Source organism: Streptomyces sp. NPDC059909 (genome assembly GCF_042730885.1).
Taxonomy (GTDB): domain Bacteria; phylum Actinomycetota; class Actinomycetes; order Streptomycetales; family Streptomycetaceae; genus Streptomyces.
This window is the reverse complement of record NZ_JBHWKX010000061.1, coordinates 1-44,271: the sequence shown is the minus strand read 5'-3', so window position 1 is coordinate 44,271 and position 44,271 is coordinate 1. Positions and strand designations below refer to the sequence as shown.

Sequence of the window (44,271 nt, the reverse complement as noted above, 5' to 3'; positions counted from 1 at the left end):
CGCTCTGTGCGGCGAGGGCCGCCTTGTTGAGCTTCGGTACGGCGGTGGCGGCGATCCGGCGGCTGTTGGCATCGGACGACGGTGCCTTGACGGCCTGGGCCGCGGTGATCCTGCCGCCGCTGACGGTGATGCGGACCTGGACGCCGCCGTACTGGGTGGCCGCCACATCCCCGAGGACCGTCTCGGTCGCCCCCGAGCCGGAGCCCGAGCCCGAGCCGGAGCCGCCGGTGCCGGTGCCGGTCCCGGTCCCCGTGTCTGGTGCAGGCGTTGCGCCCGCTCCGGCTTCTTCCTCGGCGTCGGATCCCGGAGTCCCGGCGGCCCCCGCCTTGTCGAGGGCGCTCTGCAGGGACTGGATGTAGCCCTGGCTCGTGTAGGTGGCTCCGGAGACGGTGTCGATCCGGGCGCTCTGTGCGGCGAGGGCCGCCTTGTTGAGCTTCGGTACGGCGGTGGCGGCGATCCGGCGGCTGTTGGCATCGGACGACGGTGCCTTGACGGCCTCGGCCGCGGTGATCCTGCCGCCGCTGAGCGTGAGCCGCACCTGCACCGGACCGTACTGGGTCGGGGCTTCGTCCCCGAGGACGGTCTTCCCGCCCGCGGGTTCGACGCCGGGGCCGGTTCCGGCGGTTGCCGACGCCGCGGGCGGCACGGCGCCGCCGGCCTGCGGCGCCGTACCGGCCGCCGGCGTGCCCGGCTGTTTCACGGCCAGGAGCAGCACGACGGCCGACGTGGTGCCGGCGACGGCGAGAAGGATCCGGCGCAGGGGGTGTTTCCTCTTCACGGACGGCCTCACATCTCGAACGACTCGTGGTGGATGCGGCGGGACGGCACTCCCGCCGCCCGCAGCGCGTGGTACGACTCCTCGGCGAGACCGGGCGGTCCGCACAGATAGACGTCGTGCTGATCGATGTCCGGCAGCACCTCCTTGAGCCGCTCGGTGGTGATGCGGGGGCGTGCCCCGTCCGGCCCGTTCACGGCGTACATCAGCTTCGCCTCCCGCGCCTCGGCGATCTGCTGCAGCTCACTCCACAGCGCCAGGTCCTCCGTCGTGCCGGCCCGGTAGAGCAGGGACAGGTCACCGGGGCCGCCCGGCAGCGTCTCGAACAGGGCTCGCAGCGGGGTGATGCCGGCCCCGCCGGCGATCAGGAGCACCTTGTTCCGGCTCCGCCGGCCCGCGGTCATCGCTCCGTACGGCCCCTCGGCCCAGACCCGCGTCCCCGGTTCCAGCCGGGCGAGCGCCGTGCTGTGCTCGCCGACGGCCTTGACGGTGATGCGCAGCAGATCCGGGCGGGGCGGAGCGGAGAGGGAGTAGGGATTGGAGCTCCAGCGCAGACTCCTGGTGAGGAACCGCCAGCGGAAGAACTGACCCGCCTCGGCGCCCAGCCGGTGCAGCCGTCGCCCGCTGATCAGCACGGAGACCACGCCGGGGGCCTCGGGCACGACGGATTCCACCCTCATCCGGTGCCGGAGGTTGAGCCGTACCGGCGCCAGGATCCGGTACCAGAGGAGCAGGGCGCCGACCGCGGCGTACAGCACGTACCAGACCGAACGAGCGGTCGCACTGGCCACGAACTCGGCACCGGTGGCGAGCTGGTGCCAGAAGGTCAGGTACACGGCGGCATAGGTCAGCAGATGCAGGTAGTACCAGGTCTCGTAGCGCATTCGGCGGCGCACCGCACCGGCCGACACGAAGCCGACCACCAGCAGGAGGACGGTGCCGACCGCCGCCTTGATCATTTCGGGGAAGTCGACGACGACGGTCACGGTCTGCTCGACGAGGCCGGTGCGGCCCTGTACGGAGTATCCCCAGATGGTCAGTACGACATGGGCGACGACGAGACCGATCGCGTACCGGCCGCTCATCGCGTGCCAGCGGGCCGACCGGTCCGAACCCACACGTCGTTCCAGCGCCGGGACACGCGCCATCTGCAGCACCACGAGCGCGATCATGTAGCCGCCGAGCAGGCCTGTGATCCGGCCCGCCCCGACCAGCCACTCGGCGGTGTCCATATGGACGACCGCCGTGTTCTCCCACCACAGCCACAGGACGGCGGCGGCACCTGCCCAGGCCGCGGCCAGCAGCACCGCCGCCGGATTGCGGCGCGGCCGGATCGCACGCATGGTCTGGCGCCTTGCGGCCCGACCGCTCTGAATCGTCGTCACGGCTGCTCCTCGGCTCATCCGTATCGCTCTGGTGGATACGCAGACGAGGACCGAGGAGTTCAACGCCGGGCCACTTGTGTCACCTGCGGACGTCCGGGCGTCCGCATGGCCCGCTGACAGGGGGTCAGTCGGTACGGGCGGGCAGCGGGAGAGGGAGCGCCGGCAGCCCGTCGAGGCTCACTCCGACATGCGGTTTCTTCTCGCAGTACGCCGCGAACTCCTCGTCCGTCTTCCGCCCGAAGTGCTCCGCGTGCTGCGTTCGCTCCTCGCGATAGTCCATGAACGGTACGGCGAATCCGCAGGCGTCACTGATCCGGCGGGCGTGCACCACGATGACCGCCCGGGCCGCGGCCCCGTCCGCGTCCTTGAAGTACGGGATGAACTCCGCCCACCGCGGATCGTCCCGGAAGACGGCCTCCCCCTGACCGTGCACCCGCAGCACCTTCGGCGGACCGGTGAACGCACACCACATCAGGGTGATGCGGCCGTTCTCCCGGACATGGGCGATGGTCTCGGCGCCGCTGCCGCCGAAGTCCAGGTAGGCCAGGGTCAGTTCGTCGACGACGACGAGGGTGCCCTTGCGGCCCTTGGGGGAGAGGTTGACGTGACCGTCGCCCGCGAGCGGGGCGGTGGCAGTGAAGAAAACGGGCTGCTCGTCGATGAATGTCCGGATACGACCTTCTATGCGTTCGTACGTTTGTCCCATGCTCGGATTATGGACCTGATGAGCGAACGGCGGGGAGGGTCCGCGCTGTTCGCCTCGGGCTCCGGTACGCCTGACCGCCACCGCAGCCGCCGCATCACGTAGTCGCTGAACAGGTGCGTGCAACGGTCCAACAGCGCGGCGAGTTCGGCAGGGTCGTGCTGCCCTCCCACCGGCGGTTCCCACTGCTGGATCGCGGGCCCGGCCAGGGCCCGGAGCGAGGGGTCCTCGTCATCCAGCAGGCGCACGGCGGCCCGGAGTTGCGCGATTCCGCCCTGCGCGCGCAGCAGCCGGAACGCCGCCCGCCGTGTGTGGGCCGGCCGGTCGGCGGCGAGCCGGCCCGCGAGCCAGTCCTCCGGCAGCCGGTCGGCCGACGGGAGCAGGGCGGAGACCGTCTCCCGCGCGACGGCGGGCGCCGGGTCGTCGAGCAGCGGGCGCAGCCGCTCCGTGTCGACCTTGTCCAACGCGCGCAGTCCGGCGATCGCTCGGGCCCGCACCGCCGGGACCGGGTGGGCGGTGAGCGGCCACAGCAGCGCGGCATCGCGGGGCTCGCCGCATTCGGCGAGCCCCAGGGGCGCCCACGCCGGTACGCCGGGGTCGGACGGGTCGGCGCACAGGGCGCGGTAGAGCGGGAGCGGTTCGAGGCCGCCCTGCCGCAGCACATAGCGGGCGCAGGCCCGGACCAGTCCTGAGCGGTCGGTGAGATACGGCCGGGCCTCGGCGTGGCGTCCGGCCCGGCGCAGCGCGGTGACTCCGGCGGACCGCACTCCCGGTTGCCGCGACTCCAGCAGCGGAACGATCACCTCGTCGCCGCTCGCGTCGAGGGCGAGAGCGGCCTCGGCGCACAGGGTCTGCACGACGGTGTCGGCGTCGGTCGCGGCGGCCCGTGCCAGGCGCGCCGCGGGAAGCAGGCCGCGTTCGACGGCCGCCCTGTACGCGAAACGGCGTGTGTCCCGGTCCTCGGCGGTCAGCAGCGGTGCGAAGGCCGCGGGCGGAGCGGACCGCAGGAGTGCGGCGAGGGTGTCGCGCGCGAAGGCGCCGCGCTCGCGGCGTGCCAGGCGCAGGGCGAGTGCGGTGAGCGGCGCGAGCGTCTCGGGGCGTGCGGAGGCGAGCAGCCCCGGGAGCAGCGCCCGGGCCCGCCCGCGTACCGGAGCGGCCCAGTCCGCGGTGCGGATCACGATCAGCGGCAGCAGCTCGGGTCGTGCGGCCGCCTGCTCCAGCGCCGGTTCCCGGACGCGGCCGTCACGGTGGCACAGGGCGAGGGCCGGGTGGTGCGTGTTCCCTCCGGCCTCGCTCTCGGCGCTGTTCAGCCGCCGGAAGCGCACCTCGACATCGAAGTCCAGCCAGGCGTCGGGGTCCGTCACGTCGAGCGCCTCGTGGACCGGTATCCCCTGCGCGACTCGTTCGACGACGTCATATCCCCTGGTCTGCATGGCGAGAGCGTACGGAGCCCGGTCGGCGGCAGCCACTGGATATGCACCGCGTTGACAAAACATACGGAGGTCTGCATAGTTATACCCATCACCGAATGCACCGTAAGGAGAAACCCGTGACCGAGCGCGTCGTACTCGCCTACTCAGGCGGTCTGGACACCTCCGTCGCCATCGGCTGGATCGCCGAGGAGACGGGCGCCGAGGTCATCGCCGTTGCCGTGGACGTCGGCCAGGGCGGCGAGGACCTGGACGTCATCCGCAAGCGCGCGCTCGCCTGCGGTGCCGTCGAGGCCGAGGTCGCGGACGCCAAGGACGAGTTCGCCGAGGAGTACTGCCTCCCGGCGATCAAGGCCAACGCCCTCTACATGGACCGGTACCCGCTGGTCTCCGCCCTCTCCCGGCCGGCCATCGTCAAGCACCTCGTCGCCGCCGCGAAGAAGCACGACGCCTCGATCGTGGCCCACGGCTGCACCGGCAAGGGCAACGACCAGGTGCGGTTCGAGGCCGGTATCGCCTCCCTCGCGCCCGACCTGAAGTGCATCGCCCCGGTCCGTGACTACGCAATGACCCGGGACAAGGCGATCGCCTTCTGCGAGGAGAAGCAGCTCCCGATCGCGACCACCAAGAAGTCGCCGTACTCCATCGACCAGAACGTCTTCGGGCGGGCCGTCGAGACCGGCTTCCTGGAGGACATCTGGAACGCGCCGATCGAGGACATCTACGAGTACACCTCCAACCCCGCCACCCCGCGCGAGTCCGACGAGGTGATCATCTCCTTCAAGCAGGGCGTCCCGGTCGCCATCGACGGCAAGCCCGTCACCGTCCTGCAGGCGATCCAGCAGCTCAACGAGCGCGCCGGCGCCCAGGGCATCGGTCGGATCGACATGGTCGAAGACCGGCTCGTCGGCATCAAGTCCCGTGAGGTGTACGAGGCGCCGGGCGCCATCGCGCTGATCACCGCGCACCAGGAGCTGGAGAACGTCACGGTCGAGCGTGAGCTCGCCCGCTACAAGCGGCAGGTCGAGCAGCGCTGGGGCGAGCTCGTCTACGACGGCCTGTGGTTCTCGCCGCTCAAGCGCGCCCTCGACGGCTTCATCAACGAGGCCAACCAGCACGTCACAGGCGACATCCGGATGACCCTGCACGGCGGCCGCGCCGTCGTCACCGGACGGAAGTCGGACGAGTCGCTGTACGACTTCAACCTCGCCACGTACGACACGGGCGACACGTTCGACCAGTCGAAGGCGCAGGGCTTCATCGACATCTTCGGCCTGTCGTCGAAGATTGCCGCGAAGCGGGACCTCGCGTAACCCCCGCACGTTGAACCAACCGCCTCCCCGTTCCTCCGCGCCGGGTGGGGTCCCCCCAGGCCCCCAAGGGCCCAGGGGGAGGTGGCACATCCACAGTCCTGAGGAGCTTGAGAAGTGAGCAGCAACAACGGTGACGTCCGGCTCTGGGGCGGCCGGTTCGCCGACGGCCCCGCCGAGGCCCTGGCCAAGCTGTCCGCCTCGGTCCACTTCGACTGGCGCCTCGCGCCGTACGACATCGCCGGTTCGCGCGCCCACGCTCGCGTGCTCCACAAGGCCGGCCTGCTGACCGCCGACGAGCTGGAGCGCATGATCGCCGGGCTCGACCGGCTCGAAGCGGACGTCGCCGACGGCAGCTTCGTGGGCACCATCGCCGACGAGGACGTCCACACCGCCCTGGAGCGGGGACTCCTCGAGCGCCTCGGCCCCGACCTCGGCGGCAAGCTGCGCGCCGGCCGGTCCCGCAACGACCAGGTCGCCACCCTCTTCCGGATGTACCTGCGCGACCACGCCCGGATCATCGGCGGTTTGATCGCCGACCTCGAGGAGGCCCTCGTCGGCCTCGCCGAGGCCCATCCGGACGTCGCCATGCCGGGCCGTACGCATCTGCAGCACGCTCAGCCCGTCCTCTTCGCCCACCATGTCCTGGCGCACGTCCAGTCGCTGTCCCGGGACGCCGAACGGCTGCGGCAGTGGGACGAGCGCACGGCCGTCTCCCCGTACGGCTCCGGCGCGCTCGCCGGATCCTCCCTGGGCCTCGACCCCGAGGCCGTGGCCAAGGACCTCGGCTTCGAGCACGGCTCCGCCGCCAACTCGATCGACGGCACGGCGTCCCGCGACTTCGTCGCCGAGTTCGCCTTCATCACCGCCATGATCGGCGTGAACCTCTCCCGGATCGCCGAGGAGGTCATCATCTGGAACACGAAGGAGTTCTCCTTCGTGACGCTCCACGACGCCTTCTCCACCGGCTCGTCGATCATGCCGCAGAAGAAGAACCCGGACATCGCCGAGCTGGCGCGCGGCAAGTCGGGCCGGCTCATCGGGAACCTCACCGGGCTGCTCGCGACCCTGAAGGCGCTGCCGCTCGCGTACAACCGCGATCTCCAGGAGGACAAGGAGCCGGTCTTCGACTCCTGCGACCAGCTGGAGGTCCTGCTTCCGGCCTTCACCGGGATGATGGCCACGCTCACCGTCCACCGCGAGCGGATGGAGGAGCTGGCCCCGGCCGGCTTCTCGCTCGCGACGGACATCGCCGAGTGGCTGGTCAAGCAGGGTGTGCCGTTCCGCGTCGCGCACGAGGTCGCGGGGGAGTGCGTCAAGGAGTGCGAGGCGCACGGCATCGAACTGGACCAGCTCACGGACGACCAGTTCGCCAAGATCTCCGAGCATCTGACGCCCGAGGTCCGTACGGTCCTCAACGTCCCGGGAGCGCTCGCCTCCCGCAGCGGACGCGGAGGTACGGCCCCCTCCGCCGTCGCCGTCCAGCTCGCCGAGGTCAAGGCCGACCTGGCCGCCCAGCGCGCCTGGGCCGGCGCCAAGCTCTGACAGCGGTCGTCACGACGCCGCCGCCCCGCCTCACGGAGTCGGGGCGGCGGCGTCGTCTTTCGGCCGCACCCCACGCGCCGGGGCAGGGCCCTGTCGAGAGGGCCGTCGGCACGAGATATCTTGATGTCGAGCAATGTTGCAGACGTGGAGCGGAGCACCCGGTGACTGACTCGACCATCATCTATACGCACACTGACGAGGCTCCGGCCCTGGCGACGTATTCGTTCCTGCCCGTCGTCCAGGCGTACGCCTCGACCGCCGGGGTCACTGTGGAGACCCGCGACATCTCCCTGGCGGGGCGGCTCATCGCCCAGTTCCCGGAGCGTCTGGAGGAGGGCCGGCGGATCGGCGGCGCCCTCGCCGAGCTCGGCGAGCTGGCCAAGACCCCCGGTGCGAACATCATCAAGCTGCCGAACATCTCGGCGTCGATCCCGCAGCTGAAGGCCGCGATCGCCGAGCTGCAGGAGCAGGGCTACGCGCTGCCGGACTACCCGGACGACCCGAAGACCGACGAGGAGCGCGACATCCGCGCCCGTTACGACAAGGTCAAGGGCAGCGCCGTCAACCCGGTCCTGCGCGAGGGCAACTCCGACCGCCGCGCCCCCGCGTCGGTCAAGAACTACGCCAAGGCCCACCCGCACCGGATGGGCGCCTGGACGCCCGAGTCGAAGACGAACGTCGCCACCATGGGCGCCGACGACTTCCGCTCCACCGAGAAGTCCGTGGTCATCACCCAGGACGGCTCGCTGCGCATCGAGCTGAAGGGCGACGACGGCAGCACCACCGTCCTGCGTGAGTCCGTGCCGGTGCTGGCGGGCGAGGTCGTGGACGCGTCCGTCATGCGCGTGGCGCCGCTGCGCGAGTTCCTGGCCGCGCAGGTCGCCCGCGCCAAGGCCGAGGGCGTGCTGTTCTCGGTGCACCTGAAGGCCACGATGATGAAGGTCTCCGACCCGATCATCTTCGGCCACGTGGTGCGCGCGTTCTTCCCGAAGACGTTCGCGAAGTACGGCGAGACGCTCGCCGCGGCCGGCCTGACCCCGAACGACGGTCTGGGCGGCATCTTCAAGGGTCTGGAGTCGCTGCCCGAGGGCGCCGAGATCAAGGCGTCCTTCGACGCCGAGCTCGCCGAGGGCCCCGAGCTGGCGATGGTCGACTCCGACCGCGGCATCACCAACCTGCACGTCCCGAGCGACGTCATCGTCGACGCCTCCATGCCGGCGATGATCCGCACGTCCGGCCACATGTGGGGCCCGGACGGCCAGGAGGCCGACACCCTCGCGGTCCTCCCGGACAGCAGCTACGCCGGTGTCTACCAGGTCGTCCTCGACGACTGCCGCGCGAACGGCGCCTTCGACCCGTCGACGATGGGCTCGGTACCCAACGTCGGTCTGATGGCGCAGAAGGCCGAGGAGTACGGCAGCCACGACAAGACCTTCGAGATCCCCACCACGGGTACGGTGCGCGTCGTCGACGAGGCCGGCAACGTGGTTCTGGAGCAGGTCGTCGGCGCCGAGGACATCTTCCGCATGTGCCAGGCCAAGGACGCGCCCATCCGGGACTGGGTCAAGCTCGCGGTCACCCGCGCCCGCGCGACCGGCGACCCGGCCGTGTTCTGGCTCGACGAGGACCGCGCGCACGACGCGAAGCTCATCGAGAAGGTCAAGGCGTACCTGCCGGAGCACGACACCGAGGGCCTGGACATCAGGATCCTCTCCCCGGTCGAGGCGACCAAGCTCTCCCTGGAGCGCATCCGCCGCGGCGAGAACACCATCTCGGTCACCGGCAACGTGCTGCGCGACTACCTGACCGACCTCTTCCCGATCCTCGAGCTCGGCACGAGCGCCAAGATGCTCTCGGTCGTCCCGCTCATGAACGGCGGCGGCCTGTTCGAGACCGGCGCCGGCGGCTCCGCGCCCAAGCACGTCCAGCAGCTCGTCAAGGAGAACTACCTGCGCTGGGACAGCCTGGGTGAGTTCTTCGCGCTCGCGGCCAGCTTCGAGCACCTCGCGCAGACCACGGGCAACGCCCGCGCCCAGGTCCTCGCCGACACCCTGGACCGGGCGACGGCGACGTTCCTGAACGAGGACAAGTCGCCCACCCGTCGCGTGGGTGGCATCGACAACCGCGGCAGCCACTTCTACCTGGCGCTCTATTGGGCCCAGGAGCTGGCCAGGCAGACCGACGACGCCGAGCTCGCGGGCGCGTTCGCGGCCCTGGCCAAGACGCTCACCGAGCAGGAGCGGACCATCGTCGACGAGCTCCTCGCGGTGCAGGGCTCGCCGGCCGGCATCGGCGGCTACTACCAGCCGGACGTGACGAAGGCGGCGGCGGTCATGCGCCCGTCGACGACCTTCAACCAGGCCCTCGCGACCCTGGCCTGACCCGCACACCACTGACCGCCCCGGCCGGACTCGTTCCGGCCGGGGCGGCCGTGTTTCCCGGCCCTTAAGCCTTTCCCGGCCCTTCGGTCGTGGCCCTTCGGCCGCAGCCAACCGGTCGCGCTAGAGAGCCGACGCCCAGTCCGCGAGTGCGTCGAAGTCCGGCCGGGTCAGTCCGATCCGGTGGTCGACGTGCAACAGCAGCGCGTCGGCGAGGTGGTGCTGCTGCACCCACTCCCTGTCCAGGTGCGTGATCTCGTCGTCGATCCACGCGAACGGCCGCCCGGCCGCGTAGTCGAGCACGTACTGCGTCTTCCAGAACGTCCCCCGGGGCGAGGCCCCGTGCATCACGGGCCAGTCGATGAACGGGAGTTCGGGCAGCCCCAGATGCGGGCCGACGCACTCGTTGGCCTCGCCCTTCCAGGTCGTCGCCCACACCAGCTCGTACCGCTCGGCCAGGGCCAGCAGCTCGCGGCCGTGCCCGTGGTTGAGCCAGACCCGCAGCGGCTTGTCGTGCGTCCAGCCGCTCGGTCGCATCCGGTGTGTCGTATAGCCATCCGGCCGGCGCTCCGGCTTCCCGCCGTACGGATTGAGCGGGCCGTCAATGTCGATCAGCAGCAGCGGCTTCATACGCACAGGATTCCTTTCAGCCTCTTCGTGAGGCATCGATTTACCGAATGAGACACTGCTGTCTCATTCGGTGTATGCTTGTCTCATGGCCATGGACCGTGAACAGGTGCTCCGCGCCGCCGCCGCCCTCCTCGCCCGCAAATCGACCGCCACGATGGACGAGGTCGCACGCGCGGCGGGCATCGGGCGCGCCACGCTGCACCGGCACTTCGCGGGGCGGGACGCCCTCGTGAGAGCGCTCGAAGCCTTCGGTATCCAGGAGTTCGAGACCGCCCTGGACCGGGCCCGGCTCGACGAGGGCGGCGCGAGCGACGGGCTGCGGCGGCTGATCGCCGAGATGGAGCCCGGCGCGGAGCTGCTCGCCTTCCTCGTCACCGAGAACCAGCTGTTCGAGGGCGACGAGATGAACGAAGGCTGGGCCAGGCTCGACGCCCGCGTCTCGGCCCTCTTCCGGCGCGGTCAGGAGCAGGGCGAGTTCCGGATCGACCTCTCGCCCGCATGGCTCACCGAGGCCCTGTACGGGCTCATCGGCACCTGCGCCTGGGCCGTCATGGACGGCCGGGTCGCCAAGAACGACTTCCAGTACATGATCGCCGAGCTGTTGCTCGGCGGAGCACGACGGAGTGTGGAGAAATGACCAGCAGCACGGTCCAGCCCACGAGCGGGACGGCCGAGACCCTGTACCGCCCCGGGCGCTGGCTCGCGCTCGCGGTGCTGGTGCTGGCCGTTCTGCTGGTGGCGGTGGACGCCACCGTACTCGGCCTTGCGACGCCCTTCCTCAGCGAGGACCTCAAGCCGTCAGGGACCCAGCTCCTGTGGATCGGTGACGTCTACTCCTTCGTCATCGCCGGCCTGCTCGTCTCGATGGGCAGCCTGGGTGACCGGATCGGCCGCAAGAAGCTGCTGCTGAGCGGTGCCGTCGCGTTCGGCGCGGTGTCCGTGCTCAACGCGTACGCCACCACGCCCGAGATGATGATCCTCGCCCGGGCGCTGCTCGGTGTCGCCGGTGCCACGCTGATGCCCTCCACGCTGGCCCTGATCCGCAACATCTTCCACGACCCCAAGGAGCGCAGCCTCGCCATCGGCATCTGGGGCGCCATGGCCTCGGCGGGTGCGGCCGTCGGACCCGTCGTCGGAGGCTTCCTGCTGGAACACTTCTGGTGGGGCTCCGTCTTCCTCATCAACCTGCCCGTGATGGCCGTCCTCGTGCTCGTCGGCATCAAGCTGCTGCCCGAGTCCAAGAACCCGGTGGCGGGACCGTGGGACCTGATCAGTGTCGCGCTGTCCCTCATCGGCATGGTCGGTGTCGTATACGCCGTCAAGGAGGCCGCGACCCACGGCCTCGGCTGGGAGGCGGGCGCCGCCGCGCTCATCGGTGGGGCCGGGCTGTACGGATTCGTCCGCAGGCAGCTGACCCTGCCCGCGCCGCTGCTCGACATGCGGCTGTTCCGGCACCGGGGCTTCTCCGGTGCGGTACTGGCCGACCTGCTGACGATCCTGGGCCTGTCCGGACTCGTCTTCTTCCTCTCCCAGTTCCTGCAACTGGTACAGGGCAGGCCGCCGTTCGAGGCCGGGCTCGCGGAACTTCCCGCCGCGATCGGTGCGGTGGCCACCGGTCTGGTCGCGGGCACGGTCGCCCGGCGGTTCTCCGTGCGGTCCGTGGTCGCGGGCGGTCTCGCCGCGGTCGGGGTCGCACTCGCCGTGCTGACCCTGATAGGCCAGTCGACGGCGTATCCGCTGCTCGGCGCGGCCCTGCTCGTCGTCGGTATCGGCGCAGGATTCTCGTTCACCGTCACGGCGGACGTGATCCTGTCCAGCGTGCCGAAGGAGCAGGCGGGCGCGGCGTCCGCGGTGTCCGAGACGGCGTACGAACTCGGCGCGGCGCTCGGCATCGCCCTGCTCGGCTCCGTCGTGACCGGCGTCTACCGGGACTTCGTGACCCCGGCCGGCGTGCCCTCGGACGCCGCGTCCGCGGCGCACGAGTCGCTGGGCGGAGCCGTCGAAGCGGCCGCGGCGCTGCCGCAGCAGCAGGGTGCGGCGCTCGTCGGCGCGGCCCAGGAGGCGTTCGTCGACGGGCTCAGGCTCGCGTCGGGCGTGGGCGCGGTGGTGCTGCTCGGCACCGCGGCAGCGGCGTGGTTCCTGCTGCGCGGCCAGCGGCTGGCCGACGGCATCGAGCACCCGTAGCCACGGTGCCGGGCGCCGATACGACGGCGGCGAGTCCCGGCACCCAAAAGGTGGGCCCCGACCGGTTGCACCCGGCCGGGGCCCGCCCGTTCAAGCCAAGCGGAGCGCTGCGCCGCCTTCGCCTTCGTGGCGGCGTTTTTGTCTGCCGTCCTCGCGGGCTCGGCGCCTGGGCGCCTCGCGAGCTTCGGGCGGCTGTGCCGGCCTTCGGCCGACGGCGGGGACGCTCAGGCCGCCTTCGCCTTCGTCGCGTACATGTCCACGTACTCCTGGCCGGACAGGCGCATCACCTCGGCCATCACCGAGTCCGTCACCGCGCGCAGCACATAGCGGTCGCGGTCCATGCCCTCGTAGCGCGAGAACTCCATCGGCTCGCCGAAGCGGACGGTCACCCGGCCGGGACGCGGCAGGCCCGCGCCGCCCGGCTGGAGCTTGTCCGTGCCGATCATCGCGAACGGGACGACGGGCGCGCCCGTCATCAGGGTCAGGCGTGCGATGCCCGTACGGCCCCGGTAGAGGCGGCCGTCGGGGGAGCGGGTGCCCTCCGGGTAGATGCCGAAGACCCTGCCCTCCTCCAGCACCCGGCGGCCGGTCATCAGTGCCGCGACTCCGCCGTTCGCCCCGTCCCGGTCGACCGGGATCATGCCGACGCCCGTGAAGAACCAGGCCATCAGCCGGCCCTTCACACCCTTGCCCGTGACGTACTCGTCCTTGCCGATGAAGAAGACCGGCCGGTCGCAGACCAACGGCAGGACCATCGAGTCGATGAACGTGAGGTGGTTGCCGGCGAGGATGACCGGGCCGTCCCCGGGGATGTGCTGAGCGCCTTCCACGCGGGGGCGGAACATCAGGCGCAGGATCGGTCCGAGCACTGCCTTGATGAGCGACAAGCGGGACAACGGGTCCTCCGAAGTCATGGGGCGGTCGGGTACGGCCGGCGAAGTCTCTGCAGGTGAGGACGATACTCGCGGGTCCGGCCGGCGCGCACATTGGGTTCACCGAGCGGATACACAGTGTTGACCCGCGTTTTCGACGCGTTCGCCCAGCGTCTGCCGCACGTAACGTCCCGGCACCTAGCATCGTGCGCCGCGCAGACCCCGCCCGACAGGTGCGGGACATCACATCCCTTTGGAGGAGCGCTCATGACTCAGGGTGCGGACAGAACCCCCGGACGGCGCACTGTCCTGGGCGCGGCGGTGCTCGGCTCGGCGTCCCTCGGACTCGGCGTGGCCCCGGCGGCGCACGCGCAGGAACGTCACGCCGCCGACGGCCGGGGCCAGGGGCACGGGTCCGGCATCCACGGGCTGCCCGTGCCCACGGTCATCGCGCACCGCGGCGCGAGCGGCTACCGCCCCGAGCACACCCTGGGCTCGTACCAGCTGGCCCTCGACATGGGTGCGCACGTCATCGAGCAGGACCTCGTGCCCACGAAGGACGGACATCTGGTCTGCCGTCACGAGAACGACATCACGGGCACGACGGACGTCTCGTCCCGCCCCGAGTTCGCCTCGCGCCGGACGACGAAGACCGTCGACGGCACGAGCCTCACCGGCTGGTTCACCGAGGACTTCACGCTCGCCGAGCTGAAGACCCTGCGGGCCAAGGAGCGGATTCCCGGCACCCGCCAGGAGAACACCCTCTACGACGGCCGCTGGGAGATCCCCAGCTTCGAGGAGGTGCTGCGCTGGGCGGACGAGGAGGGCCACCGCCGCGGCGCCCCCGTTTGGCTGCACGTCGAGACCAAGCACCCCACCTACTTCCGCGGCATCGGCCTCGGCCTGGAGGAGCGGCTCGCGAAGCTGCTCCGCCGGTACGGACGCCACCGCGCGAACTCGCCCGTCTTCCTGCAGTCGTTCGAGCCCAGCAGCATCCAGCGGCTCGCGAAGCTCGTCGCCTCGCCGCGCGTCGTCCTGCTCTCCGCCGCGGGCACCCGCCCCTGGGACTTCGTCCAGGCGGGCGACCCGCGCACGGTCGCGGACCTCGTCAAGCCCGAGGGCCTGCGGTGGATCGCCTCGTACGCACAGGGCATCGGGCCGACCGTCGACCTGATCATTCCGAAGAACGCGAGCGGCGCACTCGGCACGCCGACCACGCTGGTCCGGGATGCGCACGCGGAGGGCCTGATCCTGCACCCGTACACGATGCGGAACGAGAACTCCTTCCTGCCCGCGGACTTCCGGCGCGGCACCGACCCGAACGCGTACGGCGACGCCTTCGGGGCCTTCAAGGCCTACTTCGCGCAGGGCATCGACGGCATCTTCACCGACAACCCGGACACCGGCCTGCTGGCCCGTACCGACTTCGCCGCCGGCTGACCCACGGGCGGCGCGCACAGCGCCGGCCGGGCCGTGGCACCCGCCGCTGCCCGGCCGGCGTGCGTCAGCGGCCGAACTGTCGTCATGCGGTCGGGTGAGAGCGGGCCGTCGTCGAAACCGCGGCTCACGGCGGTGACGTCCCGCCGGACATGACGCCCCGCGAAGACATCGCCTCCCTGTCCGTCGTCACCGGGCAGCCCGCCCCGGTCGTGCGTGCCACGGGCCACGGCAGGGCCCCGGAGCCCGACCTCACGACCGGCGGACGCCGCCGCCCGGCCCCCGCCGCCACTGCGGGACCCGCCACGTCGGGCCTTGGCGGGTCCGGCGTCGCATCGCCCGGTGCGGCGAGCGCCCTCGTCCGCGTGCTGAAGCCGCTCGTCGTCGCGGAGGCGGGAGCCGAGGCGGACGACAGTGCCCTGGACTCCGGGGACATCGAACAGGACGTGTGGGTACGGCTGCTGGAACGGCTCGACGCGCAAGGGCCGCCCGCCGACGCGGCGGGCTGGGTCCGCGGAGCCGTGCGCGACGAGGCGCGCCGCGCCCGGCGGCGGGCCCTGCGCGAGCGGCCGTACGCGCACGAACCGGCGGCCGGACCCACGGCCTGCCCGGAGCGGGCCGCCCTCGTCGCCGAACGGCGCCGCGTGCTGCGGGCCGCGGTGGCCCGCACCCCCGGGCGCTGCCCGCGGCTGCTGACTGCGATGCTCTCCCCGGTGGACCCCACCTACCGCGAAATCGCAGGACAGTTGGGTATCTCACAAGGAAGTCTGGGCCCAATGCGTTCCCGGTGCCTGGGATGTCTGCGCAGAATGCTCGCGGCAGAGGTTGCAGCTCCTGAACTCCGGGGAAAGGAGCGGTAGACAACCCGGGCAACAGGTGAGCGGGAGGCATGCACACATGGGTATGAGCGTGAGCATCTCAGCAGCGGCGGCGCAGGACGCCGAGCACATCCTCAAGCTGCAGTACCTGTGCTACCAGAGCGAGGCGGAGCTCTACGGCGACTACGGCATCGAACCGCTCACCCAGACCCTCGCCGACCTGCGGGCCGAGCTCGCCCGCGGACACGCCCTCGTGGCGCGCCTCGGCGAGGAGGTCATCGCGTCCGTGCGCGGCGAGATCGACGAGGCCGGAACGGCCAGGATCGCCAAGCTCATCGTCCATCCGCGGATGCGGCGCCACGGCCTCGGCGGACGGCTCCTCGACGCCATCGAGGCACACTTCGCGGGCGAGCCGGCCGCCAAGCGCTTCCAGCTCTTCACCGGCCACCGCAGCGAGGTCAATCTGCGGCTCTACCGCAGCCACGGCTACGCACCCGTGTCGACCCGCGAGGTCGGCCCGAAGCTGACGCTGATCACTCTGGAGAAGGACGCCGACGCACGGGACTACGCCGCGAGCGCGTAGCGGGCGAACGCGCGGCTCAGCGCCGGGCCTTGCGCAGCCACAGGGTTCCCGTGACCGGCAGCAGCACCGGGATGAAGAGGTAGCCCATGCCGTAGTCGGACCACACCGTGGCATCCGGGAACGCGGACGGATCCGCCAGTGTCCAGGTGCCCACGACCAGGACGCCCACGAGCTCGGCGGCGCAGCACACCAGCGCCGCCCTGCGGGCCGCCTCGCCGCCGCGCACCAGGGTGTAGGTGATGAACGCGTACACGACGGCGGCGACCGCCGAGAGGGAGTAGGCGAGCGGGGCCCGGTCGTACTCCGTGGCGATCTGGTAGACCGAGCGCGACACCGCGCCCACCGACATCACGCCGTACAGCCAGACGACCAGCAGGCCGGGGCCGCGGACGAGCCGGGTCCGCCGGCCGCCCGGCCGCTCCTCGGTGACGCCCGTGGCGTCGGTGGCGGCATCGGTCATCGTCAGGCCTTCCAGATGTCGTAGAGCCGTACTTCCAGGACGGCGAGGACGACGGCGCCCGCCGCGACCGTCACCGAACCCCAGCGCGTCCGCTCGGTCAGCGACAGGAAGCCGGCCGCCGGGATCGCGGCGAACGCGCCGAGCAGATACGCGACGAAGATCACCGAACCCTCGTCGGCCTCCCCGCCCCGGGCCAGTTGGACGATCCCGGTCACCAGCTGGGCCAGTGCCAGCACCGTGACCACGGCCATGCCGATGAAGTGCCAGTCCTTCGTCGGCTGGTCCCGGTACGCGGCGAAACCGCACCAGGCGGCGAGGGCGAGCGCCGCCGCGGAAACGGCGATCGTGAGGGCGTCGAGCATGGAGCCGAGGGTATTACGGGCCGGCCGGCCTGCCGTGCTCGCCCCCCGCGCCCGGGACGGGGCCGAACGCCGGACCCGGTGGGCCCCGGCCCGGTCCGCCGAGTGGTCTCGAGGACGCTCGGGCGGGGCTCACCGCGGCCTGCGCAGCCGGTACGAGGACCGTGGCCTTGGCCACAGCGAGCGCGTCAGCCGGGCGCCTCGGGTACGTCGTCGCCCGAGGGCCTCTCCGCCGTGTCCGCGCTGGCCACGGCCCATGGCGTCGACGTCACCGGGACCGCCGAGCTGTCCGCTCTGCGGACCAAAGGAGTCCGCTATACGGACAGCGTCGATCCGCTCTCACGCGTGTCTGCTTTACTTGCCCGCATGACCACGACGAGCAGCCGCACCCTTGCGACCGAGGCGAACACGACGCCCGGTGCTCGTTGTATGTGTCGAATGTGCGCCTTCTGAGGGCCCCCGCCTGAGCCTCGCGCCCCGAAGCGAGACCCGACAGCCACGCCATGTCCGCGGAAGACCGCCGGACCGGCCTGCCCCGCGCGCACGCTGCCACCCAGTCATCCGTGCCGCGCCCCGCTGTCCCCAAGACGACATGCCCCGTGCCCGGCGGAACCGCACGCCGTGCACTCGACAGTGACGGAAACCCCTGTGATCACCACTACGGGCCTCACCAAGGTCTACCAGTCGCGAGGCCGCGACGTCACCGCTCTGGACGGCGTCGACCTGCACGTCCGCGAGGGCGAGGTCTTCGGCGTCATCGGCCGCAGCGGCGCCGGAAAGTCCTCCCTCATCCGCTGCGTCAACCTGCTGGAGCGTCCCACCTCCGGCACCGTGACCGTCGACGGCGTCGACCTCACCGCCCTCGCCGGCCGCGGCAACCGCGCCGGCAAGGAACTGCGTCAGGCGCGCAGCCGCATCGGCATGGTCTTCCAGCACTTCAACCTGCTGTCCTCGCGCAGCGTCAAGGACAACGTCGAGCTGCCCCTGGAGATCCTCGGCGTCTCCGGCGCCGAACGCTCCCGCCGCGCCCTCGAACTCCTCGACCTCGTCGGCCTCGCCGACAAGGCCAAGGCGTACCCCGGACAGCTCTCCGGCGGCCAGAAGCAGCGCGTCGGCATCGCCCGCGCCCTCGCCGGGAACCCGAAGGTGCTCCTCTCCGACGAGGCCACCAGCGCCCTCGACCCGGAGACCACCCGCTCGATCCTCCAGCTGCTGCGCGACCTCAACCGGCAGCTCGGGCTCACCGTCCTCCTCATCACGCACGAGATGGACGTCGTCAAGACGGTCTGCGACTCGGCCGCCCTCATGAAGCACGGCCGCATCATCGAGTCCGGCACGGTGAGCGAACTGCTCGCCACGCCCGGCTCCGAACTCGCCCAGGAGCTGTTCCCGGTCACCGGAGCCGCCTCGGGCCCGGACCGTACGGTCGTCGACGTCACCTTCCACGGCGAGGCCGCCACCCAGCCGGTGATCTCCCAGCTCTCGCGCACGTACAACATCGACATCTCGATCCTCGGCGCCGCGATGGACACCGTCGGCGGCAAGCAGATCGGCCGGATGCGCATCGAACTGCCCGGCGGTTACGAGGAGAACGTCGTGCCCGTCGGCTTCCTGCGCGAACAGGGCCTCCAGGTCGAGGTCGTCGACGAGGACGCGCCGGCCGCCGCCGTTCCGGCGCAGAACACCCCGCTGGTGAAGGAGACCGTGAAGTGACCTGGTCCGAGATGCAGCCGCTGCTGACCCAGGGCACCATCGACACCCTCTACATGGTGCTGTGGTCCACGGTCGCCACCGTCGCCGGGGGACTCCCGCTCGGCATTCTGCTGGTCCTCACCGACAAGGGCGGACTGCTGCGGAACACCGCGGTGAACAAGGTCGTCGGCGTGATCGTGAACATCGGCCGCTCGCTGCCGTTCATCATCCTGCTCATCGCGCTGATCCCCTTCACCACCGCGGTGGTCGGCACCTTCATCGGCCCGACGGCCATGATCGTGCCGCTCGCCGTCGGCGCCATCCCCTTCTTCGCGCGACTCGTCGAGACGGCGATCCGCGAGGTCGACCACGGACTGGTCGAAGCGGTCCAGTCCATGGGCGGTTCCATCCCGACGATCATCCGCAAGGTGCTGCTCCCGCAGGCGCTGCCCTCGATCGTCGCGGCGATCACCACCACCGTGATCGTCCTCGTCGGCTACTCGGCGATGGCGGGCGCGGTCGGCGGCGAGGGTCTCGGATCCAAGGCCGTCACCTACGGCTTCCAGCGCTTCGAGACCCAGTTCATGCTCATCACCGTCGTCATCCTGATCGCCATCGTCACCGCCGTACAGCTGATCGGCGACGGCGTCGTGCGCCTGCTGGCCCGCCGCGGCCGCACCGCCTGACCCTCTGCTGCACCCCTGGCCCGCACTCCTTGTCCGGGCGTCACCACCGCAACACCTGAAAGAGGCACTTTTCGTGCGTAACTCGCGTAAGAACGTCAAGCTCGTCGCGGCCTTGGCCGCCACCACCGCCCTCACCCTCGGCCTGACCGCCTGCGGTACCGCCTCCGACCCGGGCGCCGCCCAGGCCGGCTCCGGCGACAAGGCCGCCGAGTCCAAGCCGCTCGTCGTCGCCGCGTCCCCGACGCCGCACGCCGACATCCTGAACTTCGTCAAGAAGAACCTCGCCGACAAGGCCGGCCTCAAGCTGGAGGTCAAGGAGTTCACGGACTACGTCCTGCCGAACACCGCCACCCAGCAGGGCCAGGTCGACGCCAACTTCTTCCAGCACAAGCCGTACCTGGACGACTTCAACAAGAAGAACGGGACCACCATCGTCCCGGTCGTCAACGTCCACCTCGAGCCGCTGGGCCTCTACTCCAAGAAGGTCGCGTCGGCCAAGGACATCAAGCCCGGCCAGACGATCGCCGTCCCCAACGACACCACCAACGAGGGCCGCGCGCTCCAGCTGCTCGCCGAGAACGGCCTCATCACCCTCAAGCCGGGTGTCGGCACCAACGCCAAGCTCTCCGACATCACCGACAAGAAGGGCCTGGAGTTCAAGGAGCTGGAGGCCGCCACCGTGCCCCGCGCCCTGAACGACGTCGACGCCGCCGTCATCAACGGCAACTACGCCATCGAGGCCGACCTCGCGCCCGCCAAGGACTCCCTGGTGCTGGAGAAGGCGGAGGGCAACCCCTACGCCAACTTCCTCGCCGTCAAGGAGGGCAACGAGAAGGACCCGCGCGTCGAGAAGCTCGCGAAGCTCCTCAACTCCCCCGAGGTGAAGAAGTACATCGAGGACACCTACAACGGTTCGGTCGTCCCGGCCTTCGGCGCCGCCGCCAAGTAACGGCACCCGTAAGGACCTTGTGGGCGAAGGCCCCGCGCACCCCGGTGATGCGCGGGGCCTTCGGCGTCACCGCCGCGTTTCCTTCGGCATATCTTCGGCGTACCGACCCGGCCATGCACATCCCTCACCCGATGCTGCATGCTGTGCCTTTACGGCCTTCACGACGTTCACGACGGTCTTCGGCATGGAGCTGCGCATGACTACCACCTTCCCGGACATCTCCATCAGCACGGAGCGGTTGGTGCTGCGCGCGTTCGAGCCGGCCGACGCGCCGGCCCTGGCCGAGATGATGAACGACGAACTGGTCGCCGCCTGGACGGCGGTGCCCCAGCCCTACACGGAGGCGGCGGCCCGCACCTGGATCACCGAGTACGCACCCACCGAACGCGCCGCGGGCCGGGGGATAGACCTCGCCGTCACCGAGTTCCTCACCCAGCGCCTGGTCGGCGTGATCCAGCTGAGCAACACCGACTGGCGCGTACGCTCCACGGAGATCTCGTACATCATCGCGTCATGGGCCCGCGGTGAGGGCTATGCGTCCGAGGCGGCGCTCGCCACCGCCCAGTGGCTCTTCCGGGACCAGAAGCTCGAGCGGATCGAGCTCCGCACGGCCGCCGACAACGCCGCATCGCAGCAGGTCGCCCAGAAGATCGGCTGCATCAGCGAGGGCGTCCTGCGCAACGCCTTCATAGCGCGCACTCAGACCGAGAGCGGCTGGGCGGACATCAGGACCGACCTGATCGTCTGGAGTCTGCTCCCCGAGGACCTCGAGGGCGTCGCCGACCAGATGGCCGATGCCGGATATTCCACCTTCGCCGACTGGAACTGATACCAGGTACGCTCACGACCTGCGACAACGTCGGCGACACCGCCGGCGACCTCAGCGAGCTCCAGGAGACGGACGACGATGGCCGACCGGGTCACGGTGATCGGCTGGGACGGTTCACCCCTGCCCGCGGCCGCCAGGTCCGCCCTTGCCGCCGCCACGCTCGTCGCCGGTGCCGCCCACCACCTGGCGCTCCCCGAGGTGCCCGCGGGGGCCGAGCGCATCCGGCTCGGCAGCGTCGACCTCGCCGCCCGCAGGATCGCCGCGCACCGCGGCAGCCCCGTCGTCCTGGCCGACGGCGACCCCGGCTTCTTCGGCGTCGTACGCACGCTCAGGGCGCCGCAGCACGGACTCGAGGTCGAGGTCGTCCCCGCGGTCTCCTCCGTCGCCACCGCATTCGCGCGCGCCGGGATGCCCTGGGACGACGCCCAGGTCGTCGTCGCCCACGGCCGTACGCTGCGGCGCGCGGTCAACGTCTGCCGCGCCCACACCAAGGTCGCCGTCCTCACGTCGCCCGGCGCGGGCCCCGCCGAGCTGGCCCTCCTCCTCGAGGGCGTCCACCGCACCTTCGTGATCTGCGAGGAGCTGGGCACCGAGCGCGAACAGGTCACCGTGCTCACCTCCGACAAGGTCGCCGACCACTCCTGGCGCGACCCGAACGTCGTCATCGTCATCGGCGGCGCCGCGTCCGTGACCGGCGGAGGCTGGGTCGCCGGGCGGGAGCCCGGCTATCCCTCGCAGGTACGCGGCTGGGCACTGCCCGCCGAGACCGGCCGGGACGACGTCCGGGAAAGCGCCCGGGAAAACGTCCGGGGCAACGTCCGCGAGCACGTGGGCGAGCATGTCCGGCCCGGCGAGCAGGCCCGGCACCCGCTCGGCGAGGGCGAGTCGGTGCAGCTGCGCGCCGCGCAGCTCGCCCGCCTCGGCCCGCGCCTCGGCGATCTCGTCTGGGACATCGGCTGCGGCAGCGGGGAGCTGGCCGCCGACGCCGCCCGCTTCGGCGCCGCGGTCATCGCGGTCGACGACGACCCGGCCGCCTGCATCCGCGCCGACGCCGCCGCGCGCCGCCACGGCGTCCAGCTCCAGACCGTGCACGGCCGCGCGCCGCACGTGCTGGAGCGGCTGCCCGAGCCCGATGTCGTACGCATCGGCGGCGGGGGAGTGCCCGTGGTCACCGCCTGCGCCGACCGGCGCCCCGAGCGGATCGTCACCCACGCCTCCACGCGCGACGAGGCCGAGGCGATCGGCACGGCCCTCGCCGACGGCGGCTACACCGTCGAATGCGCCCTCCTCCAGTCCGTCGAACTGGACACCGCTGCCTGGTCGGAGCGCGAGCGTTCGGTCGTCTTCCTGCTCGCCGGCCACCGCCGGGATCAGGCTCTCTGACGCCCCCTGGCCCCGGCGCCGTACGGCGGCGCGGTAGGCTGGCCGATCGTTGTACCGCTGCCGGTCGTTCGTCGATTCGTTCGTCAATATCCGGAAAAGAGGACCCTTTTGGGTCCTGCTGTGGTACGGCGCGACCGGGGGATGCGCAACGTGGCGCAGTCCACAGCGAACCGTGGCGGATCCTGCTGCCACGGAGGCGAACGGCCACGACAATGCTTGGTGTCTGTGGGCTTTCGTGCCGCGCGGCGCACACGCTCGTTCTTGTACATGACGGGCGCTACGTGTGTGCCGCGATCGGGCGCCCCGGGCGAAGGTCTGAAGGAGCACAACCGATGGGCGAGGGGTACGCATGACTGACACCGGCCAGATCCCGGGCGAGGGGCTGCCGGAGAACGCAGGCATGGTGGAGCAGCCGGGCATCCCCGCTCCGGGCGCGTACACCTTCCTCGACCCCTCCGAACACGCAGCCGAACCCGCCGGCGAGGACGACGACCTGCTCCTGATGCCGGGCGCGCAGGGTGCGTGGAGCGAGCCGCAGCCGATGGCCCCGCAGGCCGCGTCCGCGCCTCCCGTCGTGCCGCCGGTCGCTCCCGTGGCGCCTCAGGCCCCGGCCCCGGCCCCCGCGCCGGCCGTGCAATTTCCCATGGAGGGCGCGGCTCCGGGCGCTGCCGCCGCGGCCGTTCTGGCAGCCGTGCAGCAGGCGGCGCCGCAGCCGATGGTGCAGGAGCCGGTGATGCAGGAGCCGGTGGCGCCGATGGTGCCCGCGCCGGCGGAGCAGGTGATGGCGGAGCCCGTCGCGCCGATGGCCCCGGAGGCCGCGTCGGTCCCCGGGCCCGGCGCGGCCGTCGCTCCGGAGCCGGTGGTCCACGAGCAGGTCGCGGCCGAGCAGGTGATGGCCGAGCGGGCCGTCCCCGTACCGCACCAGGTCGCGCCCGAGCCGCTGGTGCACGAGGGCGCGGTGCACGAGGGCGCGGTGCACGAGGCAGGCGCGCACGAGGCCGGCGGCCGTGACTCCGGTTCGCTCGACCTCGGTGGCGTACGTGTCCCGCCGCCCGCGTCCGCCCACACACCGCCGCCGACGCGCCGCCCGCTCCACATGGGCCCGCCGGTGCCCGACGCCGGCGGTGGTGTCGTGCGCTCCCTCTCGGACCGCGGGCCGGCCGGGCAGCCCGCCGGCGGCGGCCACACGCCGCCGCACCCCATGCATGTCCGCCACGCGGGCCCGCCGACCACGGGTCCCGAGTACCTCGACGTCACGCGCGAAGGGGCGGCGGTCCTTGCCCCGCCGCAGCCGGGCGAGATCCCGCCGCAGGGCGCGATCCCGTGGATCCCCATGCCCGCGGCGCCCGTCGCGGCTGCCGCAGAAACGGTCGTCCCGGAGGCCGTCCAGGTCGCCTCCGACACGGCCCTGGCGGCCCCGGCTGCCGCTCCGGCGGCAGCCCCGGGCGAGGTCAGGGCCGAGGCTCCCGTCATGGCTTCGGAGCCGGCACCCGTCGGCCAGTTCGTGCCCGTGGAGGGCTCGCTCCCGACCACGCCGCACCTCGCTCCGTCGCCGGTCGCCGTGATGGACCCCGTCGATGAGCAGCCCGTCGTGCAGGAGCCCGTGGCCGTCGCGCCCGAACCGGAGGCCGCGGAGCCGGTGGCCGAGCCGGTGGAAGCGGCCGTCGAGCCCGCCGCCGTTGCCGGGGAGCCGGTGGAGTCCCCCGAGCCTGCGGCCGTTGCGAATCCCGTGTCGGACGGTCCCGTGTCGGAGGCACCCGCATCCGAGGGCCCCGTATCCGAAGGGCTGGTGTCCGAGGAGCCCGGATCCGAGGAGCCCGCTCCCGCACCCGAGCCGGAGCCCGAGGCGATCGCCGTCGTACCCGCCCCCCGCAACGGCGGCGCTTACGACGAGCCGCCCGCGCAGCCCCTGGAGGAACCCACGGGCGAGCCCGAGCTGCTCGACGAGCCCGCGGAACCGCAGGCGGCCGCGGAAGCGGAGCCTCCGTCGGAGTCCGTCGTCCCGGACGACCACGCCGTCACCAGCACCGGCAGCACCCCCGTTCCCGCGTCGGCCCCCGCCCCCGGCTACGACGACGCCGAGCGCGAGGCCGTGCTCCGCGTGATGCGCGAGCGCCGCGACATCCGCAACGGCTTCCGCTCCGACCCCATCCCGCACGAGGTTCTCCTGCGGGTCCTCGAAGCCGCGCACACCGCGCCCAGCGTCGGCCACTCGCAGCCCTGGGACTTCGTCGTCATCCGCTCCGCCGAGACGCGGCGCACGATGCACGAACTGGCGCAGCGTCAGCGCGAGGCGTACGCCAAGTCGCTGCCGAAGGGCCGGGCGAAGCAGTTCAAGGAACTCAAGATCGAGGCGATCCTCGACACGCCGGTGAACATCGTGGTCACGGCCGACCCGACACGTGGCGGCCGCCACACCCTAGGCCGGCACACCCAGCCGCAGATGGCCCCGTACTCCTCGGCCCTCGCCGTCGAGAACCTCTGGCTCGCCGCCCGCGCCGAGGGCCTCGGCGTCGGCTGGGTCAGCTTCTTCGACGAGCGCGAGATGGTCCGCACGCTCGGCCTCCCGGAGCACCTCGAGGTCGTGGCGTACCTGTGCGTCGGCTACGTCGACGAGTTCCCCGAGGAGCCCGAGCTGATGCAGGCGGGCTGGTCCAAGCGCCGCCCCCTGTCCTGGGTCGTCCACGAGGAGACGTACGGCCGCCGCGCCCTGCCCGGCGAGGAGCCGCACGACCTGCTCCAGGAGACCGTCTCCAACATCCGTCCCCTGGACGCCAAGGCGCTCGGTGAGGCCTGGGAGCGGCAGAAGCGGATGACCAAGCCCGCCGGGGCGCTCGGCATGCTGGAGATCATCTCCGCACAGCTGGCCGGACTGTCCCGGATGTGCCCTCCGCCCATCCCGGAGCCCGCGGCGGTCGCGATCTTCGCGGGTGACCACGGCGTGCACGCGCAGGGCGTCACCGCCTGGCCCCAGGAGGTGACCGGCCAGATGGTCGCGAACTTCCTCGGTGGCGGAGCGGTGTGCAACGCCTTCGCGAACCAGGTCGGCGCGGAGGTGTGCGTCATCGACGTCGGCGTGGCGTCCGACCTGCCGGCCACGCCCGGCCTGCTGCCGCGCAAGGTCCGCCCGGGCACGGCCGACTTCACCACGGGGCCGGCGCTCACGCGCGACGACGTGCTCGCCGCGATCGAGGTCGGCATCGAGACTGCCCGAGACCTGGTCGCCGCCGGCAACAAGGCGCTGCTCACCGGTGAGATGGGCATCGCCAACACGACGGCGTCGGCCGCGCTGATCTCCGTGTACACGGGGGTGGACGCGGCGGAGGTCACCGGGCGCGGCACCGGCATCAACGACGAGATGCACGCGCGGAAGGTCGACGTGGTCCGGCGCGCGCTGGACCTCCACCGGCCCGACCCGGCCGACCCGATCGGCGTCCTCGCGGCGGTGGGCGGTCTGGAGCACGCGGCGCTGGTGGGCTTCATCCTGGGCGGTGCGTCGCTGCGTACGCCGGTCGTCCTGGACGGTGTGTCGGCGGGCGCCGCGGCGCTGGTCGCCCGGGCGGTCGCGCCCGAGGCCCTCGCGGCCTGCATCGCGGGCCACCGCAGCGCGGAGCCCGGCCACGTCGCGGCCCTCAACAAGCTGGGCCTGCGCCCCCTGGTCGACCTCGACCTCCGCCTCGGCGAGGGCACGGGTGCGCTCCTGGCCCTGCCGCTGGTGCAGAGCGCGGCCCGCGCGATGCACGAGGTGGCGACGTTCGACTCCGCGGGGGTCACGGAGAAATAGCCCCGCCGGTCGCGGTACCGGGGGCTTGCCCGGTGCCGCGGGCGTGGCCGGGGGTTTCCGTCCTCGAGCGCCGGACGGACTGGGTCTGTCGGGGTGACCGGTGAGGGCTGACCCCGGTGGTTTGTGGCAGTCGTTCCGCTGCGGTCCCCCAGGACGAAGTCCTGGGGGGAGGACGGGTGGGCACGAACCACCCACCGGGCCGCACACGGGCAACGACCCCCGGGCGCCGGGCCGCATGGGCCCCCGGTACCGCGCAACCCGGCGACCGCGACGCCGTATCGTGGTCGCCAGGACCCCTCATCCCCGTCCCCACCAGCCGCTTCACCGTCGCAGCGGCCCCGCACCGCCGCCCCGAGGAGCCGCACCGCCATGGCCGAGTCCGCCAAGCAAGCCGACAGCCCCGCGCACGACGAGCACCCCGCGTACCCCGTAGGACTCCGTCTCTCCGGACGGCGCGTCGTCGTCATCGGCGGCGGCCAGGTCGCCCAGCGCCGTCTCCCGGCGCTCATCGGGGCCGGCGCCGACGTCACGCTGATCTCGCCGTCGGCGACTCCCTCCGTGGAGGCCATGGCCGAGGCCGGCGAGATCACCTGGACGAAGCGCCGCTACCAGGACGGGGACCTCACCGACTCCTGGTACGTGCTCGTCGCCACCTCCGACCCCGCCGCCAACGAGGCCGCGTCCGCCGAGGCCGAGCGCACCAGGACCTGGTGCGTACGCTCCGACGACGCCGAGGCGGCCACCGCCTGGACCCCGGCCACCGGCCGCAGCGAGGGCGTGACCGTCGCGGTCCTCACCGGGAAGGACCCCCGCCGTTCCGCCGCCGTGCGCGACGCCATCGTCGAGGGCCTCCGCGACGGTTCCCTCGTCGCCCCCCACCACCGCGCCCGCGCCCCCTTCGTCGCCCTGGTCGGCGGCGGCCCCGGCGACCCCGACCTGATCACGGTCCGGGGGCGCCGCCTCCTCGCCGAGGCCGACGTCGTCATCGCCGACCGCCTCGGCCCGCGCGACCTGCTCGACGAACTCCCCCCGCACGTCGAGGTCATCGACGCCGCGAAGATCCCGTACGGCCGCTTCATGGCCCAGGAGGCCATCAACAACGCGCTGATCGAGCACGCCAAGGCGGGCAGGTCGGTCGTCCGCCTCAAGGGCGGCGACCCGTTCGTCTTCGGCCGCGGTATGGAGGAGGCCCAGGCACTCGCCGAAGCGGGCATCGTCTGCACGGTCGTCCCCGGAATCTCCAGCGCGATCTCCGTCCCCGGCGCCGCGGGCATCCCGGTCACCCACCGCGGCGTGGCGCACGAGTTCACGGTCGTCAGCGGCCATGTCGCGCCGGACGACCCGCGTTCCCTCGTCGACTGGGAGTCGCTCGCCAAGCTGACCGGCACCCTCGTGATCCTCATGGGCGTCGACAAGATCGGCGCGATCGCCGAGGCGCTCATCGCCCACGGCAAGGCACCCGACACCCCGCTCGCCCTCGTCCAGGAGGGCACGACGGCCGCCCAGCGCCGCGTGAACGCCACGCTCGCGACGGTCGCGGAGACGGTCGCGGCCGAGGACGTGCGGCCCCCGGCCGTCATCGTCATCGGCGATGTCGTCGCCGAGGGCCCACAGAAGTAACCAGCGGTAACCAATCCCCGCCCGAGCCGTTGGCACCATCCCCCGGACAAGGCAGTATCACCCTGTGGCTGATCTCATCACCGTCGACGATCCCGACGACCCGCGTCTGCGCGACTACACGGGCCTGACCGACGTCGAGCTGCGGCGCAAGCGCGAGCCCGCCGAGGGCCTCTTCATCGCCGAGGGTGAGAAGGTCATCAGACGGGCCAAGGACGCCGGTTACGAGATGCGCTCGATGCTGCTCTCGGCCAAGTGGGTCGACGTCATGCGCGATGTCATCGACGAGCTCCCGGCCCCGGTGTACGCCGTGAGCCCGGAGCTCGCCGAACGTGTCACCGGCTATCACGTGCACCGCGGCGCGCTGGCCTCCATGCAGCGCAAGCCGCTGCCGACGGCCGACGAGCTGCTGCAGGGCGCCCGCCGGGTCGTGGACATGGAGGCGGTCGACGACCACACCGACATCGGCACGATGTTCGCTTCGGGTCTACAGGATTCCGCAGGTCACCGTATCGCGATCTTCGAGGGGTTTGTCGATCACGCCAATCTCGGGGCTGCCTTCCGCAGCGCCGCCGCCCTCGGGATCAAGGCCATCCTGCTGTCGCCGGACTGTGCGGACCCCCTCTACCGGCGAGCGATCAAGGTCTCGATGGGTGCCACCTTCACCGTCCCGTACGCACGCCTCGACGACTGGCCGGCGGGGCTCGACACCGTCCGCGAGGCCGGGTACCACATCCTCGCCATGACCCCGGACGAGAAGGCGACCCCACTCGATGAGCTGAACCCGGATCGCTTCGAGCAGTGCGCCCTCATGCTCGGGTCCGAGGGTCACGGACTCTCCACGTACGCGCTTCGAGCAGCGGACGAGTGGGTGCGCATCCCCATGGCGGCGGGAATCGACTCGCTCAACGTGGCAGCGGCCTCCGCCGTCGCGTTCTACGCAACCCGGCCGAAGCCCGAGTGATCGGAAGATCGAGGGCCCATCCACCGCTGCTTCAAGCTCCGCGGGCAGCCGCTACCGGCCTCCCTGATGCCCAGCTACCGCACCGACTGATGGCACCCTCGCCTGCGCCACTGCGACCGCGCAGGACCTGACCCGAACGGACGCGGGTGATCACGCCGCCTGGTCGTAGCCGTCGGCGCCGGGCAAGGCGTCACCGCGGAGCGGACTGAAGTCGACGTCCAGGTGAGGGTCGTACGCCTCGGGCTGGAGGCCGAGTTCGTGGGTGGAGTACTCGCCGAAAGCGGCGGATGTGCTCGGTCAGGTACGGCGCGATGTGGGCCAGGTCCTCGGGGTCGACGGTGTGTCCCTCTTCTTGGAGCCGGCGCACTGCGCGGTCGCCACCGGCCGCCCGGACACCGCCTGGCCCTCGAAGCCCGGAGGGGACCTCGGGGTGCTGCTAGCCCCGCAGGCCCTGCGCCAGCGTGATTCCCAGGGCCACGACCAGGGTCACCACGACGAACACGAAGATCCGCTGACGCAACAGCCGCGGATTGGCGGGCCTGCGCCCGGTGGACGTCGTCCGTACCCCGGGCCGGGAGGCGGCGGGACGGCCACCCGTGCCCGCGCCGCCCCGGGACTGCGACGGGCGCGAGTCGCCCGTGCGCGGCCCCGAAGGGCGCGAAGACCCCGAGGGGCGCGACGGATGGGACGGACCGGAGTTCCGGTCCCGGGGCACGGGCGCTCCCGCGGTCCCCGCCGGGCGCCCCTGCGTGTTCCGCTCGGTGTACCGGGCGGTGTGCCGTCCCGACGACAGCTCCTGCTCCGCCCGCTCGCGCTGGGCCGGCGGCCGCACGTCGGGCAGCAGCCCCTGCGCCTCGCGCGCGGCGATCTCCTTCAGCCGCATCGACAGCTGCAGGGTGCTCGGACGCTGGTCCGGGTCCTTCGCCAGACACGCCCGCAGCAGCGGAGCCAGCGCGTCCGGCACGCCGTGCAGCTGCGGCTCCTCGTGCACCACCCGGTAGAGCATGACCTCGGAACTGCCGTGCCCGAAGGGGGAGTCGCCGGTCGCGGCGTACGCGAGCGTCGCGCCCAGCGAGAAGACGTCGGTCGCGGGAGTGACCACGGCGCCGCGCACCTGCTCGGGCGCGAGGAAGCCGGGCGAGCCCACCGCCGTACCGACGTGCGTGAGCGTGGACGCCCCCGTCGCCCAGGCGATGCCGAAGTCGATGATCCTCGGGCCCTTGGGGGAGAGGAGGATGTTCGACGGCTTCAGGTCACGGTGCACGACCCCGGCCTCGTGGACGGCCACCAGGCCCTCCGACAGCGCCGCCCCGATCGCCGCCGTCTCGGCCGCGGAGAGCGGGACGTTCCCGGCCACCTTGTCGTGCAGCGAGGGCCCGGGCACGTACTGGGTGGCGAACCAGGGCCGCTCGGCCTCGAGGTCGGCCGCCACGAGCCGGGCCGTGCAGCCGCCCCGGATCCGCCGTGCGGCGGACACCTCGCGGGCGAAGCGGGAACGGAACTCCTGGTCCTCCGCCAGATCCGGCCGGATCACCTTCAGTGCCACACGCTGCCCGCGGCGGTCGGAACCGAGGTACACGACCCCCATCCCGCCCGCGCCGAGCCGCCGGTGCAGCCTGAACGAGCCGACGACACGCGGATCCTCGCGCCGGAGCCGCATCATCGCCATGTCCGTCCCCTACCTACGGTGGGGAGACCCCACCCCCGCAGCCGCGGTTATCCGTTTGACGTGGCACAGCTTACGTATCCGTAGCCCGGTGTGCTCATAGGCCGCGCCCTCGCGGGCCGAACGATTGTCAGTGCCGGATGGGAAACTTGAAGGGTGGTCAGGGAGCCGTCGGCCCAGGGCTTCCGGTCCGTGCGATTTCCCAATGGTCCGTCGCAGAAGGGGGATTGGATCGATGAAGGGTGACCGCGTGGAGATAGTCGTGGACGCGGGTGACACGACGAGGACGTACGAAGTGGTGGCAAGCCGGGCGGGGCGCCGGGTGGAGACGGCGGTGCGGCGCGGGGTGGTGGAAGTGAGCGAAGTCACGCGCAACGGGACCGTGGTGCGGACGGCCCGTTTCATGGCCAACCGGGTGCTGGCGCTGGTCGAGCAGCCGGTGCCGCGGGAGGACTCCTCGGAGGACCTGCCCAGGCGTCCCCTCCGGGAAGACCCTCAGGCCTAGGTCCACGTCTCCACCCAGGGGAGTACATGAGCGGCCGGTGGCTCATCCTCCGGGAGGCCCGGCAATCGGTACGCGGGCATGACGCCCCGGGCCGGCCGTGTCCCTAGTGTTGAGGTCAAGCGGCGGGTGGAGCACTCGTCCCCCGAGGTCAGGCACTCGCCGCTGTCAACCACGACAGGAGAGGAACCATGGCGGACACGGCATCGCGGACCATGATCCGCACGCAGGGACGCAAGGCTTTCGCCGCGTTCGGCGACCGCCCGTCCGGCCGACGTCACCCGCTGGTGGCGACGGCGATGGTGCTTCCTCTCGCGGCCCTGCTCGTCGTCGTCTTCGGCGGCTGGGAAGCGGTGGTCACACAGGCGTCGTCCGTGGGCGTGATGCTGGGGCGCTGAGCGGCGCCCCGGACCCGGGAGAGCGGCCCGGGTCGGGGACATCCCACCCATACCCCGTGGGGACGGGGGTGCGGCGGACGACAGCGTTCGGCCGGTCAGCTGGGGAGCTGGCCGGCCAACGCCAATGTGGAGCGAAGGGGGCCGTGGCCCCCTTCTCCAACCCCCACCGGACTGGTCGGCCTCGACCGGTGCCGGGTCGGGTGCCGTTCGGCCCGTTGGGGTTGACCGGTGCCGGTGCCGGTGCCGTGGCGGTGGGCGGGTGCTCGGGGTTGGCCGGTGCCGCGGGTGTCCAGGCGTGTCCGTCCTCAATCGCCGGACGGCCTGGGTGGATGGGGTTGCGCCGTGCCGGATCGGTTGCCGTTGGGGTCCGCTCCGGGGCTCGTGTCCTGGACTGTCGGTCCTCACCGCGCTTCGCGCGAGTTGCGGGCCCTTTACGTCCAGAACACGACCCTGCGCGTCCCCCTTCGTGCGCACCCGGTTGGGCTCGCCCCGGTGGGTGGCGGATCGCCGTGGGTTTGTGGGCGGTCGTTTCGCTGGGGGTCCCCCAGGATGAAGTCCTGGGGAGAACGGGTGGGCGCAAGCCACCCACCGGGCCGCAGTCGGCGGACGACCCGGCCCCGTAAGCTCGCGGCGTGGAGCAGGGCAACAGCACGCTGGTGGGCGTGCTTTCGGACGTCGCGCGGGGCGCCGCCCACGTGCCGGGGCAGGCGGCGTGCCGGGCCTGCGGGCGGGGCGCGGACGTGCTGGCCGAGCGCGAGGACGGGGTCGTCGTACGGCACGGGCCGGCCGTCGCCAAGGCGCACGCCGCCGGCACCGATCCCGACGGACACGACGTGCGCGTCGCCGTCGCCGCCCACCCGCGTCTCGCCGGGATCCTGTTGCCGCCTATCCCGCACACTGCCCCCGCGTTCGACGGGCGCCCCGTCACCGCCTGGCCGTACGGGACGCCCGTGAACCCGGGGGACCCGGACGCGGCCCCGTGGGAGGAGGCCGGGGCCCTCCTCGCCCGGCTCCACCTCGTGCCGTACGACGGGCTGCCCGGCCCGCTGCCTCCGATGCGCGGCCCGGCGAAGGCCGCCGCGGCCGTCGCACGGGCAGTGCGGGCGCACCACGCTGGCGCCCGGCCCGTCCTCGACGCCTGGCGCACTCTCCCCGCCTGGGCCCGTGACGAGGCTCCCTCGCCCCGCCCGCCCCGGCTCTGTCACGGAGACCTGCATCTCGGGCAGCTCGTCCGTCACCCCGCACACGACGGCTCCTGGCTGCTCATCGACGTCGACGACCTCGGACTCGGCGACCCCGCCTGGGACCTCGCCCGCCCCGCTGCCTGGTACGCGGCAGGGCTCCTGCCGCCCGACGTCTGGACCCGCTTCCTCACCGCGTACCGGGCCGCTCGAGGTCCCGCCGTCCCGCCCGCGCCGTACGACCCCTGGCCCCAACTCGACGTCCCCGCCCGCGCCCTGACCGTGCAGACCGCCGCCCTGGCCGTCGCCAAGAGTGCCGCGGAAGACCGCGATCTCGACGACGTGGAACGGATGATGGTCGACGCCTGCGCCCGAATTGCCTCCCTCCCGCCCGAGTTGGAGGCATGATCCCGTCGTAGGCTGAAACCACCATCCGAACGGCGAGGAGCTGAGGCGACTCATGCAGTGTCCCAAGTGCCATGCACCCATGCACACCTACAACCGCAACGGCGTCCAGATCGAGCAGTGCAGCGGCTGCCGGGGGATATTCCTCGACTACGGCGAGCTGGAGGCGCTGACCCGCCTGGAGTCCCAGTGGACCCAGCAGGCCCCGCCCGCGCCTCCGGCGCCGGGGGCCTACCCCGCGCCCGCCGCGCCGGCCTGGGGTGCCCCGCAGCACGGCCACCACGGCGGTCACCACCGCCAGCGGAGCTTCGGCCGGATGCTCTTCTCCTCCTGAGCGGGCACACGACGGAGCCCCCGGTCGCACTGGGCGGCCGGGGGCTCCGGGCTGTGGACGATACTGGGATTGAACCAGTGACCTCTTCCGTGTCAGGGAAGCGCTCTCCCGCTGAGCTAATCGTCCTCGGGACCATGGCCCGGGGGCCATGGGTACTGCGTGCGCGATACTGGGATTGAACCAGTGACCTCTTCCGTGTCAGGGAAGCGCTCTCCCGCTGAGCTAATCGCGCGGGGGACCCTCGCAGGTCCAGTGGACGATACTGGGATTGAACCAGTGACCTCTTCCGTGTCAGGGAAGCGCTCTCCCGCTGAGCTAATCGTCCTTGGAGGTGGAGACGGGATTTGAACCCGTGTAGACGGCTTTGCAGGCCGTTGCCTCGCCTCTCGGCCACTCCACCAGGAGCTGCAGGGGTTCTCGGGAAGATCCCCCACTTCGAGCGGACGACGAGATTCGAACTCGCGACCCTCACCTTGGCAAGGTGATGCTCTACCAACTGAGCCACGTCCGCCTGTCGTTTCCCGGTCCGCTCTCGCGTCCCGGCGACGTGTTGAACTCTAGCGGATTCCCGGGCCAGCACAAAAACGCGTTTCCGCAGCGTGCTGAGCTGTGTTCACGGCGGGTTCACCACCGGGTGCAGGTCGCAGCCGGCGGAAACCGTCCCGGAGCAGGCCCGCAGCGGGCGTCACCGGCCCGCCATAGACTCTCAGCCGTGCACGACCTCGCTCCTCTGGCCCGCTTCGGCGGCCTCGTCGCAACCGACCTCAGGGACGTCACCAGTGACCCCGAGGCCCTCGACTCCTCCGGCTTCTGGGCCGTCGCGGCGGACTTCGAGGGCCGCCTCACCTGCGCTCGCTTCGGCGACGTGCGGCCCTCACCGGTGCCCGAGCCGGACCCGGCGGCCTGGCGCGGGCCCGCGGCCGAGGACTGGACGTCGTCGCTGGACCGGGCCGCGTACATCGCGGGCGTGCGCCGGATCCGTGAGTACATCGCCGCCGGCGAGGTCTACCAGGCGAACCTCTGCCGCGTCCTGTCCGCACCCCTGCCGGACCCGGACGCCGCCGACGTCGACGCCCTGACGGCCCTGCTGGCGCGCGGCAACCCCGCCCCGTACGCAGGAACGATCCGGCTGCCCGCGCACGGTGTGGAGATCGCCACCGCGTCGCCCGAGCTCTTTCTGCGCCGCGAGGGCCGCACGGTCGAGTCCGGGCCGATCAAGGGCACCGGCCGCACGGCCGCGGATCTGCTGGAGAAGGACCACGCCGAGAACGTGATGATCGTGGACCTGGTCCGCAACGATCTGGGGCGGGTCTGTGCCACCGGTTCGGTGACCGTGCCGGCCCTCTGCGCCGTCGAGCCCCACCCGGGGCTGGTCCACCTGGTGTCCACCGTGCGCGGCGAGCTCACCACCGACGCGGGCTGGCGCGAGCTGCTCGACGCCACCTTTCCGCCCGGCTCGGTCACCGGGGCGCCCAAGTCGAGCGCCCTGCGGATCATCGAGGCCCTGGAGACGGCGCCGCGCGGGCCGTACTGCGGGGGCGTCGGCTGGGTGGACGCCGACCGCCGCACCGGCGAGCTCGCGGTCGGGATACGTACCTTCTGGATCGACCGCGCCCAGGGCGTCCTGCGCTTCGGCACCGGCGCCGGCATCACCTGGGGCTCCGACCCCGAGCGCGAGTGGGACGAGACCGAGCTGAAGGCCGCGCGGCTGCTCGCGGTAGCGTCGGGTACGTACGCGCAGAGTGGAAGGACCGCGTGATGAGGATCTGGGTCAACGGCGGGCTGCGGGACGCCGACACCGCGCTGGTGTCCGTGTTCGACCACGGGCTGACCGTGGGCGACGGTGTCTTCGAGACCGTCAAGGCGACCGAGGGACGGCCCTTCGCCCTCACCCGCCACATCGACCGGCTCGCTCGCTCGGCCCGCGGTCTCGGCCTGCCCGACCCGGACCACGACGAGGTGCGCCGCGCCTGCGAGGCCGTCCTGGAAGCCAATCCCATGCCGCTCGGCCGGCTGCGCATCACCTACACCGGCGGGTTCTCGCCGCTCGGCTCGGACCGGGGCGACAAGGGCCCGACCCTCGTCGTCGCGGCCGCCGAGGCCAAGCGCCGCCCCGACACCACCGCCGTGATCACCGTCCCGTGGACCCGCAACGAGCGAGGTGCACTGGCCGGCCTCAAGACCACCTCGTACGCCGAGAACGTCGTTGCCCTCGCCCGCGCCCATGAGCAGGGCGCGTCCGAGGCGCTCTTCGCCAACACGGTGGGGCAGCTCTGCGAGGGCACCGGCTCCAACGTGTTCGTCGTCCTCGACGGCCAGCTGTACACCCCGCCCCTCTCCTCGGGCTGCCTCGCCGGGATCACCCGTGCCCTGACGATGGACTGGACCGGGGCGCTGGAGGCGGATCTGCCGCTCGACGCGCTGGACCGGGCCGAGGAGATCTTCCTGACCTCCACGACCCGTGATGTGCAGGCCGTGCACCGTGTCGACAGCCGCGAACTGTCCCCGACGCCCGGTCCGCTGACCGCCAAGGCCATGCGGATCTTCGAGGACCACGCCGCGGCCGACCCCGATCCGCGGGTGCCGTGAGCCGGTCGCCCGGCAAAACCTGGTGACGGGCGGCCACGGGACAGGTAGAACACCCCTGATGACCACCACCCTGCGGCCGTCCGGGCCGCTTCAGCGCAGCGACGGCGGTGTCCGGTCGCGTACGTACGACGTCTGCGTGAACAGCAGGCCCGTCGGATCGATCGAGCTCGCCACCCATCCCGGGCTCGGCCCGTCGGCGGGCGTCGTACGGTTTCTGCGCATCGACGAGCGCGACCGGCGGCGCGGACGGGGCACGGTCGCGGCGCTCGCCGCCGAGGAGGTGCTGCGCGGCTGGGGCTGTACGCAGATCCTCACCTCGGTGCCGGTGGAGGAGACCGCGGCGCTGCGCCTGACCACCGCGCTCGGGTACACGGAGCGCGGCCGCAACATGATCAAGGAACTGCCCGACGGCCCGCCGCCCGCGCTGCCCCTCGGGGTCGAGGGGCGGCCCATGACCGACGGCGAGTTCCGGGAGTGGCTGGTCGCCGCGGTGGAGAGCTACACGCAGTCATGGGTCACCCGCGGGGTGCCGCCGGAGCAGGCCCGAGCGAAGTCCGAGTCCGACCACCGCGATCTCCTGCCCGACGGACTCGCCACCCGCGGCGCCTGGCTGGACGTTCTGGTCGCCGACGGCACGACGGTGGGGCACGTCTGGGTCGCGGAGCGCGAACTCCACCCGGGTGAGCAGGGCGCGTACGTGTACGACGTCGAGGTCGCGGACGCGTACCGGGGCCGTGGGTACGGGCGGGCGCTGATGCTCCTCGCGGAGCGCGTCGCCCGTACGGAGGCCGGGGCGTCACGGCTCGGGCTGCACGTCTTCGCGGGCAACACCCCGGCGCTCGGGCTGTACGAGTCGCTCGGTTACCGGACGACTCAGATCAACTACTTCAAGCAGTTGCTGTAGTACGGGGCTCCCGTGCGGTCCGTCCGGCGTTCGAGGCCGGACACACCCGGGCCCGCCGTGGGGCGCGCCGGGGCGGAGCCCCGGATTCTACGCGTCCTGCGCCGCCGCGAGGAGGCGGTCCGTGATCTCCTCGATCCGCTCGCGCAGGCCCTCCTGGCTCTTGCCGCCGTCGAGGCGCTCGCCGCCGATGACGTACGTCGGCGTGCCCGTGACCCCGATCGCCTTGCCCTCGGCCTGGTCGGCGTCGACGATCAGGATGTGGCGGCCGTCGATGAGGGCGGTGTCGAACTCCTCCGCGTCCAGGCCGAGTTCGCGCGCGGCCTCCACGAGGAACGGTTCGCCCTTGCCGTCCAGCTCCCCGACCCGGTCGAGCACGGCCTCCACGTAGGGCCATCCCTGGCCCTGCGCCATGGCCTCCTCGGCGGCCTGCGCGGCGGCGAAGGAGTGCGCGTGCTTCTCCAGGGGGAAGTGGCGCAGCCGCAGCTCGAGCCGGTCGCCGTAGCGTTCGCGCAGCGCGCGCAGATCGGCGAGGGCGGTGCGGCAGTCGGGGCACTGCAGCTCGCACCACACGTCCATGACGATGGGCACGGCGGGGGAGGTGTCGCTCATGGGGCCAGTCTTACAGCCGCCGGCGGGCCACCCCAACCCGGACCGACCGCTTCCGGCCCGGCCGACCGGGACCTGGGGAGGATTCCCGTCCCGGAGATCTCCCTGAGGTAGGGGCGCACCGTGGCCCGGAGGGGCCCGGGCAGTGCAGGATGGAAGGGACGTACCCGCCCGTACAGGCCTGGAGGACCGGATGCTTGCCGAGACCATTTGTTCCGCGGTGTCCGCGGCCGGGCTGGGCATCGCCGCGATCACGGCGTACCGGAAGCGATTCCGGACCGCGGCCCGGATCGCCGCGTATGCGCTGGTGCCGCTCGGCCTGGTGCTGACGGGTGCCGTCCAGTGGCTCGCCGCCACGGCGTTCAGCCCGACGGCATGGGTCGGCGTCGGCGTGCTCGGGCTCGCCTGGGTGCTCTTCATGACGACCCGGGTGGCGGAGCGCCGCGCCCTGGGCAAGGCCGCCGAGGACACGGCGCGCCCCGGGGCGATCGCCCCGTCGGCCTCGGCCCCGGCCGGCTCCCCGGCTCTCGGCAGCGCGTCCCGGCCCGCCTCGCCGCCGAAGGGGAAGAAGCGCGCCGCCGACCCGGGCGACGACTTCAGCGACATCGAGGCGATCCTGAAGAAGCACGGCATCTGACCCGCCGCGCCGGCCCGGTCAACATCCGTACCGGCGCGGCGAGTTGACGCGCGCACGGCATCCCGCGGAGCCATCAGGGCGAAGGTGCAGGTCAGCGACCCAGGGCGGCTTCGCCGCCCGCCGTGGGACGGGTAAATGGGCAGCACAAACGCCCCGTAGCCCTTGATCAACACCGCGCCGCGGGGTGGCAACACAGGAGGCGAGGTCAGCTACCTGCGGTTTTGCCCACGCCGGTTCGTATTTACGCGTCAGAGCGGGTCCAGGACTCCAGGCCGCGCACCGGCCTACGCCCTCGTGACCACGGGATGTGATGAACTCGCCGTATCGCAAGGCGTGTTGTTCGATCATCGCGGGCCGCGCTGCGACATCATCGCCCCGAGATGCTGGATACCTCCCGGGGCCAGACCCCCGCCCCCGCCGACGAGCCGCGTGGCTGTCTCTTCGCGCTCTCTCAGCCGCCCCTGATGATCTTCCTCGCGGTGATCGGCTGTCTGCTGCTCATCGCCGCGGTCCACGACCTGTTTCTGCTGTGAGGTCCCCTGTGAGCACGCCGACCGTCAGCCGGCCGCCGCTTCCTTGCGGCGCGCACGGTAGGCGGCGACGTGCAGACGGTTGCCGCAGGTGCGGCTGTCGCAGTAGCGGCGGGATCGATTGCGCGAGAGGTCGACGAAGGCGCGCCCGCAGTCCGGCGCCTCGCAGCGGCGCAGCCGCTCCTGCTCGCCCGCGACGACGATGAAGGCCAGCGCCATGCCGCAGTCGGCGGCGAGGTGGTCGGCCACGGAGGCGCCGGGCGCGAAGTAGTGGACGTGCCAGTCGTAGCCGTCGTGGTCCGTGAGCTGCGGCGTGGTGCCCGCGGCGGCGACGAGCTGGTTGATCAGCTCGGCCGCGGTACGGGGGTCCTTCGCCGCGAAGACCTCCGCGAAGCGGCCCCGTATCTCACGTACGGAGTCGAGATCGGCCTCGCCCAGCTCGCCCACTCCGCTGACGTTGTGGCTTCGTACGAAGTCGTACAGGGACGAGACGTCCGTGAGCTCATCGCCCTCCGCTCGCTCCGGCGTCGCGGTGTTCACCAGATCGACGACGGTGTCGAGGGCGATGCGGGTGTCGTGGGGGATCAGCACGATTCGCTCCCTGGCCAGGTTGCGGGCGGGCGTCGCCCACCGAATTGCGCTGACTCTAGCGTCTCGCCGACGCACGCGACGGCGCCGTCACTGCGGGGTGATCCGCGGTGACAGCGCCGCCGTATGACGTATGCCGTATGCGGTTTTCCGCACAGCGCCGTCTCCCCGAGTCGGACGGCGCCGAGCAGCCCTCGGTCTGGCTCAGCTTTCGGCCAGGATGTGCGAGAGCTCCGTGTCGAGATCGAAGTGGCGATGCTCGGTGCCCGGTGGTACCGCGGCGTCGGTTCGCTTCAGGAAGGACTCGAGGGCCCGTGCCGGGGCCTCGAGCAGGGCTTCGCCCTCCGGGGAGCTCAGCGCGATGCAGACGACGCCCTGGCCATGACTGCGCGACGGCCAGACTCTGACGTCGCCGGTGCCGGTGGGCCGGTGCAGCCCCTCGGCGAGGAGATCACGGGCGAACACCCACTCGACCGTCTCCTCGGCTCCGGTATGGAAGGTGGCGTGCACGGCATAAGGATCGGCCGTGTCATACCGCAGGCCCGCGGGTACAGGCAGTGAGGACTCGCTCGATACAACGAGGCGCAGGTGCAGCTCGCAGCTGACCGTGGTGTTCATAAGCGCCAGGGCCTTTCGCTCAGTGTGCGCTCGGGGATTCGCACGTCGGCGAAATCGACATGCCACCTACGGTGCCGTTGTAAACCCCTCTGTCTGTTTTGTGATCCTTCAGGTACCCCGTACGGAGGAGTCCGACCTACGACCGTGCGGTCATTCCGGCGAGGCCTCCCGTCAGGTACTTTGGGGCTCATGAATGCGGAGAGTGACGAGCGGGAGAAGGCGGCCGCGAGGTCGGCCGCGAATCCTGTCACGGGGGACGTGACCACGGACGCGAGCGAGGACGGGACGGCCCAGGAGCGGCCGCTCGGATCCAGGGCGCCGGAGTTCGTGAAGGCGCGCAGGACGCTGCACGTGAGCTGGCAGGTCGGCGTCTTCATCGTCGGCCTCGCCGTGGTGGTGGCCGGCGTGATCATGCTGCCGCTGCCCGGGCCGGGCTGGCTGGTGATCTTCGGCGGCATGGCGATCTGGGCCACCGAGTTCGTCTGGGCGCAGCTCGTCCTGCGCTGGACGAAGCGGAAGGTGACCGAGGCCGCACAGCGGGCTCTCGATCCCAGGGTCCGTCGGCGCAACATCATCCTGACCACGATCGGTCTGGTGATCATGGCTGTGCTGATCGGGATCTACGTCTGGAAGTTCGGGTTCGTCATGCCCTGGAAGATCGACGAGTGACCCCCGGGGCGACGTCCCGATGGTCGTGCCCATGGTCATGGGGCGCCGCTGACATGCGGTAATGTGTGCGGTGCGCCCGGGCGATTAGCTCAGTGGGAGAGCGCTTCGTTCACACCGAAGAGGTCACTGGTTCGAACCCAGTATCGCCCACCACCCGGACCGAAGGCCCCGGAGACCGAGAGTCTCCGGGGCCTTCGGCGTTTCACCCGTTCGCCCCGTCGCGAGCCCGCTCACCGCATCCGGGTCAGGGTGTCCCGGAGCCTGCGGGCGTCGCGCAGACGCTGCTCGTACGTCGCGCCGACCGCGAGGAGCAGCAGTCCGGCGAGGGCGGGCGGCAGCCAGCGCGGGAGAGCGCCGACGACCTGGACGACGTACGGGGCGAGCTCATGCAGCGCGTCCAGCGTCAGGGTCAGCCCGCCGAGCACCAGCAGGGCCTGCAGCCGCAGCCTGGCGCCCGCGAGCGTGACCGCGAGGGCGGCCGCACCGAGGAGCAGCGGGCGCAGCCAGTGCGGGTCTCCCCAGGCCGCGAAGAGGCTCGGCACGAGGGTCGCCGCCAGGCCGGGACCGTACGCGACCCACGACGAGGCCTCAGGGTCCCTGCGCCGGCGCAGCAGGCCGAGGGCGAGCGCCGGAACGGTCACCGGGAGCGTGTACGCCTCGGGCGTGGACACGTCGGACGCCGCGAGCCGCACCCACGTGGCCGCCACGAACAGCACCGCGGCGACGTACCCGGCGGCGGGGCGGCGCTCGGCCCGCACGGCCGTGCCCGCCGCGACGACGCCCGCGAGTGCGAGCACCAGCGCGAGGGTGGGCGCGTGGGGCACCGCCAGACCGATCGCGACCAGCCCGGCCACCGCTCCCGTGAGCTCGACCGGCAGCGCGACGGCGTGACGGCGCAGGCGGATGGCCGTGAGCAGCGCGGTGGCCGCGGGGACCGCGAGGAGCGCGACGGCGGCCTGGTGGGCGGGCAGGCCGGCGGCCGCGGCCGTGGCCCCGACCAGCCCGGTGGCCCACACGACCGCCGTGCACGCCAGAACGGCCTGGACGGACGCGCGCGTCACGAACGCCGCCGCCACGGTCACGACGGTCAGCACACCGAGCACGGCGAACGTGGCGGGCCGCGTGGCCAGCCCGAGCAGCGCCACGCTCAGTCCGCCGGCCAGGCCGCAGACGAGCGCGGTGAAGGCCGTGGCACCCGGGCGGGGACGCCCGGCGTCGTCACCGCCCGGTGTCCGGTCCCGGGCGCCGGCACGAACCGCCGGTGCCGACGCCGCCGTCACCACCACGAGCTGCACCGCGAGCGTGGCCGCGTACGGCAGGGACAGCGTCGCGGGCACGGCGAACGCGGCGCCCCAGGCGAGGACGAGCGCGATGCAGGACATCGCCGTGCGGGGGAGGGCCACGCCGGGCAGGAGGCGGGGCACCGCCCACAGGACGACGGCCACCGCGGCCAGGACCAGCGGGGCGGTGTCCGTCCCCGGCGGCGGCGCGGTCAGGCCGGCGGCGCCCGACCAGACGTCGTCGACGACCGTGACCGGGGTCAGGAGCGTGGTCGCCGCGTACGGCAGGGCCCAGGCGGTCGCGGCCCCGTGGACCAGGGCCGACGCGATGCCGAGACCGAGCAGGATGCCGCGTGTCGCCCGGGTGCGTACGACGGCGAGAAGCGCGAGGAGCGCGACGGCGCACACCAGGTACCCGGGCACGGCCCAGTCGTCCGGCATCGCGGGGCGGAGTACGCCGCCGATGCCTGCGATCAGGGCCAGCCCCGCCACCGTCGCCATCGCGGCTGCCGCCGTCGCCCTCGCTGCCGAGGGTGTGGTCTGCGGCCCGTTCGGCTGCTCCTGCGGCGACGCGGTCGGCGTCGTTGTCGGGATCGGGGCCGGCGTCGTACGCCAGGCTGCGACCAGTGCGAGAGCCGCGGCCGCGAGGAGCAGGACGCACGGCTCCACCGCCTCCGCAGCCGTCCCGGCGCTCACGGACAGCCAGAGCCCGGTCAGCAGCGACCAGCCGCCGGTGACCACCGCACCCGCGACCGCGAGCCCCCGGACCGCCGCCGGCTTCGCGGCGAGCGCGATCGCGACGTCGAGCGCGGCGGTCGCCAGCGTCGCCCACGCGATCGTCCAGGCGCTTGCGTCCGCCGCCAGCGCCCAGAGCGGCAGCGGGAGTTGTACGGTCACGACGGCCACCGGCAGCGGGGTGCGCAGCTTGCGCAGGGCCAGCCCGTAGGCGGCCCACAGCGCGGCCAGCGCGCCCGAGGCGACGGCCGCGTACCCCACGGCGTGCGTCTGCGGCAGTGCCGCGCGGCGCAGGGCGTACGCGTCGAGGACCATCAGGACCAGACCCAGCGCCGCCACCGATTCGGCGGTCGACGTCAGCCCGCGGCGCAGCAGCAGGACCGGCGTCGCGAGCGCCGCCACCGTCACCGCGCCGAGCACCAGGGAACGTCCGCCGATGCCCATGTGGCCCCAGCTGACCAGGGTGAAGGCGATCGCGGCGATCGTCAGCAGGATCCCGCCCAGGGTGAGCAGCACGTTCTGCGCGCTCGGGGGCGAGGTGTCGGGAGCGGGGCGCGGAGGCCAGACCTGGCCACCGGGACCGCCCGGCCCGCCGGCCCCTGCCGCGGCGCTCGGCCGGTGCGCCGTCCGCATCGCCTGCAGCGTCTGCACCAGCCACGCCCTGCGGACCAGCAACTGGGCGCGTCGCGCGTCGAGTTGAGCCAGCTCACCGTCGAGGAGCCGCAGTTCCTCGGCGGGCGGCAGTTCGTTCTCCATGGCGAGCAGTGTGGTGTGCGACACATGAATCCGATATGCGCGCGGATACTCAGGCGGATACTCAGATCGCGCGTGAGTACGGCCCTCGCTGCGCAGAATCCGGGCATGGACTGGCATCACTACCGCTTCCGCAGCATCTGGGAGCTGTCCGCCGCGCCGCGCCTCGTCTACACCGTGCTGGAGCGGGTGGAGGACTACCCCCGCTGGTGGCCGCAGGTCCGCGAGGTCATTCCCGTGGACGGTCGCAGCGGCACTGCCCGCTTCCGCTCCGTCCTCCCCTACGACCTCGTCGTCACTGCCCGCGAGCGCCTGCGGGATCCCGACTCCGGGGTCCTGGAGGTGGAGCTCGCCGGCGACCTCGTCGGCTGGGCCCGCTGGACCCTGGTGCCGCGCGTCGGCGGCGGCACGCGCGCCCGCTACGACCAGGAGGTGGAGGTGCGGCGCAGGCTGATGCGGCTGCTGGCCGTGCCGGGGCGTCCGGCCTTCCGGGCGAACCACGCACTGATGATGCGCGGCGGGCGGCGCGGACTCGCCGAGTATCTGCGGGGAGACCCGAAGGGAGTTTGAAGGAAACCCGCCGGTACCTGTATGGTTCAGTGCGTTCCCGGGCGATTAGCTCAGTGGGAGAGCGCTTCGTTCACACCGAAGAGGTCACTGGTTCGAACCCAGTATCGCCCACCGGGAGAGGCCGGTCCGTCACTCGACGGACCGGCCTCGATCATTTTCCGGCCGGTGCGGCGGCCTCGCAGCCGGCGCGGCCGACAGGGTCGGCGTGCCCCGCGCGTTTCCGACCGATCGCCAGAACCGCCATGACCGGGGCGAGTTGGGACCCCCGCGCGCTCTTGACGGGGACGCGACACTTCGCTTCAATCCGCCTGGCAGGTCCAGACCAATCGTGGCGCCGCGACAGGTCCGCCGAACCATCCCCACCCCACACCGGGAGGTCACGTGCGTTCCAGACACCGGCTCTTGGCCGGGCTCAGCGCGGCGCTGCTGGCCGCGGCCGCCGCCATCGCCCTGCCCAGTACCGCGCAGGCCGCGAATCTGCTCACCAATCCCGGGTTCGAGTCCGGGTCCCTGTCCGGCTGGTCCTGCACCGG

General features: G+C 72.1%; 40 protein-coding genes and 7 tRNA genes. 29 read left to right on the top strand and 18 right to left on the bottom strand.

Going from position 1 to position 44,271, the window contains the following annotated elements:
• From ACFV9O_RS30755 to ACFV9O_RS30740, 4 genes are all read right to left on the bottom strand, one after another.
• The coding region (locus ACFV9O_RS30755; protein WP_385423542.1) for an FMN-binding protein at positions 1-778 on the bottom strand (778 nt) is incomplete at its 3' end.
• A gap of 8 nt (positions 779-786) precedes the next feature.
• Positions 787-2,118 carry a ferric reductase-like transmembrane domain-containing protein gene (locus tag ACFV9O_RS30750; protein ID WP_385423540.1) on the bottom strand — a complete coding sequence of 444 codons (1,332 nt, stop codon included), beginning with the start codon at positions 2,116-2,118 and terminating at the stop codon, positions 787-789.
• Positions 2,119-2,284: 166 nt separating this feature from the next.
• A complete protein-coding gene (locus ACFV9O_RS30745) occupies positions 2,285-2,866 on the bottom strand; it encodes a pyridoxamine 5'-phosphate oxidase family protein (protein ID WP_385423538.1) in 582 nt (193 codons plus the stop codon).
• Positions 2,842-4,296 (bottom strand): hypothetical protein, encoded by a 1,455-nt coding sequence (locus ACFV9O_RS30740; RefSeq protein ID WP_385423536.1) that lies wholly within the window; start codon positions 4,294-4,296, stop codon positions 2,842-2,844. Before ACFV9O_RS30740 ends, ACFV9O_RS30745 begins: the two co-directional genes overlap by 25 nt.
• Before the next feature lie 116 nt (positions 4,297-4,412).
• Between ACFV9O_RS30740 and ACFV9O_RS30735 the strand changes: the two genes are divergently transcribed.
• The 3 genes from ACFV9O_RS30735 to ACFV9O_RS30725 all read left to right on the top strand — a co-directional run bounded on the left by ACFV9O_RS30735 (position 4,413) and on the right by ACFV9O_RS30725 (position 9,529).
• The gene (locus ACFV9O_RS30735; RefSeq protein ID WP_385423534.1) at positions 4,413-5,606 is read left to right on the top strand and encodes an argininosuccinate synthase; all 1,194 of its coding nucleotides are present in this window, start codon (positions 4,413-4,415) and stop codon (positions 5,604-5,606) included.
• A 114-nt stretch (positions 5,607-5,720) separates the two neighbouring features.
• On the top strand, positions 5,721-7,148 hold the full coding sequence (argH, locus tag ACFV9O_RS30730) for an argininosuccinate lyase (protein ID WP_385423532.1): 1,428 nt from the start codon (positions 5,721-5,723) through the stop codon (positions 7,146-7,148).
• A gap of 161 nt (positions 7,149-7,309) precedes the next feature.
• Positions 7,310-9,529 carry an NADP-dependent isocitrate dehydrogenase gene (locus ACFV9O_RS30725; protein ID WP_385423530.1) on the top strand — a complete coding sequence of 740 codons (2,220 nt, stop codon included), beginning with the start codon at positions 7,310-7,312 and terminating at the stop codon, positions 9,527-9,529.
• 120 nt (positions 9,530-9,649) lie between these two features.
• Here the strand turns inward: ACFV9O_RS30725 and ACFV9O_RS30720 are convergent, their stop codons facing one another.
• Positions 9,650-10,156 carry an HAD domain-containing protein gene (locus ACFV9O_RS30720; RefSeq protein WP_385423528.1) on the bottom strand — a complete coding sequence of 169 codons (507 nt, stop codon included), beginning with the start codon at positions 10,154-10,156 and terminating at the stop codon, positions 9,650-9,652.
• Positions 10,157-10,241: 85 nt separating this feature from the next.
• Between ACFV9O_RS30720 and ACFV9O_RS30715 the strand changes: the two genes are divergently transcribed.
• Together ACFV9O_RS30715 and ACFV9O_RS30710 are read left to right on the top strand one after the other, a co-directional pair.
• Positions 10,242-10,793, top strand: coding sequence for a TetR/AcrR family transcriptional regulator (locus tag ACFV9O_RS30715; protein WP_385423526.1), 552 nt, complete (start codon positions 10,242-10,244; stop codon positions 10,791-10,793).
• Positions 10,790-12,340 (top strand): MFS transporter, encoded by a 1,551-nt coding sequence (locus ACFV9O_RS30710; protein WP_385423524.1) that lies wholly within the window; start codon positions 10,790-10,792, stop codon positions 12,338-12,340. Before ACFV9O_RS30715 ends, ACFV9O_RS30710 begins: the two co-directional genes overlap by 4 nt.
• A 224-nt stretch (positions 12,341-12,564) precedes the next feature.
• Here ACFV9O_RS30710 and ACFV9O_RS30705 read toward each other — a convergent pair whose 3' ends face one another.
• Positions 12,565-13,254 carry a lysophospholipid acyltransferase family protein gene (locus ACFV9O_RS30705; protein ID WP_385423522.1) on the bottom strand — a complete coding sequence of 230 codons (690 nt, stop codon included), beginning with the start codon at positions 13,252-13,254 and terminating at the stop codon, positions 12,565-12,567.
• Between the two features lie 225 nt (positions 13,255-13,479).
• On the opposite strand from ACFV9O_RS30705, the gene ACFV9O_RS30700 reads away from it, so the two are divergent.
• The 3 genes from ACFV9O_RS30700 (at position 13,480) to ACFV9O_RS30690 (ending at position 16,050) form a co-directional block, all read left to right on the top strand.
• On the top strand, positions 13,480-14,652 hold the full coding sequence (locus tag ACFV9O_RS30700; protein WP_385423520.1) for a glycerophosphodiester phosphodiesterase: 1,173 nt from the start codon (positions 13,480-13,482) through the stop codon (positions 14,650-14,652).
• A 362-nt stretch (positions 14,653-15,014) separates the two neighbouring features.
• Complete coding sequence (locus tag ACFV9O_RS30695; RefSeq protein WP_385423546.1) at positions 15,015-15,509, top strand: sigma-70 family RNA polymerase sigma factor; 495 nt, start codon at positions 15,015-15,017, stop codon at positions 15,507-15,509.
• 37 nt (positions 15,510-15,546) lie between these two features.
• On the top strand, positions 15,547-16,050 hold the full coding sequence (locus tag ACFV9O_RS30690; RefSeq protein WP_385423518.1) for a GNAT family N-acetyltransferase: 504 nt from the start codon (positions 15,547-15,549) through the stop codon (positions 16,048-16,050).
• 16 nt (positions 16,051-16,066) lie between these two features.
• Here ACFV9O_RS30690 and ACFV9O_RS30685 read toward each other — a convergent pair whose 3' ends face one another.
• Both ACFV9O_RS30685 and ACFV9O_RS30680 read right to left on the bottom strand, forming a co-directional pair.
• Entirely contained in the window at positions 16,067-16,510 is a 444-nt protein-coding gene (locus ACFV9O_RS30685) for a hypothetical protein (protein ID WP_385423516.1), read from the bottom strand.
• Positions 16,511-16,512: 2 nt separating this feature from the next.
• Positions 16,513-16,872, bottom strand: coding sequence for a hypothetical protein (locus ACFV9O_RS30680; protein WP_385423514.1), 360 nt, complete (start codon positions 16,870-16,872; stop codon positions 16,513-16,515).
• A gap of 645 nt (positions 16,873-17,517) precedes the next feature.
• Between ACFV9O_RS30680 and ACFV9O_RS30675 the strand changes: the two genes are divergently transcribed.
• The 8 genes from ACFV9O_RS30675 to ACFV9O_RS30640 all read left to right on the top strand — a co-directional run bounded on the left by ACFV9O_RS30675 (position 17,518) and on the right by ACFV9O_RS30640 (position 28,773).
• Positions 17,518-18,582 carry a methionine ABC transporter ATP-binding protein gene (locus ACFV9O_RS30675; RefSeq protein WP_385423512.1) on the top strand — a complete coding sequence of 355 codons (1,065 nt, stop codon included), beginning with the start codon at positions 17,518-17,520 and terminating at the stop codon, positions 18,580-18,582.
• The gene (locus ACFV9O_RS30670) at positions 18,579-19,247 is read left to right on the top strand and encodes a methionine ABC transporter permease (protein WP_385423510.1); all 669 of its coding nucleotides are present in this window, start codon (positions 18,579-18,581) and stop codon (positions 19,245-19,247) included. The genes ACFV9O_RS30675 and ACFV9O_RS30670 overlap by 4 nt, the downstream gene beginning before the upstream one ends.
• A 73-nt stretch (positions 19,248-19,320) precedes the next feature.
• Positions 19,321-20,196 (top strand): MetQ/NlpA family ABC transporter substrate-binding protein, encoded by an 876-nt coding sequence (locus ACFV9O_RS30665; RefSeq protein ID WP_385423508.1) that lies wholly within the window; start codon positions 19,321-19,323, stop codon positions 20,194-20,196.
• Positions 20,197-20,392: 196 nt separating this feature from the next.
• On the top strand, positions 20,393-21,025 hold the full coding sequence (locus ACFV9O_RS30660) for a GNAT family N-acetyltransferase (protein ID WP_385423506.1): 633 nt from the start codon (positions 20,393-20,395) through the stop codon (positions 21,023-21,025).
• Positions 21,026-21,103: 78 nt separating this feature from the next.
• Entirely contained in the window at positions 21,104-22,408 is a 1,305-nt protein-coding gene (gene cbiE / locus ACFV9O_RS30655; RefSeq protein WP_385423504.1) for a precorrin-6y C5,15-methyltransferase (decarboxylating) subunit CbiE, read from the top strand.
• 349 nt (positions 22,409-22,757) lie between these two features.
• On the top strand, positions 22,758-26,192 hold the full coding sequence (gene cobT, locus ACFV9O_RS30650) for a nicotinate-nucleotide--dimethylbenzimidazole phosphoribosyltransferase (RefSeq protein ID WP_385423502.1): 3,435 nt from the start codon (positions 22,758-22,760) through the stop codon (positions 26,190-26,192).
• Between the two features lie 369 nt (positions 26,193-26,561).
• Complete coding sequence (gene cobA, locus ACFV9O_RS30645; RefSeq protein ID WP_385423500.1) at positions 26,562-27,812, top strand: uroporphyrinogen-III C-methyltransferase; 1,251 nt, start codon at positions 26,562-26,564, stop codon at positions 27,810-27,812.
• Positions 27,813-27,876: 64 nt separating this feature from the next.
• Positions 27,877-28,773: a TrmH family RNA methyltransferase gene (locus tag ACFV9O_RS30640; protein ID WP_385423498.1), complete on the top strand. Its 897-nt coding sequence runs from the start codon at positions 27,877-27,879 to the stop codon at positions 28,771-28,773.
• A 436-nt stretch (positions 28,774-29,209) separates the two neighbouring features.
• On the opposite strand, the gene ACFV9O_RS30635 is transcribed toward ACFV9O_RS30640, so the two are convergent.
• Positions 29,210-30,442, bottom strand: a complete 1,233-nt coding sequence (locus ACFV9O_RS30635; protein WP_385423497.1) for a serine/threonine-protein kinase — start codon at positions 30,440-30,442, stop codon at positions 29,210-29,212.
• Between the two features lie 232 nt (positions 30,443-30,674).
• Between ACFV9O_RS30635 and ACFV9O_RS30630 the strand changes: the two genes are divergently transcribed.
• The 4 genes from ACFV9O_RS30630 (at position 30,675) to ACFV9O_RS30615 (ending at position 33,259) form a co-directional block, all read left to right on the top strand.
• Entirely contained in the window at positions 30,675-30,944 is a 270-nt protein-coding gene (locus ACFV9O_RS30630; RefSeq protein ID WP_385423495.1) for a hypothetical protein, read from the top strand.
• Between the two features lie 188 nt (positions 30,945-31,132).
• The gene (locus ACFV9O_RS30625; RefSeq protein ID WP_385423493.1) at positions 31,133-31,339 is read left to right on the top strand and encodes a hypothetical protein; all 207 of its coding nucleotides are present in this window, start codon (positions 31,133-31,135) and stop codon (positions 31,337-31,339) included.
• 632 nt (positions 31,340-31,971) lie between these two features.
• Positions 31,972-32,928, top strand: a complete 957-nt coding sequence (locus tag ACFV9O_RS30620) for a phosphotransferase family protein (RefSeq protein ID WP_385423491.1) — start codon at positions 31,972-31,974, stop codon at positions 32,926-32,928.
• Positions 32,929-32,980: 52 nt separating this feature from the next.
• The gene (locus ACFV9O_RS30615) at positions 32,981-33,259 is read left to right on the top strand and encodes a zf-TFIIB domain-containing protein (protein WP_385423489.1); all 279 of its coding nucleotides are present in this window, start codon (positions 32,981-32,983) and stop codon (positions 33,257-33,259) included.
• A gap of 54 nt (positions 33,260-33,313) precedes the next feature.
• Here the strand turns inward: ACFV9O_RS30615 and ACFV9O_RS30610 are convergent.
• The 5 genes from ACFV9O_RS30610 to ACFV9O_RS30590 all read right to left on the bottom strand — a co-directional run bounded on the left by ACFV9O_RS30610 (position 33,314) and on the right by ACFV9O_RS30590 (position 33,770).
• Positions 33,314-33,385, bottom strand: a tRNA-Val gene (locus ACFV9O_RS30610).
• Positions 33,386-33,419: 34 nt separating this feature from the next.
• Positions 33,420-33,491: transfer RNA gene (locus ACFV9O_RS30605), tRNA-Val, on the bottom strand.
• A gap of 21 nt (positions 33,492-33,512) precedes the next feature.
• Positions 33,513-33,584, bottom strand: a tRNA-Val gene (locus ACFV9O_RS30600).
• A 1-nt stretch (position 33,585) separates the two neighbouring features.
• A tRNA-Cys gene (locus ACFV9O_RS30595) sits at positions 33,586-33,659 on the bottom strand.
• A 38-nt stretch (positions 33,660-33,697) separates the two neighbouring features.
• Positions 33,698-33,770 (bottom strand) — tRNA-Gly (locus tag ACFV9O_RS30590).
• Between the two features lie 201 nt (positions 33,771-33,971).
• On the opposite strand from ACFV9O_RS30590, the gene ACFV9O_RS30585 reads away from it, so the two are divergent.
• The 3 genes from ACFV9O_RS30585 to ACFV9O_RS30575 are packed head-to-tail and all read left to right on the top strand — an operon-like array spanning position 33,972 to position 36,752.
• Complete coding sequence (locus ACFV9O_RS30585) at positions 33,972-35,018, top strand: chorismate-binding protein (RefSeq protein WP_385423487.1); 1,047 nt, start codon at positions 33,972-33,974, stop codon at positions 35,016-35,018.
• Positions 35,018-35,848, top strand: a complete 831-nt coding sequence (locus ACFV9O_RS30580) for an aminotransferase class IV (RefSeq protein WP_385423485.1) — start codon at positions 35,018-35,020, stop codon at positions 35,846-35,848. Before ACFV9O_RS30585 ends, ACFV9O_RS30580 begins: the two co-directional genes overlap by 1 nt.
• A 58-nt stretch (positions 35,849-35,906) precedes the next feature.
• Complete coding sequence (locus ACFV9O_RS30575) at positions 35,907-36,752, top strand: GNAT family N-acetyltransferase (protein WP_385423483.1); 846 nt, start codon at positions 35,907-35,909, stop codon at positions 36,750-36,752.
• 87 nt (positions 36,753-36,839) lie between these two features.
• On the opposite strand, the gene ACFV9O_RS30570 is transcribed toward ACFV9O_RS30575, so the two are convergent.
• Positions 36,840-37,361, bottom strand: coding sequence for a DsbA family protein (locus tag ACFV9O_RS30570; protein WP_385423481.1), 522 nt, complete (start codon positions 37,359-37,361; stop codon positions 36,840-36,842).
• Positions 37,362-37,551: 190 nt separating this feature from the next.
• Between ACFV9O_RS30570 and ACFV9O_RS30565 the strand changes: the two genes are divergently transcribed.
• Entirely contained in the window at positions 37,552-37,995 is a 444-nt protein-coding gene (locus ACFV9O_RS30565; protein ID WP_385423544.1) for a hypothetical protein, read from the top strand.
• 380 nt (positions 37,996-38,375) lie between these two features.
• Complete coding sequence (locus ACFV9O_RS30560) at positions 38,376-38,528, top strand: hypothetical protein (RefSeq protein WP_262003992.1); 153 nt, start codon at positions 38,376-38,378, stop codon at positions 38,526-38,528.
• A 24-nt stretch (positions 38,529-38,552) separates the two neighbouring features.
• Here ACFV9O_RS30560 and ACFV9O_RS30555 read toward each other — a convergent pair whose 3' ends face one another.
• Together ACFV9O_RS30555 and ACFV9O_RS30550 are read right to left on the bottom strand one after the other, a co-directional pair.
• Positions 38,553-39,116 (bottom strand): CGNR zinc finger domain-containing protein, encoded by a 564-nt coding sequence (locus ACFV9O_RS30555; protein ID WP_385423478.1) that lies wholly within the window; start codon positions 39,114-39,116, stop codon positions 38,553-38,555.
• A gap of 201 nt (positions 39,117-39,317) precedes the next feature.
• On the bottom strand, positions 39,318-39,731 hold the full coding sequence (locus ACFV9O_RS30550; RefSeq protein ID WP_003959770.1) for an SsgA family sporulation/cell division regulator: 414 nt from the start codon (positions 39,729-39,731) through the stop codon (positions 39,318-39,320).
• Positions 39,732-39,920: 189 nt separating this feature from the next.
• On the opposite strand from ACFV9O_RS30550, the gene ACFV9O_RS30545 reads away from it, so the two are divergent.
• Both ACFV9O_RS30545 and ACFV9O_RS30540 read left to right on the top strand, forming a co-directional pair.
• Positions 39,921-40,400, top strand: a complete 480-nt coding sequence (locus ACFV9O_RS30545; RefSeq protein WP_385423476.1) for a TIGR02611 family protein — start codon at positions 39,921-39,923, stop codon at positions 40,398-40,400.
• A 78-nt stretch (positions 40,401-40,478) separates the two neighbouring features.
• A tRNA-Val gene (locus ACFV9O_RS30540) sits at positions 40,479-40,553 on the top strand.
• Positions 40,554-40,630: 77 nt separating this feature from the next.
• Here ACFV9O_RS30540 and ACFV9O_RS30535 read toward each other — a convergent pair.
• A complete protein-coding gene (locus ACFV9O_RS30535) occupies positions 40,631-43,171 on the bottom strand; it encodes an SCO7613 C-terminal domain-containing membrane protein (RefSeq protein ID WP_385423474.1) in 2,541 nt (846 codons plus the stop codon).
• 105 nt (positions 43,172-43,276) lie between these two features.
• On the opposite strand from ACFV9O_RS30535, the gene ACFV9O_RS30530 reads away from it, so the two are divergent.
• Together ACFV9O_RS30530 and ACFV9O_RS30525 are read left to right on the top strand one after the other, a co-directional pair.
• The gene (locus tag ACFV9O_RS30530; protein WP_385423472.1) at positions 43,277-43,738 is read left to right on the top strand and encodes an SRPBCC family protein; all 462 of its coding nucleotides are present in this window, start codon (positions 43,277-43,279) and stop codon (positions 43,736-43,738) included.
• A 39-nt stretch (positions 43,739-43,777) separates the two neighbouring features.
• A tRNA-Val gene (locus ACFV9O_RS30525) sits at positions 43,778-43,849 on the top strand.
• The last annotated feature ends 422 nt before the right edge of the window (positions 43,850-44,271 follow it).

Excerpts from the sequence above, each read along its gene's own strand:
- ACFV9O_RS30750 (WP_385423540.1), bottom strand. The coding sequence starts at position 2,118 with ATGCGTGCGATCCGGCCGCGCCGCAATCCGGCGGCGGTGCTGCTGGCC.
- ACFV9O_RS30745 (WP_385423538.1), bottom strand. The coding sequence starts at position 2,866 with ATGGGACAAACGTACGAACGCATAGAAGGTCGTATCCGGACATTCATC.
- ACFV9O_RS30740 (WP_385423536.1), bottom strand. The coding sequence starts at position 4,296 with ATGCAGACCAGGGGATATGACGTCGTCGAACGAGTCGCGCAGGGGATA.
- ACFV9O_RS30720 (WP_385423528.1), bottom strand. The coding sequence starts at position 10,156 with ATGAAGCCGCTGCTGCTGATCGACATTGACGGCCCGCTCAATCCGTAC.
- ACFV9O_RS30715 (WP_385423526.1), top strand. The coding sequence starts at position 10,242 with ATGGCCATGGACCGTGAACAGGTGCTCCGCGCCGCCGCCGCCCTCCTC.
- ACFV9O_RS30710 (WP_385423524.1), top strand. The coding sequence starts at position 10,790 with ATGACCAGCAGCACGGTCCAGCCCACGAGCGGGACGGCCGAGACCCTG.
- ACFV9O_RS30705 (WP_385423522.1), bottom strand. The coding sequence starts at position 13,254 with ATGACTTCGGAGGACCCGTTGTCCCGCTTGTCGCTCATCAAGGCAGTG.
- ACFV9O_RS30700 (WP_385423520.1), top strand. The coding sequence starts at position 13,480 with ATGACTCAGGGTGCGGACAGAACCCCCGGACGGCGCACTGTCCTGGGC.
- ACFV9O_RS30690 (WP_385423518.1), top strand. The coding sequence starts at position 15,547 with ATGGGTATGAGCGTGAGCATCTCAGCAGCGGCGGCGCAGGACGCCGAG.
- ACFV9O_RS30685 (WP_385423516.1), bottom strand. The coding sequence starts at position 16,510 with ATGACCGATGCCGCCACCGACGCCACGGGCGTCACCGAGGAGCGGCCG.
- ACFV9O_RS30680 (WP_385423514.1), bottom strand. The coding sequence starts at position 16,872 with ATGCTCGACGCCCTCACGATCGCCGTTTCCGCGGCGGCGCTCGCCCTC.
- ACFV9O_RS30660 (WP_385423506.1), top strand. The coding sequence starts at position 20,393 with ATGACTACCACCTTCCCGGACATCTCCATCAGCACGGAGCGGTTGGTG.
- cbiE (WP_385423504.1), top strand. The coding sequence starts at position 21,104 with ATGGCCGACCGGGTCACGGTGATCGGCTGGGACGGTTCACCCCTGCCC.
- cobT (WP_385423502.1), top strand. The coding sequence starts at position 22,758 with ATGACTGACACCGGCCAGATCCCGGGCGAGGGGCTGCCGGAGAACGCA.
- cobA (WP_385423500.1), top strand. The coding sequence starts at position 26,562 with ATGGCCGAGTCCGCCAAGCAAGCCGACAGCCCCGCGCACGACGAGCAC.
- ACFV9O_RS30635 (WP_385423497.1), bottom strand. The coding sequence starts at position 30,442 with ATGGCGATGATGCGGCTCCGGCGCGAGGATCCGCGTGTCGTCGGCTCG.
- ACFV9O_RS30630 (WP_385423495.1), top strand. The coding sequence starts at position 30,675 with ATGAAGGGTGACCGCGTGGAGATAGTCGTGGACGCGGGTGACACGACG.
- ACFV9O_RS30625 (WP_385423493.1), top strand. The coding sequence starts at position 31,133 with ATGGCGGACACGGCATCGCGGACCATGATCCGCACGCAGGGACGCAAG.
- ACFV9O_RS30615 (WP_385423489.1), top strand. The coding sequence starts at position 32,981 with ATGCAGTGTCCCAAGTGCCATGCACCCATGCACACCTACAACCGCAAC.
- ACFV9O_RS30580 (WP_385423485.1), top strand. The coding sequence starts at position 35,018 with ATGAGGATCTGGGTCAACGGCGGGCTGCGGGACGCCGACACCGCGCTG.
- ACFV9O_RS30575 (WP_385423483.1), top strand. The coding sequence starts at position 35,907 with ATGACCACCACCCTGCGGCCGTCCGGGCCGCTTCAGCGCAGCGACGGC.
- ACFV9O_RS30570 (WP_385423481.1), bottom strand. The coding sequence starts at position 37,361 with ATGAGCGACACCTCCCCCGCCGTGCCCATCGTCATGGACGTGTGGTGC.
- ACFV9O_RS30565 (WP_385423544.1), top strand. The coding sequence starts at position 37,552 with ATGCTTGCCGAGACCATTTGTTCCGCGGTGTCCGCGGCCGGGCTGGGC.
- ACFV9O_RS30560 (WP_262003992.1), top strand. The coding sequence starts at position 38,376 with ATGCTGGATACCTCCCGGGGCCAGACCCCCGCCCCCGCCGACGAGCCG.
- ACFV9O_RS30550 (WP_003959770.1), bottom strand. The coding sequence starts at position 39,731 with ATGAACACCACGGTCAGCTGCGAGCTGCACCTGCGCCTCGTTGTATCG.
- ACFV9O_RS30545 (WP_385423476.1), top strand. The coding sequence starts at position 39,921 with ATGAATGCGGAGAGTGACGAGCGGGAGAAGGCGGCCGCGAGGTCGGCC.
- ACFV9O_RS30535 (WP_385423474.1), bottom strand. The coding sequence starts at position 43,171 with ATGGAGAACGAACTGCCGCCCGCCGAGGAACTGCGGCTCCTCGACGGT.
- ACFV9O_RS30530 (WP_385423472.1), top strand. The coding sequence starts at position 43,277 with ATGGACTGGCATCACTACCGCTTCCGCAGCATCTGGGAGCTGTCCGCC.